Annotated in this window: 45 protein-coding genes; 31 read left to right on the plus strand and 14 right to left on the minus strand. The window is 64.8% G+C overall.

The genetic code is table 11. The features are described from left to right. Window positions 1-127: 127 nt before the first annotated feature. Window positions 128-736 (minus strand): TetR/AcrR family transcriptional regulator, encoded by a 609-nt coding sequence (locus AB0O58_RS23515; RefSeq protein WP_201010498.1) that lies wholly within the window; start codon window positions 734-736, stop codon window positions 128-130. A gap of 110 nt (window positions 737-846) precedes the next feature. On the opposite strand from AB0O58_RS23515, the gene AB0O58_RS23520 reads away from it, so the two are divergent. From AB0O58_RS23520 to AB0O58_RS23545, 6 genes are all read left to right on the plus strand, one after another. Continuing rightward, window positions 847-2,424 (plus strand): carboxyl transferase domain-containing protein, encoded by a 1,578-nt coding sequence (locus AB0O58_RS23520; RefSeq protein WP_032373648.1) that lies wholly within the window; start codon window positions 847-849, stop codon window positions 2,422-2,424. Window positions 2,425-2,429: 5 nt separating this feature from the next. After that, window positions 2,430-4,427, plus strand: coding sequence for an acetyl/propionyl/methylcrotonyl-CoA carboxylase subunit alpha (locus tag AB0O58_RS23525; RefSeq protein WP_366238862.1), 1,998 nt, complete (start codon window positions 2,430-2,432; stop codon window positions 4,425-4,427). Next, a complete protein-coding gene (locus AB0O58_RS23530; RefSeq protein ID WP_027494717.1) occupies window positions 4,424-5,590 on the plus strand; it encodes an acyl-CoA dehydrogenase family protein in 1,167 nt (388 codons plus the stop codon). The genes AB0O58_RS23525 and AB0O58_RS23530 overlap by 4 nt, the downstream gene beginning before the upstream one ends. After that, entirely contained in the window at window positions 5,587-6,072 is a 486-nt protein-coding gene (locus tag AB0O58_RS23535; protein WP_027494718.1) for a MaoC family dehydratase, read from the plus strand. The genes AB0O58_RS23530 and AB0O58_RS23535 overlap by 4 nt, the downstream gene beginning before the upstream one ends. Beyond that, a complete protein-coding gene (locus AB0O58_RS23540; RefSeq protein WP_287451766.1) occupies window positions 6,069-6,878 on the plus strand; it encodes a CoA ester lyase in 810 nt (269 codons plus the stop codon). The genes AB0O58_RS23535 and AB0O58_RS23540 overlap by 4 nt, the downstream gene beginning before the upstream one ends. A 68-nt stretch (window positions 6,879-6,946) precedes the next feature. Next, the gene (locus AB0O58_RS23545) at window positions 6,947-7,399 is read left to right on the plus strand and encodes a MarR family transcriptional regulator (protein ID WP_032373551.1); all 453 of its coding nucleotides are present in this window, start codon (window positions 6,947-6,949) and stop codon (window positions 7,397-7,399) included. A 2-nt stretch (window positions 7,400-7,401) separates the two neighbouring features. On the opposite strand, the gene bla is transcribed toward AB0O58_RS23545, so the two are convergent. Beyond that, the gene (gene bla / locus AB0O58_RS23550; protein ID WP_287451764.1) at window positions 7,402-8,331 is read right to left on the minus strand and encodes a class A beta-lactamase; all 930 of its coding nucleotides are present in this window, start codon (window positions 8,329-8,331) and stop codon (window positions 7,402-7,404) included. A 225-nt stretch (window positions 8,332-8,556) separates the two neighbouring features. Between bla and AB0O58_RS23555 the strand changes: the two genes are divergently transcribed. Next, window positions 8,557-8,775, plus strand: coding sequence for a hypothetical protein (locus AB0O58_RS23555; protein WP_287451763.1), 219 nt, complete (start codon window positions 8,557-8,559; stop codon window positions 8,773-8,775). Window positions 8,776-8,858: 83 nt separating this feature from the next. Here AB0O58_RS23555 and AB0O58_RS23560 read toward each other — a convergent pair whose 3' ends face one another. Together AB0O58_RS23560 and AB0O58_RS23565 are read right to left on the minus strand one after the other, a co-directional pair. Next, on the minus strand, window positions 8,859-9,668 hold the full coding sequence (locus AB0O58_RS23560) for an enoyl-CoA hydratase-related protein (protein WP_032373554.1): 810 nt from the start codon (window positions 9,666-9,668) through the stop codon (window positions 8,859-8,861). Next, window positions 9,652-11,187 (minus strand): acetyl-CoA acetyltransferase, encoded by a 1,536-nt coding sequence (locus AB0O58_RS23565; protein ID WP_283550988.1) that lies wholly within the window; start codon window positions 11,185-11,187, stop codon window positions 9,652-9,654. The genes AB0O58_RS23560 and AB0O58_RS23565 overlap by 17 nt, the downstream gene beginning before the upstream one ends. A 62-nt stretch (window positions 11,188-11,249) precedes the next feature. Between AB0O58_RS23565 and AB0O58_RS23570 the strand changes: the two genes are divergently transcribed. Then, window positions 11,250-11,849: a TetR/AcrR family transcriptional regulator gene (locus tag AB0O58_RS23570; RefSeq protein WP_032373556.1), complete on the plus strand. Its 600-nt coding sequence runs from the start codon at window positions 11,250-11,252 to the stop codon at window positions 11,847-11,849. A 60-nt stretch (window positions 11,850-11,909) separates the two neighbouring features. Here the strand turns inward: AB0O58_RS23570 and AB0O58_RS23575 are convergent, their stop codons facing one another. Both AB0O58_RS23575 and AB0O58_RS23580 read right to left on the minus strand, forming a co-directional pair. Further along, window positions 11,910-13,046 carry a PrpF domain-containing protein gene (locus AB0O58_RS23575; RefSeq protein ID WP_032373649.1) on the minus strand — a complete coding sequence of 379 codons (1,137 nt, stop codon included), beginning with the start codon at window positions 13,044-13,046 and terminating at the stop codon, window positions 11,910-11,912. Between the two features lie 113 nt (window positions 13,047-13,159). Continuing rightward, entirely contained in the window at window positions 13,160-14,551 is a 1,392-nt protein-coding gene (locus AB0O58_RS23580) for an SLC13 family permease (protein WP_032373557.1), read from the minus strand. A gap of 137 nt (window positions 14,552-14,688) precedes the next feature. Between AB0O58_RS23580 and AB0O58_RS23585 the strand changes: the two genes are divergently transcribed. Next, on the plus strand, window positions 14,689-15,624 hold the full coding sequence (locus tag AB0O58_RS23585; protein ID WP_032367892.1) for a LysR family transcriptional regulator: 936 nt from the start codon (window positions 14,689-14,691) through the stop codon (window positions 15,622-15,624). On the opposite strand, the gene AB0O58_RS23590 is transcribed toward AB0O58_RS23585, so the two are convergent. Continuing rightward, window positions 15,608-16,279, minus strand: a complete 672-nt coding sequence (locus tag AB0O58_RS23590) for a GntR family transcriptional regulator (RefSeq protein WP_027494729.1) — start codon at window positions 16,277-16,279, stop codon at window positions 15,608-15,610. The two genes, AB0O58_RS23585 and AB0O58_RS23590, sit on opposite strands and share 17 nt — an antisense overlap. A gap of 166 nt (window positions 16,280-16,445) precedes the next feature. Here AB0O58_RS23590 and glyA point away from each other — a divergent pair, with 166 nt between their 5' ends. The 8 genes from glyA (at window position 16,446) to AB0O58_RS23630 (ending at window position 25,447) form a co-directional block, all read left to right on the plus strand. Beyond that, window positions 16,446-17,726, plus strand: coding sequence for a serine hydroxymethyltransferase (gene glyA, locus AB0O58_RS23595; RefSeq protein ID WP_032373558.1), 1,281 nt, complete (start codon window positions 16,446-16,448; stop codon window positions 17,724-17,726). Further along, complete coding sequence (locus tag AB0O58_RS23600) at window positions 17,723-18,961, plus strand: sarcosine oxidase subunit beta family protein (protein ID WP_032373559.1); 1,239 nt, start codon at window positions 17,723-17,725, stop codon at window positions 18,959-18,961. The genes glyA and AB0O58_RS23600 overlap by 4 nt, the downstream gene beginning before the upstream one ends. Before the next feature lie 51 nt (window positions 18,962-19,012). After that, the gene (locus AB0O58_RS23605) at window positions 19,013-19,291 is read left to right on the plus strand and encodes a sarcosine oxidase subunit delta (RefSeq protein WP_027494732.1); all 279 of its coding nucleotides are present in this window, start codon (window positions 19,013-19,015) and stop codon (window positions 19,289-19,291) included. Next, on the plus strand, window positions 19,288-22,131 hold the full coding sequence (locus AB0O58_RS23610) for a 2Fe-2S iron-sulfur cluster-binding protein (RefSeq protein ID WP_366238863.1): 2,844 nt from the start codon (window positions 19,288-19,290) through the stop codon (window positions 22,129-22,131). Before AB0O58_RS23605 ends, AB0O58_RS23610 begins: the two co-directional genes overlap by 4 nt. Continuing rightward, window positions 22,124-22,702 (plus strand): sarcosine oxidase subunit gamma family protein, encoded by a 579-nt coding sequence (locus AB0O58_RS23615; RefSeq protein WP_032392912.1) that lies wholly within the window; start codon window positions 22,124-22,126, stop codon window positions 22,700-22,702. Before AB0O58_RS23610 ends, AB0O58_RS23615 begins: the two co-directional genes overlap by 8 nt. Window positions 22,703-22,794: 92 nt before the next feature. Beyond that, complete coding sequence (folP, locus tag AB0O58_RS23620) at window positions 22,795-23,661, plus strand: dihydropteroate synthase (RefSeq protein WP_155289520.1); 867 nt, start codon at window positions 22,795-22,797, stop codon at window positions 23,659-23,661. Beyond that, window positions 23,658-24,068, plus strand: a complete 411-nt coding sequence (locus tag AB0O58_RS23625) for a glycine cleavage system protein H (protein ID WP_045841503.1) — start codon at window positions 23,658-23,660, stop codon at window positions 24,066-24,068. The genes folP and AB0O58_RS23625 overlap by 4 nt, the downstream gene beginning before the upstream one ends. Next, on the plus strand, window positions 24,065-25,447 hold the full coding sequence (locus AB0O58_RS23630) for an L-serine ammonia-lyase (RefSeq protein WP_366238864.1): 1,383 nt from the start codon (window positions 24,065-24,067) through the stop codon (window positions 25,445-25,447). The genes AB0O58_RS23625 and AB0O58_RS23630 overlap by 4 nt, the downstream gene beginning before the upstream one ends. 80 nt (window positions 25,448-25,527) lie before the next feature. On the opposite strand, the gene purU is transcribed toward AB0O58_RS23630, so the two are convergent. From purU to AB0O58_RS23645, 3 genes are all read right to left on the minus strand, one after another. Then, the gene (gene purU / locus AB0O58_RS23635) at window positions 25,528-26,358 is read right to left on the minus strand and encodes a formyltetrahydrofolate deformylase (protein WP_366238872.1); all 831 of its coding nucleotides are present in this window, start codon (window positions 26,356-26,358) and stop codon (window positions 25,528-25,530) included. Between the two features lie 54 nt (window positions 26,359-26,412). Then, window positions 26,413-28,878 carry an FAD-dependent oxidoreductase gene (locus AB0O58_RS23640; RefSeq protein WP_366238865.1) on the minus strand — a complete coding sequence of 822 codons (2,466 nt, stop codon included), beginning with the start codon at window positions 28,876-28,878 and terminating at the stop codon, window positions 26,413-26,415. A 176-nt stretch (window positions 28,879-29,054) separates the two neighbouring features. Continuing rightward, window positions 29,055-30,569, minus strand: coding sequence for a BCCT family transporter (locus AB0O58_RS23645; RefSeq protein ID WP_045841673.1), 1,515 nt, complete (start codon window positions 30,567-30,569; stop codon window positions 29,055-29,057). Window positions 30,570-31,060: 491 nt separating this feature from the next. Here AB0O58_RS23645 and AB0O58_RS23650 point away from each other — a divergent pair, with 491 nt between their 5' ends. From AB0O58_RS23650 to AB0O58_RS23675, 6 genes are all read left to right on the plus strand, one after another. After that, window positions 31,061-32,146, plus strand: a complete 1,086-nt coding sequence (locus AB0O58_RS23650) for an S-(hydroxymethyl)mycothiol dehydrogenase (RefSeq protein ID WP_366238866.1) — start codon at window positions 31,061-31,063, stop codon at window positions 32,144-32,146. Window positions 32,147-32,516: 370 nt separating this feature from the next. Further along, window positions 32,517-32,879 (plus strand): bifunctional 3-phenylpropionate/cinnamic acid dioxygenase ferredoxin subunit, encoded by a 363-nt coding sequence (locus AB0O58_RS23655; RefSeq protein ID WP_027494739.1) that lies wholly within the window; start codon window positions 32,517-32,519, stop codon window positions 32,877-32,879. Beyond that, a complete protein-coding gene (locus tag AB0O58_RS23660) occupies window positions 32,876-34,039 on the plus strand; it encodes an FAD-dependent oxidoreductase (protein WP_196249356.1) in 1,164 nt (387 codons plus the stop codon). Before AB0O58_RS23655 ends, AB0O58_RS23660 begins: the two co-directional genes overlap by 4 nt. A 94-nt stretch (window positions 34,040-34,133) precedes the next feature. Then, on the plus strand, window positions 34,134-35,285 hold the full coding sequence (locus AB0O58_RS23665; protein ID WP_283548722.1) for an aromatic ring-hydroxylating dioxygenase subunit alpha: 1,152 nt from the start codon (window positions 34,134-34,136) through the stop codon (window positions 35,283-35,285). A gap of 42 nt (window positions 35,286-35,327) precedes the next feature. Continuing rightward, window positions 35,328-36,020 carry a GntR family transcriptional regulator gene (locus tag AB0O58_RS23670; protein WP_366238867.1) on the plus strand — a complete coding sequence of 231 codons (693 nt, stop codon included), beginning with the start codon at window positions 35,328-35,330 and terminating at the stop codon, window positions 36,018-36,020. Between the two features lie 69 nt (window positions 36,021-36,089). Next, entirely contained in the window at window positions 36,090-36,893 is an 804-nt protein-coding gene (locus AB0O58_RS23675) for an IclR family transcriptional regulator (protein ID WP_283316523.1), read from the plus strand. On the opposite strand, the gene AB0O58_RS23680 is transcribed toward AB0O58_RS23675, so the two are convergent. Then, window positions 36,863-37,738, minus strand: a complete 876-nt coding sequence (locus tag AB0O58_RS23680; protein ID WP_283316521.1) for a bifunctional methylenetetrahydrofolate dehydrogenase/methenyltetrahydrofolate cyclohydrolase — start codon at window positions 37,736-37,738, stop codon at window positions 36,863-36,865. The two genes, AB0O58_RS23675 and AB0O58_RS23680, sit on opposite strands and share 31 nt — an antisense overlap. A 112-nt stretch (window positions 37,739-37,850) precedes the next feature. Here AB0O58_RS23680 and AB0O58_RS23685 point away from each other — a divergent pair, with 112 nt between their 5' ends. Together AB0O58_RS23685 and AB0O58_RS23690 are read left to right on the plus strand one after the other, a co-directional pair. Continuing rightward, window positions 37,851-38,309: a hypothetical protein gene (locus tag AB0O58_RS23685; RefSeq protein ID WP_283316519.1), complete on the plus strand. Its 459-nt coding sequence runs from the start codon at window positions 37,851-37,853 to the stop codon at window positions 38,307-38,309. Window positions 38,310-38,523: 214 nt separating this feature from the next. Next, window positions 38,524-38,799 carry a hypothetical protein gene (locus AB0O58_RS23690; protein ID WP_283541831.1) on the plus strand — a complete coding sequence of 92 codons (276 nt, stop codon included), beginning with the start codon at window positions 38,524-38,526 and terminating at the stop codon, window positions 38,797-38,799. Between the two features lie 40 nt (window positions 38,800-38,839). Here AB0O58_RS23690 and AB0O58_RS23695 read toward each other — a convergent pair whose 3' ends face one another. Continuing rightward, on the minus strand, window positions 38,840-40,330 hold the full coding sequence (locus AB0O58_RS23695) for an AMP-binding protein (protein ID WP_366238868.1): 1,491 nt from the start codon (window positions 40,328-40,330) through the stop codon (window positions 38,840-38,842). Window positions 40,331-40,424: 94 nt separating this feature from the next. On the opposite strand from AB0O58_RS23695, the gene AB0O58_RS23700 reads away from it, so the two are divergent. The 4 genes from AB0O58_RS23700 to AB0O58_RS23715 all read left to right on the plus strand — a co-directional run bounded on the left by AB0O58_RS23700 (window position 40,425) and on the right by AB0O58_RS23715 (window position 46,030). Next, a complete protein-coding gene (locus tag AB0O58_RS23700) occupies window positions 40,425-41,708 on the plus strand; it encodes a helix-turn-helix domain-containing protein (protein WP_052062987.1) in 1,284 nt (427 codons plus the stop codon). Between the two features lie 197 nt (window positions 41,709-41,905). Then, window positions 41,906-43,753: a DUF3556 domain-containing protein gene (locus AB0O58_RS23705; protein ID WP_366238869.1), complete on the plus strand. Its 1,848-nt coding sequence runs from the start codon at window positions 41,906-41,908 to the stop codon at window positions 43,751-43,753. Further along, window positions 43,750-45,168, plus strand: a complete 1,419-nt coding sequence (locus AB0O58_RS23710) for an NAD(P)/FAD-dependent oxidoreductase (RefSeq protein WP_366238870.1) — start codon at window positions 43,750-43,752, stop codon at window positions 45,166-45,168. Before AB0O58_RS23705 ends, AB0O58_RS23710 begins: the two co-directional genes overlap by 4 nt. Window positions 45,169-45,253: 85 nt before the next feature. Next, window positions 45,254-46,030 (plus strand): glucose 1-dehydrogenase, encoded by a 777-nt coding sequence (locus AB0O58_RS23715; RefSeq protein WP_094621255.1) that lies wholly within the window; start codon window positions 45,254-45,256, stop codon window positions 46,028-46,030. A gap of 63 nt (window positions 46,031-46,093) precedes the next feature. On the opposite strand, the gene AB0O58_RS23720 is transcribed toward AB0O58_RS23715, so the two are convergent. Beyond that, window positions 46,094-46,873, minus strand: coding sequence for a phosphodiesterase (locus AB0O58_RS23720; RefSeq protein ID WP_366238871.1), 780 nt, complete (start codon window positions 46,871-46,873; stop codon window positions 46,094-46,096). A gap of 52 nt (window positions 46,874-46,925) precedes the next feature. Further along, the gene (locus tag AB0O58_RS23725) at window positions 46,926-47,180 is read right to left on the minus strand and encodes a hypothetical protein (RefSeq protein ID WP_027494751.1); all 255 of its coding nucleotides are present in this window, start codon (window positions 47,178-47,180) and stop codon (window positions 46,926-46,928) included. Window positions 47,181-47,299: 119 nt separating this feature from the next. Here AB0O58_RS23725 and AB0O58_RS23730 point away from each other — a divergent pair, with 119 nt between their 5' ends. Both AB0O58_RS23730 and AB0O58_RS23735 read left to right on the plus strand, forming a co-directional pair. Then, window positions 47,300-47,443 (plus strand): hypothetical protein, encoded by a 144-nt coding sequence (locus tag AB0O58_RS23730; RefSeq protein ID WP_167325892.1) that lies wholly within the window; start codon window positions 47,300-47,302, stop codon window positions 47,441-47,443. A 36-nt stretch (window positions 47,444-47,479) separates the two neighbouring features. Then, on the plus strand, window positions 47,480-47,773 hold the full coding sequence (locus tag AB0O58_RS23735) for a hypothetical protein (RefSeq protein WP_027494752.1): 294 nt from the start codon (window positions 47,480-47,482) through the stop codon (window positions 47,771-47,773). Window positions 47,774-47,907 lie beyond the last annotated feature (134 nt).

A 47,907-nucleotide genomic window follows, 5' to 3' on the forward strand; every position in this document is an offset into this window, starting at 1 on the left:
CCCTTTGGCCACCAACACATTCTCTCAGCCGACCACACCAGCCACCACTCAACACGCAGCACACCGAACCAGCTCAAATCGCAACAGCCCGGATCGCGATCGTCGACGCCCATTGTGGACGCTCAGATCAGTGCGATACGCCCAGTGCCGCCAGTGCCATCGTTCGCAACACCGGCCGAGCATTGCGCGACGGCGTCCGGCCCGCGCTGTAGGGCGTGGAGTTGATGAGTCCGAATACCGCGTGCGCCGTGGTGCGCGCATCGGCCTCGTTCAATTCCGGGTCGACGGCACACAAGGTCGCCACCCACAGTTCCACGTACTCGCGCTGCATGCGGCGCACCTTGCGGCGAGCACCCTCAGGGAGGCTCTGCAGGTCGCGATCCTGAATCCGAATGAAAGCCGGTGTCTCGAAAGCGAAGTCGAGGTGGAAATCGACCAGGGCCGACACAGTCTCCTCGTCGACCTTCCGCGAGCCGACCACCTCGCGACCGCCGTCGAGCAGATACTCCGAGATTCCGACCATCAGTTCGACGAGCACCGCCTCCTTGTTCGGGAAGTGGCGATAGACGGCCGGTCCACTGATGCCGACGGCTGCACCCAGATCCTCGAGCCGCACGGAGGCGAACCCGCGTTCGGCGAACAGCGAGGCCGCGGCATCGAGCAGTTGCTGCCGACGTTCGGCTTTGCGTTGCTCACGCACCGTGGCCGGCTTGACCTCGATCTCCTGCACTGCCACCCCCTCGAACCTGGACTCTCGGTTAATCGTAGTTTACTATCATGTCAGTTATCAACGATTAACTGAACCCTGTGTGACACCGACGTCCAACCCCTGAAGGCGTGCATCTCATGGCGATCGATACCGCTGCCAACCGCGCAGATCATCAGCTACTCGCGCAGCAGCTCTCCCAGAAGCTCGCCGTGGCAGCACTCGGCGGTAGCGAGAAGTCCCGGGAACGGCACATCGCCCGCGGCAAGCTGCTCCCCCGCGACCGCGTCGACGAACTCCTGGATCCGGGTAGCCCGTTCCTCGAGATCGCACCGCTGGCGGCCAACGGCCTATACGACGACGAGTGCCCCGGGGCAGGCGTGATCGCCGGCATCGGTCGCGTGGCCGGTCGAGAGTGCATCATCATTGCCAACGACGCCACCGTCAAAGGCGGCACCTACTACCCGATGACGGTGAAGAAGCACCTGCGCGCGCAGGAGATCGCCCTGCAGAACACACTGCCGTGCATCTACCTCGTCGACTCCGGCGGCGCATTCCTCCCGCGTCAGGACGAGGTGTTTCCTGACCGCGACCACTTCGGACGCATCTTCTTCAACCAGGCGACCATGAGCGCCAAAGGAATTGCGCAGATCGCCGCCGTGATGGGCTCGTGCACTGCGGGTGGGGCATACGTGCCTGCAATGAGCGACGAGGCCATCATCGTCAAGAATCAGGGAACCATTTTCCTCGGCGGCCCGCCCCTGGTGAAAGCCGCGACCGGCGAGGTCGTCACCGCCGAGGAACTCGGTGGCGGAGATCTGCACTCGAAGGTCTCCGGAGTCACCGACCATCTGGCAGACGACGACCGCGACGCATTGCGCCGCGTCCGGAAGATCGTCTCCACCCTCGGGCCCCGCACGCCGCGGCCATGGGATGTCGTTCCCACCCGCGACCCGATCGTCGACCAGAGCGAGATCTACGACGTCGTCCCCACCGACCCACGCACCCCGTACGACGTGCGAGAGGTGATCACCCGGGTGGTCGACGCAGGCGAATTCGACGAGTTCAAAGCCGAATACGGCAAGACACTCGTCACCGGATTCGCCCACCTCCACGGCCATCCCGTCGGAATCATCGCCAACAACGGTGTGCTGTTCGCCGAATCTGCGATGAAGGGCGCACATTTCATCGAACTCTGCGACAAGCGCAGCATCCCACTGGTGTTCTTGCAGAACATCACCGGCTTCATGGTCGGCCGAGACTACGAAGCCGGCGGCATCGCCAAACACGGCGCGAAGATGGTCACCGCAGTGGCCTGCGCCCGCGTTCCGAAGATCACCGTCGTCATCGGCGGCTCCTACGGTGCAGGCAACTACTCCATGTGCGGCAGAGCGTATTCCCCGCGTTTCCTGTTCATGTGGCCGAACGCGCGGATCTCGGTGATGGGCGGTGAACAGGCGGCGTCCGTCCTTGCCACCGTCCGAGGTGACCAACTGGATGCGTCGGGCAATCCGTGGTCGGAGCAAGACCAGGAGGCCTTCAAAGCTCCGATTCGTGACCAGTACGAAAGTCAGGGCAACCCCTACTATTCGACGGCCCGGCTGTGGGATGACGGCATCATCGACCCCGCCGACACCAGAACTGTTCTCGGACTGGCACTCTCGGCGTGCGCCAATGCGCCGCTCGAGCCGGTCTCCTACGGCGTTTTCCGGATGTGAGAGAGATGACCACGATGTTGGACACCATTCTGATCGCCAACCGCGGTGAGATCGCGGTACGCGTCGCTCGAACGTTGCGCCGCATGGGCATTCGGACCGTCGCCGTCTACAGCGATGCGGACGCCGACGCCCGGCACGTCCGCGAAGCCGATACCGCGGTACGACTCGGCCCTGCCAGCGCACGTGAGAGCTACCTCGACATCGACAAGGTGATCGCCGCCGCGAAAGCCACCGGCGCACAGGGAATTCACCCCGGCTACGGCTTCCTCTCGGAGAACTCCCACTTCGCTGCGGCCTGCGCCGAAGCCGGAATCGCCTTCCTCGGGCCGCCGGAGAAGGCCATCGAGGTGATGGGCGACAAGATCGCCGCCAAGGCCGCGGTCAGCGCTTTCGGTGTCCCGGTTGTACCCGGCATCTCCCGACCGGGACTGTCCGACGACGACCTCGTCGCCGGTGCACCCGACGTCGGATTCCCGGTCCTGGTCAAACCGTCCGCAGGTGGCGGCGGCAAGGGCATGCGTCTGGTCGAGCGCGCCGAGGATCTGCCCGCCGCGCTGGCCAGTGCCCGCCGCGAGGCGGCCTCCTCGTTCGGCGACGACACGCTGTTCCTCGAGCGATTCGTGTTGCGTCCCCGGCACATCGAGGTGCAGATCCTCGCCGACGGTCACGGCAACGTCATCCACCTCGGTGAGCGTGAATGCAGCCTGCAGCGACGCCATCAGAAGGTCATCGAAGAAGCGCCGTCTCCACTGCTCGACGCGCAGACCCGAGCGCGTATCGGCGAGGCTGCCTGCAACACCGCTCGCAGCGTCGACTACTCCGGCGCCGGCACCGTCGAGTTCATCGTCTCCGCCGATCATCCCGACGACTTCTTCTTCATGGAGATGAACACTCGACTCCAGGTGGAACACCCGGTGACCGAGATGGTGACTGGCATCGACCTCGTGGAGTGGCAGGTCAGGATCGCCGCCGGCGAGTCACTGACGCTGAGTCAGAACGATATTCGACTGACCGGGCACGCCATCGAGGCGCGCGTCTACGCCGAGGATCCCGGCCGCGGATTCCTCCCGACCGGCGGCACCGTCGTCGGGTTGCGCGAGCCCACCGGCACGGGCATCCGCGTCGACTCCGGTCTCGCCGTCGGCACCGAGGTGGGCAGCAATTACGACCCCATGCTCTCGAAGGTCATCGCGCACGGCCCCGATCGCACTACAGCGCTGCGCAGCCTGGATCGTGCGCTGGCCGATACCTCGGTACTCGGCGTCGTCACCAACATCGAGTTCGCTCGATTCCTGCTCGCCGACACCGAGGTCCGTGCCGGCAATCTCGACACCGGCCTACTGGACCGCCGCGTCGAGGATTTCGTTGCCGCCGACGCCCCCGACGAGGCGATGATCGCCGCAGCCACCGTCGCCTGGCTCGATACGTGGCAGGAGGCGGGCCAGGACATCTGGGCAACGCCGTCGGGCTGGCGGGTGGGAGCGCACGCACCGTTCCAGCTCCGGCTGACATCCGGCACTCGGACCGCGCACGTGTCCATCACCGGGACCCTCGATGCGGCGACGGTCGTCGTCGACGACGAAGAACCGCGCCGACTGCGGGCCTCCGCTACCGAGGATTCCATCGACCTCGTACTCGATGATCGACGCGATTCGATGACCGTAGCCCGAAACGAATCGTCCACCTGGGTATCCAGCTCACGCGGCACCTGGAGAATCGATCGAATCGCCGAACCCAATGTGCGCGAGGACGACACGCAGTCCGGCGACGCAGAGATCCTCTCGCCGATGCCGGGTTCGATCATCGCGATCGGAACGACCTCCGGTAGCGCCGTCACCGCAGGCACGGCCATCGTCGTCGTCGAGGCGATGAAGATGGAACACACCTTGACCACGCCCATCGGCGGCACCGTCGAACTCACAGTCGCAGTAGGAGATCAGGTCCGCGTCGACCAGGTCCTCGCCCGCATCGTTCCCACCGACACCGAAGAGGACAAGTCATGACCGAACATCTGTCGTCGTCCAATCTGCCCGACGAATACCAGCAACTGGTCAAATCCGTGGCGGACTTCACCCGCACCGTCGTCGCGCCGGTCTCGGCGAAACACGATGCCGAGCACTCCTTTCCGTACGAGGTGGTCGCAGGGATGGCCGAGATGGGCCTCTTCGGTCTGCCCTTCCCCGAGGAGTACGGCGGCATGGGCGGAGACTACTTCGCCCTGTGCCTGGCACTCGAAGAGCTCGGCAAGGTCGACCAGAGCGTCGCGATGACGCTCGAGGCAGGCGTCTCGCTCGGTGCCATGCCCGTCTACCGTTTCGGCAACGACGAGCAGAAGCAGCAGTGGCTACCCAAGCTCACCGCGGGCAAGGCACTGGCTGCCTTCGGTTTGACCGAGCCGGGTGCCGGTAGCGACGCGGGCGGCACCAAGACCACCGCCAAGCGCGACGGCGGTGACTGGATCATCAACGGCAGCAAGCAGTTCATCACCAACTCCGGAACCGACATCACCGAACTGGTGACCGTCACCGCTGTGACCGGCGTCGACGAGACAACAGGACGCAAGCAGATTTCGTCGATCCTCGTGCCCACCGACACTCCCGGGTTCGTGGCCGAAGCGGCGTACAACAAGGTCGGCTGGAATGCCTCGGACACACACCCGCTCAGCTTCACCGATGTACGAGTCCCGCAGGAGAACCTGCTCGGCCAGGAAGGCCGCGGGTACGCGAACTTCCTGCACATCCTCGACGAGGGCCGGATCGCGATCGCTGCCGTATCGGTCGGTGCGGCTCAGGGTTGCGTCGACGAGAGCGTCAAGTACGCCAAGGAGCGCGAGGCGTTCGGCGCTCCGATTGCCCGCAATCAGGCGATCTCGTTCAAGATCGCCCGCATGGAGGCACGCGCACACACCGCACGGACGGCGTATTACGACGCGGCGGCACTGATGTTGGCGGGCAAGCCGTTCAAGAAGGCCGCGTCCATCGCCAAGCTCGTGGCCTCCGAGGCTGCGATGGACAACGCCCGCGACGCGACGCAGATTCACGGCGGCTACGGATTCATGAACGAATACGTTGTCGCCCGTCACTACCGCGACAGCAAGATCCTCGAAATCGGTGAAGGCACCACCGAGGTTCAGCTGATGCTCATCGCCCGGAGCTTGGGGCTATGAGCGACAAGCGCATTCGGCAACGCGGCCTGTGGTTCGAGGAGATGGAGCTCGGTACCGTCTACGAACATCGCCCCGGCCGCACCATCACCGAGGCCGACAACACATCGTTCACCACACAGACGATGAACACCCAGGCCCTGCATCTCGATGCCGCCTACAGTGAGACAACATCTTTCGGTCAACGGCTGGTGAATTCGATGTTCACCGTGTCCACCCTCGTCGGATTGTCGGTGACGCAGCTGACCCAGGGCACGATTGTCGCCAACCTCGGCTTCTCCGAGGTCTCCTTCCCGAAGCCGCTGTTTCACGGCGACACCCTCTACGCGGAGACGGTGATCTCGGACAAGCGCGAATCCAAGTCCCGCCCCGGCGAGGGAATCGTGACGTTCACCCACACCGGTCGAAATCAGCACGGTGACGTCGTAGCGATTGCCGTCCGCAAGACTCTCGTCCGGATGCGGCCCGAGGACGACGCGTCGTGACCTGGATTCCCCCTGGCCCGGCGTGGCTGTTCTGTCCCGCTGATCGACCCGAGCGATACGAGAAGGCAGCGGCCCGAGCCGATGTCGTCATTCTGGATCTCGAGGACGCTGTCGGTGCCGCGGACAAAGCCGGCGCTCGCGAGTCCGTGGTGTCGACACCGTTGGACCCGTCGCGCACCATCGTTCGAGTCAACGCGCACGGCACCGAAGACCAGGCTGCCGACCTCGACGCGTTGCAGCGCACCGAGTACACGACCGTCATGTTGCCCAAATGTGAATCTGCCGGTCAGATAGCAGCTTTGGAACCGCTGAATGTCGTCGTACTGATCGAATCTCCGCTCGGCGCGATGACGGTCTTCGACGCACTCGCAGCCGACAATGCCATCGGTGCCATGTGGGGTGCCGAGGATCTGGTCGCTGCGATGGGCGGGAATTCGAGTCGACTGAGCGACGGCCGCTACCGCGATGTCGCACAGCATGTTCGATCGCAGACCTTGCTGGCCGCCAAGGCGCGGGGACTGTTCGCGTTGGATTCGGTCTACCTCGACATCCCCGATCTCGACGGGGTGCGCGCCGAGGCCGACGACGCTGTAGCCGTGGGCTTCGACGGCAAAGTGGCCATCCACCCCAGCCACATCCCCGTCATTCGCGAGGCCTATGCGCCCACGGTCGAGGAAATCGATTGGGCCAGGGCCGTACTCGACGCCGTCGAGCACAATCGCGGGGTGTTCGCCTTCCGAGGTCAGATGGTGGACGCACCGGTGCTGGCCCATGCTCGACGCATCGTCGCCCGCCGACCGATGTAGTTGCAGACGCCGATTAACGGCAGGCGCTGTACGGTGGCTGTACGAGCATCGGCACGGAAGGCGCAGCAATGACGGCGAAGGACCCCGCTCTGACGGCGCTCGCCCAGAACTGGCTGGCGTTGTCGGTCCTGCACGGTCGCATCGAGAGCCGCATCGAGAAAGCTCTGCAGGCCGGCCACAACCTCAGCGCTCGCGAGTATTGGCTGCTCGACGTCCTGGCACGTCAGCACGACGGGGTGGGCGGACACCTGCAGATGAAGCAGGTGGCCGACGCCGTCGTCCTGAGCCAGAGTGCAACGACCCGTCTGGTCACCCGCCTCGAGGACCGCGGACTGCTCACCCGTTATCTCTGCCCCACCGACCGCCGCGGCATCTACACCGACGTCAGTGACGAAGGCCTGGCTCTGCTCGAGGCAGCGCGGCCGACCAACGACGCGGCCCTGCGTGAGGCCCTCGACGAAGCAGCACGCGAACCGGACCTCGTACCCCTCGTCGACGCCGTCCGCCGATCTGCGAACTGACGTCAACCCAGCTGTTCGACGACCGTCCGAGTCGTATCGGCGACAAGGGCGTTCATGGCCGGTGAGTCCTCCGCGCCCGACGTCGTAGCACTGAGGACGACGAGCAGGATCCTCTGACCTTCGGGTCCGAGCACCAGGCCCGCGTCGTTGGAGACACCGTAGCTACCGGTTCCGGTCTTGTCGGCCGACGTCCACTGCGGGGGAATGCCCGCGCGGAATCGGGCCGTGGACGTTTGTGTGCCCGCCATCCAGTCCAGCAACTGCTGTCGTGATGCCTGCGTCAGTACGTCTCCGTCGAGCAGGGTCCGATAGCCGGCGGCCATCGAGTTCGGAGTTGTGGTGTCCAGAGGGTCGTCGGGGATGGCCGTGTTCAACTCCGGCTCGGTGCGATCGAGTCGAAATTCGGTGTCGCCGAGCGATCGCGCGAAGTCGGTGAGCGCCGCTGTGCCACCTGCTTCACGTATCAGCAGATTGCCGGATGTGTTGTCGCTCTTCGTCAACGCTGCGGAAGCGAGATCTGCGATGGTGACGACCGAGCCGGGTGCCCAATCGACGGCCGACTTGGGCACCTTGTCCTCTGCGGCGATTGTTCTGGTGTCGGTCAGCTGCAGCCTGCCTGCGTCGACGGCGGCGAGTACGGCCCCGACGGCATACACCTTGAACGTCGAGCAGAACGCGAAACGTTCGTCACCGCGATAACTCTGGATGGATCCGGACGTGAGATCGAGTGCGCTGACGCCGAGCCGAGCGCTGTCCCTCGCCTCGAGCTGGAAATATGGCTGTTCGGCCATCGCCTGATCGGTCGCGGTCCGAGATGTACTCGCTGGGGATTGCGGTGGTTCGGTAGTGGCCGTCGAGGAGCACGCGATGCCTGCCGTCAACGTTGCCGCCGCGATCACGGTGATCAGTCGGGTGGATGTCGAGGTACGCATGGGGTCATGCGATCACAGAACCGTCGGTACGTAGCTACTGGCCCCACGCCCTTTCATTCCGCTTTCGGCCCAGCAGCTGTTCGCGGGCTCGAGCGCCTGGTCGCGAAAGCCGACCACGCGGGTGCGTGGAACCTTCAGCTCCATTATCGTTACTTCTGGTACGTAACGGAGGCCTCAATCGACCTCGAACGAGCCGCCCGGACGACAACAATCAGGAGGCACCTTATGAACGCCACCACACGCGCGATACTGAGCCCGGTCGTCGGTGCCGTCGTCGCGCTGGCAATTATCTGGGGCGTCGGCGGAGACATTCCGCTTTGGCGAGCCGCATCGATGGTGCTGGTCGGTGCGGGCGTCGTCTTCGCACTTAATTTTGCGTGGGAATCCAATCCCTGGACCGAGAATCCCACAAGCGACGAGCACGAGGAGGTCACTGCCCGATAGAGGAACACTGCGAGAGGATCACTCGACTTTCGACGGTGCCTCCCGCCCTGTAACCGTCTAAGTACGGGCGGGATTTCCCACGCTCACTGCGCGGTCCACGTCGGATCGCGTTTCTGCAGGAATGCGGTGATTCCTTCGACGACGTCCTGCGTGGTGGTGAGTCGATCCAATTCCTGACGGTTCTGTGCCCACGAATCTTTCTCGTGCGCGATGGCACCGTCGGTGATACGTCGGGCCAGACGCTTGGATGCGCGCACCGCCAGCGGAGCGCCTTCCGCGCAGAGCCGAGCGAGTTCGAGCGCGGTGTCGAGGACCTCGGTCGGGGCCACAACTCTGTTGACCAATCCCCACCGTGCGGCTTCCTGCGCGGAGATCGGCTGTCCGGTCAAGATCATCTCCAGGGCAATGTGTTCCGGCACCGCGGACATCAGCCGAAAAGCGCCACCTGCACCGGCGATGAGACCACGCCGGATCTCGGGCAGTCCGAACACGGCCGTGTCCGACGCGACGACCATGTCCGAGACCAGAGCTATCTCGGTTCCTCCTCCCATCGCCGACCCGTTCACGGCCGCGATGACCGGGACCGAGATCGGGTGTTGCACAATGCCGGCGAACCCCCAGTGTTCGGTCTCGGGCGGGGTCACCGCGCCGGGTCCTCCGGTGCCGAGGGCCTTCAGATCGGCACCGCCACAGAAAGTCGCCGATCCCGCGCCGGTCAGGACGATGGCTCGGATGTCTCGATCTGCCTCGGCGGACTCCCACGCCTCCCCGAGCAACGTGTGCACGCGGGCATCGATGCTGTTGGCAGCTCGCGGTCGGTTGATGGTGACGACGAGTACGTGACCTTCCCGCCTGGTCAGGACGACAGGTTCGGCGCTAGCTGCTTCGGACACGAATGTTCCCCTCGATGGTGTCGACAGTGACTGTGGTCCCGATGATTTCGCGTGCCGGGTCGGTTCGATACAGAGACAGCGCACGGGCGCTGGCCGTGTCCCCGGGTGCCGTCTGTGCGGCGACGCGTCGCCCCCGCTCGTCTCTCGCGACGAGGAACGCCTGGTTCGGTTCCTGCTGCCGAGAATGCTCGACGGACACTGTCTCCACCACGAGAGTCCCGTCCTGTACAGGTGCACGAGGCGGTGAATCCGGCGTCAGCACTGCGGGTTCGGGATTTCCGACGTAGCCCAGTGGGTGCTGGTCGCCACCGAGCAGCACCGAGTGGTGATACGTCATATAGCCACCGTTCGCGTGCACCAGTGCGCAGTTCTTGCCGCCGCGAATCTCGCGGACGGATGCGGTGATCGAATGCAGCGAATGGCTACTGAGGGGACCACCGAAGGACGAATGACCACCGGTCACACTGGGTACCAATGATTTCGGCGTTCCGAGGTGTCGGGTGGCGAGGGTCGGCACGATCGGGAAGCAGCTGTACACGTCGACCACGTCGAGTTGTTCGACTCCGATCTCCGCGGCGCGCAAGGCTCGGTCCATCGCATCCTCCATCGCTGGAGACCGGCCGAAATCGCTGCGGTCGAGAATGTCGACCGAATCCTCGGCACCCGCACCGCCCCAGACGAACACGATGTCGCCCTCAGGGACACCGCGTTCTCGGGCTTCGGCCAAGCTGGTCACCACGATGCACGCTGCCTGGTCGACGAAGGGCATGGCGTTCATCGACAACGGATACGGCTCGCACACGATGCGGTTCTTCGGCGACGGCGTGCCGATGTCGGCAGCCGTCCGCACTCGCCCGTTCCACGAGTACGGGTTCTTCTGGGCGACAACCGAAAACTCCGCATACAGGTCGCTGCACTCGGCCAGTCGAGACTCCGGATCCAGTCCGGCCTCGAATCTGAAGCGGCTCTCGAACAGGGGATAGATCCGAACCGGAGTGATCAGTCCGGCCTCTTGCATTGCGGCACTTCCGAGTTGATCGAGGTCGAAGGTGGGCGGACCTCCCGGGTCCGCGCTCCATCCCCCATCCCGCACGGGCTCTCGCCCGGCCTTGACCAAGGCGCCCATCGAGGCCTGCGCTTCACCGCCCGCGATCACCGCTACCGTCGACTCCCCGGACGCAATGCGCGAGGCTGCGCGATCGAGAAGGCGTGCGGGCCACTGGCCACCGATCGGCGCGTCGAACACATCTGTGGGGGTGGCACCGAATCTACGGGCCAGCGCAGCGGCGGGACTGGCGTAAGCCCAGCTGGCGATGTGGCAGAACGTGATGCTGTCCGCTCTGCGAATCCACGGCTCCGACGTCGGCGAATCCTGGAGTGCCTCGGTGGCAGCGCGGGTGATCAGTTCCATGGGTTCGACGCCCATGGGTTCGCCGCGGCCGCTTGTCTCACCGATAGCCACGATCACCGGAACACGTCTCGGATCCACCGTCGACGCCTCGTGGGGTACTGAACTCATGACCGGGAACCTATTACAGACACAGATTGTCCGCAATGCCGGGTAGGTGCCACAATCCCTGGGTGACCGACAAAACCAGGAGCCGACGGGGTAGGCCGCGTGATCCTGATCTGGAGGACCGCGTCTACGACGCAGTGCTCGAGGTCTACTGGGAGAAAGGCTGGTCGGGTTTCACACTCGACGCCGTTGCCCGCCGCGCGTCCGTCGGCAGGGCGGCGCTTTATCGGCGCTGGGAATCGAAGGGGGCCTTGGTCGTCGACGCGCTGGACGCTCGAAGTCCGCTCGCGACACCGATCGACCTCGGCAACCTGCGGGCGGATCTCGTCGAATTGGCGGTGCAGCTTCTGCAGGGCTACCGAGGAACGGCCGGTCTCGTCAGCCTGCGCGTCGCCCTCGATGCGCGGGTGCACCCCGACCTACTCGGGCACATGATCGACACACTCAACCGAAGCCGACTGGTTGCGGCCCGGCTGATCGTGCACCGAGCCCAGAAACGGGGCGAATTACCCGAGTCGGCCGATACCACCAGGATTCTCGAACTGGTAACCGGAGCGGTTCTCAGCCACGTCATCTTCTCGCATCACACCGATGCCGATCGAGGCGACACCGAGGACCGCGTCTACGCAGAAAGTCTGGTCGATGCTGTGCTCGGTGGTGTGTAGCTCCGGTCGTGCGCGTTTTGCGCGCCTCCAGGTACGCAAAACGCGCACGAGGGAAGCTGCTCAGAACGCGTGGGCACCGACCAGAGCCGGCATCGGCACCACGAAGAGGTCTGCGGTGGCGATGCGTCGCACTGCGCGGTGCAGGGTGACCGACTGCAGTAACCCGTTGGCGTCCACCGTGTAGTCGACCTCGAGCACTCCCGCGGCGGTACCGATTCGGATGGTTCCCGGACGGCCGGACCCTGCGTTGGCAGTGACGACCCCACCGATGACCGTCGCCGCTGCGGCCACGGCCACCGCGGAGGTCAGTCCGATCGCCGGGTGCGGGGCCATCATCGAGAGCATGCGTACCGAGATGTCGTAGTCGGCGGAGGCAACGTGCTCACCCGTCGTCGTCACGTACTCCCGCGGCGGGCCGACGATCCCGACCTTCGGAATGGCATGCGAGACAGGTTCTTCGGGCTTGCTGAGCCCCATCCGCAGAGCGGCCTGTCGCCGTAGCGCGATGAGGGTGGGGACGTGAGCGGCGACGACGTCGTTCGTCTCCGACCCGGTCAGCCCGAAATCGGCGGCGTCGAACAATGCGGCGGGTGCGCCCGCTCGAACGAACGTTCCGCGGAACTCGTTGCCGCCGAATGCGACTCGATCGACCTCTGCGCCGGTGGGAAGCATCGTCACTCGATCCGAGGCCGGATCGGTGAAGGTCAACCCCACCGGGACGCCGAGTGCCGTGGTGCCGGGGACGGACGCGTCACCCTCGGCAGGAATGCGTCCGCCGGGGGTCGCGATCTCCGCCGCCAGAATCGCGCCGGTGTTCTCGTTGCGCATCCGGACCACGGTGACGTGGTCGTCCACGGCGACGAGACCGGTCTGCACGGCGTAGAGGCCGATCGCCGTCGCACAGTTTCCGCAGTTGCTGCCCCACTCCACGGTGCGGTTCTCGATGGCAACCTGAGCGAACAGGTAGTCGACGTCGATACCGGCTGCGCTGGAGCGTCGCACGATGGCGGCCTTGGAGGTGGTGGAGCTGCCGCCCCCGACCCCGTCGAGCTGACGCGGGTCACCCGAACCGAAGGCCGCGGTCAGGATGTTGTCGAGACCGCCGGCGTCGGCGATGTACGGGTCGATGTCGACCGCGTTGAACAGCCAGCACTTGCTGGTGCCTCCACGCATCCACGTTCCACGAAGAGTGAACATCTGGTGTGCCTTCCGATCAGGATCCGATGCTTCCACCCTGCGACAGAGGATGGTCAAGCACAATTACGAAATATGTTCAGTCCGTGCAGCAGCGCTTAACGTGCTCGCCTCGGTCAGAACAGCTCGGGCACGACCACCAGGATCAACCAGCACAGGGCCGGCGCGATGGCGACGACGATTCCTGCATTGAGCAGCAGCTGACGGTAGAAGCGCGGGCGCTCGATGTTCTGAGCGTTGGCCAGCACCAGCGCACCGTTGGTCGAGAAGGGCGAGACGTCGACGACGGTGGCCGAGATGGCCAGAGCAGCGACGACTCCGACGACCGGCAGTGCACCGGTTCCCAGCAGCGGCATGGCCAGCGGGATGACGGCGGCCAGAAGGGCGGTTGAGGACGCGAACGCCGAGGTGATGCCGATGACGTAGCAGAGCACGATGGCCACGATGATCGGAGCGCCGATGGTGATCGCCATTTCGGCCAGGTGATCGATGGTGCCCACTTCTTGCAGGATCGAGATGTAGGTGACCATGCCGGCGACCAACAGAACCGTCGACCAACTGATGTCTGCGATCGCCTCGTTCTGCTTCTTCAAATCCGTGAACGCCAGGACCGCTCCGGCTCCGATGGCGATGAAGCTGATCGGCAAGTGCAGTACGAGAACGAGTACCAGGAGTGCGCCGATGAGGAAGAGCGTGAGCTTCTGGACGAACGTGACCGGGGCCGGGGCGTCGACCAGGGTGGTAGTGGTCGGACGAGTGAGCACCTGGGTGCTGCCGCCTGCCGAGCTGCCGCCGCCGGTACCGCCGCCGGTGGGGACGGACGTCTTGACCGGCGTTCCGCCGACGGGGCCACTGCCGGGAGCGGGGTCGGTGGACCCCGTTGCGGTGTACTCGAAGCCCTTCATGCGGGCCAGGGCCGCGTAGCCGACAACCGTCAGCACCGAGAGCAGCAGGTTGATGCCGTAGCTGGCGAAGAACAGCGTCCACGGGTTCAGGGCGAGGCCGTTGTTCTCGACGATGTCGCGAACCAGGACACCGGAGACGGAGATCGGGGAGAACGCGCCTGCATGGGCACCGTTGATGACCATGATGCCCATGACCAGCGGGCTCATGCCGGTTCGAGCTGCGAATGCCATGGCTGCAGGCACGATGAGCGCCACCGCGGCGGGGCTGAAGGTACCGAGTGCAGTCAGGACCGAGGCGACGAAGAAGAACACCCACGGAACCACCGTCACTCGACCGTGCACCGCTCGGATGCAGCTGTTGACCAGAAGATCGATGGTGCCGTTGCGTTTGGCCATGCCGAAGAAGTAGGTGACTCCGACGATGGTCAACACGATCGAGCTGGGGAACTCGTTCAGAATTTCCTTGTCGTCGAATCCCAGCGCGAAGTATCCGACCACGAAGGCACCGATGAAGCCGAGGATGCCGATGTTGATCGGAAAGAAGGTTGCGATCACGAACATCGCAACCAATGCGATGAGCGGGAGGATCTCGATGGAGGTCATGGGCGTCTTTCAGGTGGCTGGTAGGTGCTCGGTTACATCCGCACTCGAACGTTGTCCCAGTCACACTATTGACGTCCGCCTTTTAGGACAATATCGTTTTGCTACCTGGCCGTTTAGCTCAGCTGAAAGATAGACGTATGAACCACACCTTCGACGTCGTGACGTTGTTTCTTCTTCTCGACATCGCCGAGGCCGGATCGCTGACGGCCGGTGCCGAGCGGGCGAACATGACCCCCTCCGCGGCGTCGCAGCGCATCAGCAAACTCGAACACGGCATCAAACAACCGGTGTTGACCCGCCTGCCACGCGGCGTACAACTCACCGAAGCCGGCGAAATCCTCACCAGCCGCGCCCGGCTGTTTCGACGGGAGATGCGCGCCGCGAGCGGCGACCTCGAAGCGATCCGAGGGCTCGAACGCGGTTCGGTGCGGCTCGGCTCGTTTCCCACGGTCAGCGCGTCACTGCTCTCCGACGCGTTGAAGGACTACCACTCACGATGGCCCGGCGTCGACGTCCGCGTGCGATCGGCGGTCCGCCCGCAGTTGCTCGACATGCTGCATTCGAGCGAAATCGACCTGGCGCTGCTGTGGAGCTACGCCTGGACGGAGGAGGCAGAACGATCTCTGTCACTCGAACCGCTGATGGAAGACCCCACTGTGCTGCTGCTGCCGATCGACGACGATCGGGTCCAGCACGACGTGTCGCTGCACGACCTTCGTGACGCACGATGGATCATCCGCAGCAACGACCACCCGGCTGCCGAAGTTCTCTATCGCAGTTGTCGCGTAGCAGGATTCGAGCCCGACGTCGTCTACGAGGCCCACGACTATCAGGAGATCGAGGCCATGGTGGCTGCCGGTGTCGGAATCGCCATGGTGCCCGGGTTGTCGGTGATTCACCATCGACCCGACGTCACCACCATCGACTTCCCCGACACGGATCGGGTGCCGACGCGCGTCATCTACATCGCGTCACTCGCCAGGCGTCAGTACACCCCGGCGATGTATGCCATCTCGACCGCGCTGCGCGGTGCCGCCGAGCGCATCGCGGCGGCGACTACAACAGTTCCCTGATCGCGTTCTCGAAGCCGGTGACGTGTTCGAGGGTCAGTTCGGCAGCGGTATCGGCGTCGCCGTCGATGATCGCCTGAAGCAACACGACGTGCTCACGGACATGGCCGGCCACGTTCGGCAGTCGGTCGAGAAACAGGCACCAGATGCGCGTGGCGTGCGCGTCGAGGCTGACCAGAATGTCTTCGAGGTGAGGATTGCCCGACGCCCGATAGATCTCTCGATGCACCGCAACATCTTTGCGCAGCACCTCGCGTGAATCGTCGGTGTCGTCGATGCTCGCGATGGAGGCCGCGAGCTCGGCCAGCCGGTCTCGAGCCGCCCGTGTCGCGGTCCGCGCCGCACGAGCCGAGGCCGCCGGCTCGAGCTGCTTGCGGATCTCCGAGATGTTGGCCAGGTCGGTCATGTCGACGGCGGTCGCGAAGGTTCCGCGTCGGGGATACGCGACGACGAGGCGCTCACGTTCGAGTCGTTTCAGACCCTCACGAATCGGTGTGCGCCCCAGCCCCAATTGCTCGGCCAGGCGGTCGTCGTTGATCGGTTCACCGGGACGAATTTCAAGCATGATCAGCTGCTCACGCACTATTTCGTAGGCTCGATCGGCATTGGTTCCGACAAACTGCGTTGCATCCATCACCGGCTGAATTTCGATCGTCATCTTGTCTGCTCACTCCCGGTCGACGCCCCGCCCTTGACGGCTCTGCTTTGTGATCTTACTCTATTGGCATCTTGATATATCAGTTCCAGATCATTGATCTTCCAGAAGGGCGGCCATCGTGACGCAGGACTTCGCACCGACGGCGACGGCACCGCACCCGAGAGGCGTGACGAACCGAGTACTCGCCGATCTCGACCCCGAGGTGCACCGCGCGATCAGTGCCGAGCTCGGCCGCCAGCAGAACACCTTGGAAATGATCGCGAGCGAGAACTTCGCACCATTGGCCGTCATGCAGGCGCAGGGTTCGGTACTGACGAACAAGTACGCCGAGGGCTACCCCGGCCGGCGCTACTACGGCGGATGCGAGAACGTCGACGTCATCGAGCAACTCGCGATCGACCGGCTCAACGCCCTGTTCGGGTCGTCGTTCGCCAACGTGCAGCCGCACTCGGGTGCGCAGGCGAATGCCGCTGCCATGGCGGCACTGCTGCAGCCGGGCGATTCGATTCTCGGTCTCGCACTCGCCCACGGCGGACACCTCACGCACGGCATGAAGCTGAACTTCTCGGGCAAGTTGTACGACGTCTCGGCCTACCACGTCGGCGAGCACGACCACCGCGTCGACATGGAAGAGGTGGAGCGCCTCGCCCACGAGCACCGTCCCAAGCTGATCATGGCCGGTTGGTCCGCCTACCCGCGCCACCTCGACTTCGCCGAATTCCGCCGCATCGCAGACGAAGTCGGTGCCTACCTGATGGTGGACATGGCGCACTTCGCCGGCCTGGTCGCCGCCGGACTGCACCCGTCACCGGTACCGCACGCGCACGTGGTCACCTCGACGACGCACAAGACGCTCGGCGGACCGCGCGGCGGCGTCATCATCACCAACGACGCCGCGCTGGCGAAGAAGTTCAACTCCTCGGTCTTTCCCGGTCAGCAGGGCGGGCCCCTCGAACACGTCATCGCCGGCAAGGCCGTCGCCTTCAAACTTGCTGCCGAAGAGGACTTTCGGGAACGGCAGCAGCGCACCCTCGAAGGCGCGAAGATCCTGGCCGATCGACTGTTGACCGACGACGCAGCAGCCGCAGGCATCGACGTGGTCTCGGGCGGCACCGACGTCCACCTCGTTCTCGTGGACCTGCGCAAGTCCGAACTGGACGGCAAGCAGGCCGAGGACCGACTCCATCACGTCGGAATCACCGTGAACCGCAACGCAGTTCCGTTCGATCCACGGCCGCCCATGGTGAGCTCCGGAGTCCGCATCGGCACCCCGGCCCTCGCGACCCGCGGCCTGGACGCCACGGCGTTCGCCGAGGTCTCCGACGTCATCGCCCACGCGTTGCGTCCCGACACCGACGACCGCGGACTCGATGCACTGCGAATCCGGGTCGAAGCCGTCGCCGCGCAGTTCCCCCTCTACTCCGACCTGACGGAAGGCTACCGATGACCGCCCCCGCAACCCCTCCGGGCGCACATCTGCCCGACCATCCGGACTTCCTGTGGCGCAACCCCGAGCCGAAGAAGTCCTACGACGTCGTGATCATCGGCGGCGGCGGACACGGCCTGGCCACCGCGCACTACCTCGCCAAGAACCACGGCATCACCAATGTTGCTGTGCTGGAGAAGGGGTGGCTCGCCGGCGGAAACATGGCGCGCAACACCACCCTCATCCGGTCCAATTACCTGTGGGACGAGAGCGCGCGCATCTACGAGCACTCGCTGAAGCTGTGGGAAGGGCTCGCCGACGACCTCGACTACCCCATCCTGTTCAGCCAGCGCGGCGTCCTCAACCTCGCGCACAGCCTGCAGGACGTGCGCGACAGCGTGCGACGCGTCGAGGCCAACCGACTCAACGGCATCGACGCTCAGTGGGTCGACCCCGACGAGGTCAAGAAGCTGTGCCCGATCGTCAACATCTCCAGCGACATTCGCTACCCGGTGCTCGGTGCGACGTACCAGCCACGCGCCGGCATCGCCAAGCACGACTACGTCGCCTGGGGATTTGCCCGACGCGCCGACGCGGCCGGTATCGACATCATCCAGAACTGTGAGGTCACCGGCTTCACCACCGACGGCAACCGCGTCACCGGGGTCAAGACCACGCGTGGCGACATCGCCACCGGCCAGGTCGCGCTGTGCGCGGCCGGGCACACCTCGACGCTGACGGACATGCTCGGCATCAAGACTCCGCTGCAGAGCCATCCGCTGCAGGCCCTCGTCTCGGAGTTGCTCGAGCCCGTGCATCCCACGGTCGTCATGTCGAATGCCGTGCACGTGTACGTCTCTCAGGCCCACAAGGGCGAACTGGTGATGGGTGCAGGCGTCGACTCCTACAACGGCTACGGCCAGCGCGGTGCGTTCCACATCATCGAACGGCAGATGGCAGCTGCAGTCGAGTTGTTCCCCGTCCTCGCTCGCGCGCACCTGCTGCGCACCTGGGCCGGCATCGTGGACGTCTGCCCCGACGCCTCCCCCATCGTCGGACGCACCCCGTTCGACAACGTGTTCCTCAATTGTGGCTGGGGTACAGGCGGATTCAAGGCCACCCCCGGTGCCGGTTGGTGCCTGGCCGACACCATCGCCAACGACGAGGTGCACGAGTACATCGCACCGTTCAGTCTGGACCGATTCGTCACCGGCGCGCTGGTGGACGAGCACGGTGCCGCAGGCGTGGCGCACTAGTTTCTCCGCCCCGACACACGCAGCACCCGAACGAGAAATCTTGGAGTGGCAATGCAATTGATCGAATGCCCGTGGTGCGGGAGTCGAGAAGAGACCGAGTTTCACTACGGCGGCCAGGCGCACATCGCCTACCCCGAGGACCCCTCGGCCCTCACCGACGAACAGTGGGCGCATTTCGTGTTCTTCCGTGACAACCCCAAGGGGCTCTTCGCGGAACGGTGGAGCCACAGCGCGGGCTGTCGGCGATGGTTCAACGCCGTGCGGGACACCGCCACCTATCGAATCCACAGTGTCTATCGCCTCGACGACCCGAAGCCGGTGAACCCATGACCGCATTCCGCACCGCATCCGGCGGCCGCATCGACCGCACGAACACCTTCGAATTCACGTTCGGCGGCTCGGCCCTGCAGGGACATCCCGGCGACACGCTGGCGTCTGCGTTGCTCGCCAACGGTATTCATCAGGTCACCACCAGCATCAAGCTCGGTAGGCCGCGAGGATTCACCGCAGCGTGGGCCGAGGACACCGGCGGACTCGTACAGATCGAGGAGCCGTTCCCCGAGCCGATGCTGCTCGCCACGACGATCGAGCTGTACGACGGCCTGGTCGCTCGGGGCATCCCCGGACAGGGGCGTCTCGCCGAGATCTCCGACTCCGCCAAGTACGACGCCATGCACGCCCACGCCGACCTGTTGGTCGTCGGAGCCGGCCCGGCCGGTCTGACGGCCGCTATGGTCGCCGCCCGCAGTGGCGCTCGCGTGGTCGTCGTCGACGATCAGAGCGAGTTCGGCGGCTCCCTGCTCGGCTCCGACGACGTCATCGACGGACGGCCGGCCCTGGACTGGGTTGCCGACGCGGTGGCCGAGTTGTCGACCTTCCCCAACGTGACGTTGCTGCGCCGCACCACCGCGTTCGGTTCCTACGACGACGGCTTCGTGCTCGCCCTCGAGCGCCGCACCGATCACCTGGGCTTGGAAGCTCCTGCAGCGCTGAGCCGTCAGCGAGTCTGGCGTATTCGCTCGCGTCACATCCTGGTGGCCACCGGCGCCCACGAGCGGCCCGTCGTCTTCACCGACAACGACCGACCCGGAATCATGTTGGCGCACAGTGCACGTACGTTCCTGCATCGCTACGGCGTGACGGTAGGAACCGAGGCCGTGGTGTTCACCACCAACGACAGCGCGTACAAGGCAGCCGTCGATCTGCACGACGCCGGGGTCCGCATCGCGCGCATCGTCGATGCCCGCTCCGAGGCACCGGAACACTGGCTCGGCCTGTGCCGCGAGCGCGGTATCGAGGTGCGCACCGGCAGCGTCGTATCCGGCACACGCGGCGACACCCGCGTCACCCACGCACTGGTCACCGGAGCCCACGGTGCCACCGACACCGTGGCGTGCGACGTACTGCTCGTCAGCGGCGGTTGGAACCCCGCCGTCCACCTTTTCAGCCAGGCCCGCGGAAAGCTTCGCTACGACGGCGAACTCGGCGCGTTCGTCCCGGCGGACGACGTCGAGGGCATCAGCGTCGCCGGATCGGCCTCGGGAGTGTTCGATCTGGCCGGATGCCTCCGCGACGGCAACTCGGCCGCGGCAGGCGTGCTGACCCGTCTCGGCTTCGACATCGCCGAAACACCGCCTCCAGCAGCCGAATCCGTGCCGATCACCGAGTCACTGGTGCTGTGGCGGGTGCGCGACGACTTCGGAGCCGACAGTCAGTTCGTCGACGTGCAGCGAGACGCGACGGTGGCCGATCTGGTCCGCGCCGTCGGTGCAGGCATGTCGTCGATGGAACACATCAAGCGCTACACCACGATCGGCACCGCGCACGATCAGGGCAAGACCTCCGGTGTGGTGTCCTCGGGCATCGTGGCGGAACTGCTCGACAAGCCGGTGGAGAACCTGGGCACCACCACCTTCCGACCGCCGTACACCCCGGTGGCGTTCGCGGCGTTGGCCGGCCGCAACCGCGGCATGGCCTTCGACCCGGAACGGGTTACTGCAGTTCATGATTGGCACGTCGCACGCGGCGCGGTCTTCGAGGACGTCGGACAGTGGAAGCGGCCCCGCTACTATCCACTGCCCGGCGAGGAGATGCACGACGCCGTGCTCCGCGAGTGCGCGGCCGTGCGTTCGAGCGTCGGCATGCTCGACGGTTCGACACTGGGCAAGATCGACGTACAGGGCCCCGACGCCGGTGTGGTGCTGGACATGTTCTACACGAACATGATGAGCAACTTGAAGGTCGGCATGGTTCGCTACGGCGTGATGTGCGGTGCCGACGGCATGGTGATCGACGACGGCACCGTGATGCGGTTGGCGGACGACCGATTCCAGGTGTTCACCACCACGGGCGGCGCAGCAGGAATGCTCGACTGGATGGAGGAGTGGCTGCAGACCGAGTGGCCGCACCTGGCGGTTCGGCTGACGTCGGTGACCGAGCAGTGGGCCACGTTCCCCGTCGTCGGACCGCGCTCCCGCGACCTCGTCGGCGAGATCTTCCCCGAGCTCGACGTCTCCAACGAGGCGTTCCCGTTCATGGCCTGGCGTGACGCCTCGGTCGACGGTGTGCCGGTACGCGTGGCGCGCATCAGCTTCTCCGGTGAACTGGCCTTCGAAGTGAACATCGATTCTTGGCACGCCCACGCACTGTGGTCGCGGCTGATCGATGCGGGCGAGAAGTACGGCATCACCCCGTACGGCACCGAGACCATGCACGTGCTGCGGGCCGAGAAGGGCTACCCGATCGTCGGCCAGGACACCGACGGGACCGTCACCCCACAGGACCTCGGTATGAGCTGGGCGGTATCGAAGAAGAAGCTCGACTTCATCGGAAAGCGCTCGTTCGACCGTGCCGAGAACCGGAACCCGTTGCGCAAGCAGTTCGTCGGTCTCCTGCCCGTCGATCGGGAGACCGTCCTCCCCGAGGGCTCGCAGATCATCGAGCACTCCGAGAGCGGCGTCCTCCCCGAGCTTCCGGTTCCGATGCTCGGCCACGTCACGTCGAGTTACGCCAGCGCAGAATTGGGCAGGCCGTTCGGGCTGGCCCTGCTCGAGGCCGGGCGTGACCGACTCGGCGACATCCTGCACGTCCCGGTGGGCGACACCCTCGTCGCCGTGGAAGTCACCGGCTCCGTACTCGTCGACCCGGAAGGTAACCGCCGTGATGGCTGACCGACTCGCCGCCAGAAGCCCACTCGCAGAAGCAGTTCTGCCGGACTCGTCTGCTGTACGCATCGTGGAGGAGCCGTTCCTGGCCGGGATCGACCTGTGGGTCGACCCGAGCGGGCCGGGCGGTGCCGCTGCCTCGGCCGAGCTCGGCACCGAGCTGCCCGGCCCCGGACGCGTTGCCGAGGGCACGAACACCACCGCGATCTGGCTCGGCCCGGAGGAGTGGCTGGTGATCGGGGCGGGCCTCGATCCGGTCGAACTCGAACACCGTCTCGGCTCGGCCGTTCGTGAGCATCGCGGTGCGGCAACCGATGTGTCCGCACAGCGAACCAGACTGCGCCTGAGCGGTTCCCGGGCCCGCGACGTGTTGGCGAAAGGGTGCTCGATCGATCTGCACCCCCGCGTCTTCCCGGCCGGGTCGACGGTACAGACGATGCTGGCGATGGCAGGCATGATCCTCATTGCCTGTGACGACACCGGAACGGACTATCGAATCCTGGTGCGCTCGTCGTTCGCACGCTATCTCGCAGCCTGGCTGACCGACGCGGCCGAGGAATACACCGACGCCGGCTGAGTCGGACCACCGAACCCGACGCGAGAGAAAAGGTGACCGCAGTGCTCACGACCGTCTCCACGGCAACCCGGGCAGCCGATGCCCGCGACCGGCTGCTGACCCGGTTGACGACCTCGCATCCGGTCGTCTGCGGAATCGTCAACGTCACCCCGGATTCGTTCTCCGATGGCGGCCGCTTCCTGGACTCGGATCGTGCTGTGGCGCACGCTCTGTCGATGGTCGACGAGGGTACCGAACTGCTCGACATCGGCGGTGAGTCGACCCGGCCGGGGGCCACCCCACCCACCGTCGACGAGGAGATCGAACGAGTCGTACCGGTGATCGACGCCCTGTCCAGGCTTACCTCGACACCGCTGTCGGTCGACACCTCACGGCCAGAGGTGATGCGAGAGGCGGTGCGCGCCGGGGCGAGCGTCATCAATGACGTTCGTGCTCTTCGTCTTCCGGGCGCACTCGCCGCAGCTGCCGAACTGGACGTTGCCGTGTGCCTGACGCACATGCAGGGCGAGCCGGCGACGATGCAGCATTCCCCTCGGTACGGCGACGTCACGGCAGAGGTCTGCGAGTTCCTCGACGACCGGGCCGCCGAATGCATCCGAGCCGGAATCCCGGCGTACCGCATCCTGGTCGATCCCGGATTCGGATTCGGAAAGACTCTCGAGCACAATCTGCAACTGCTGCAGAGCCTTCGGGCGCTCACCGCGGCCGGGCGACCGATCATGGCGGGTCTGTCGCGGAAGGGAATGATCGGTGCCATCACCGGCCGAGAGGTCGACGGCCGACTCGCCGGATCACTCGCCGCCGCGATCTTCGCGGCCCAGAACGGGGCGTCACTCCTGCGGGTTCACGACGTCGCCGCCACCATCGACGCACTGGCCGTGATGCGGGCAGTGCGGTCGCTCGACGTACTGCCCTCACACCCAGGTCAATCCACGACGAATGCCGAGGCCACCTCATGACCGCATCCCTCTCCTCCGCCCGTCGGCTCTTCAGCGCCGAGCACGGTTGGATGGCCGTCGACCCGTTCGGCTCACCGGCCCAGACTCCGAGCCGTGTGGGTGTGACGCCGGCAGCGTTGGCCGACGCGGCCGACATCGTCGGCGTCGATCTTCCGTCGGTACGTACCGTGCTCACCGCCGGTGATGCGTGCGGCACTATCCACACGTCCGCCGGCTCGGTCACGGTGTACGCCCCGGCCAGCGGCATGGTCACGATCGTCAACCCCGCTGTGCGCGAGGACCCGTCGCTCGTCGCTGCCGATCCACTCGGTGCCGGCTGGCTGTTCGCGGTCCTGACTCCTGCGGCCTCGTCGTTCGACGACCTGACCATGCGCGAGCCGACCGGCGCAGTTCGGACGACCTCATGACCATCAGTGTGTTCGACCTCTTCTCCGTCGGAGTCGGCCCCTCGAGTTCGCACACCGTCGGACCGATGCGCGCGGCCGCCCGATTCGTCGACGACCTGCGGACGATGTCTGCGTTCGACGACGTTCGAGAGTTGGCTGTCGACCTGTACGGCTCGCTGGCTGCGACCGGAGCCGGCCACGGCACCATGACCGCCGTACTGTTGGGCCTGGAAGGCCATGCGCCCGAGACCATCACGACCGAGGTCATGGAAGAACGGCAGGCATCGATGGCGGCCACCGGCCGAATCGTCTTCGGTGGTCACCGAGAGATCGACCTGGCGGTCGACGACATCGTGCTGCGTCCGTTGACGGTATTGCCGTTCCACCCGAACGGGATGAAACTGACTGCCCGCGCAGCGGATTCGACCGAACTGCACAGCGAGGTGTATTTCTCCGTCGGTGGCGGTTTCGTGGTGACCGAGGCCGAAAGCGTCGAGGCCGTCGCACCCCTCGCCTCCGCGAACGGATTCGCGTCGGCCAAGGAGTTACTCCAGCTCTGCGAGCGGCGACGCTGCAGCATCAGTGACGTCATGACCGAGGTCGAGCTCGAACGCCGCACGCACGATGAGATTCGGGACGCGTTGCTGCACATCCGTGACGTCATGGTCGAGTGCGAGGTTCGCGGCATCTCCCGCGACGGCTACCTTCCCGGCGCGCTGGGAGTGCGGCGTCGAGCACGGGACTGGTTCCTGCGGCTCGATGCCGAGGATCCGAACCGTTCGAGCGAATTCGCCGAGGACTGGGTCAATCTCGTCGCCCTCGCAGTCAACGAGGAGAACGCCTCCGGCGGACGAATCGTCACGGCACCCACCAACGGCGCGGCCGGCATCATCCCGGCCGTGCTGCACTACGCCACTCGCTACACCGCCGCTGGGATCGCAGATCCCGACGGCAGCACGGTGCGCTTTCTGCTCACCGCCGGCGCGATCGGATCGCTCTACAAGGAGATGGCGTCGATCTCCGGTGCCGAAGTGGGCTGCCAGGGCGAGGTGGGTTCGGCGGCGTCGATGGCCGCAGCCGGTCTGGCCGAGGTACTGGGCGGCACACCCGAACAGGTGGAGAACGCCGCCGAGATCGCGATGGAACACAGCCTCGGTCTCACGTGCGACCCCATCGGCGGGCTGGTGCAGATTCCGTGCATCGAACGCAACGCGATCTCGGCGGGTAAGGCCATCAATGCCGCACGAATGGCATTGCGCGGCAACGGCACCCACCGCGTCAGCCTGGACCAGGTGATCGAGACGATGCGCTCCACCGGTGCCGACATGCACTCGAAGTACAAGGAGACCTCCAGCGGCGGCCTCGCGATCAACGTGCCGGTGAACTTCGTGGAGTGCTAGAGGCCGAGAACTTTTCTCCACCGCCACACAACGACGAGGGGCCCGTACCGATTCGGTACGGGCCCGTCGTGCGTGTCGGCTCAGCTGAAGATGACCGTCCGGTGTCCGTGCAGCAGGACGCGATTCTCGCAGTGCCAGCGGACCGCTCGCGAGAGTGCGAGTGCCTCTGCGTCCTGTCCGACGGTGGCCAGACGAGACGGGTCGTGAGTGTGGTCGATACGAATGACCTGCTGCTCGATGATCGGGCCCTCGTCCAGGTCGGGGGTGACGTAGTGCGCTGTCGCTCCGACCTGCTTGACGCCCCGGTCGAAGGCCTGGTGGTAGGGCTTCGCGCCCTTGAAGCCGGGCAGGAACGAGTGATGGATGTTGATCGCCTTGCCGTGCAGCGCTCGACACGTCTCGTCGGAGAGCACCTGCATGTACCGGGCCAGCACCACCAGGTCGACCTCGTACTCTGCGACGAGGTCGAGCAGGCGTTGCTCGGCCTCGGCCTTGGTTCCCGGGGTGACGGGAACGTGGACGAACGGCAGCCCGGCAGCCTCGGCCATCGGCCGCAGCACCTCGTGATTGCTCACCACGGCCACCAGTTCGCCGCCGAGATTCATAGAGCGCCAACGGAAGATGAGGTCGTTGAGGCAGTGCCCCATCTTGGACACCATGACGAGCACGCGCGGCTGGCTGCAGCCGTTGAAGGTGTACGTCATCGCGAATCGATCGGCCACCTCGCGGAAGCTGTCCGTCAGCTTCTCGATGTCGGTGGCACCGCTGGCCACGAACGAGGTGCGAAGGAAGAACGAGCCGTCCGTGGAGTCGTCGAACTGTTGGTGTTCGGCGATGTCGCAGTCGTTGTCGAAGAGGAACGCACTGACGGCCCGGACGATGCCCGGACGATGCCCGGTCGCTGGCCGCAGCTGAGCGTGAGGGTGAAGTTCTCGGTCATCGAATCTCCTGGTACTGGTGGGTCGTCAGCTGCGGATCTTGGCCATCTCGGGGTCGACGAGGGGCTCGGCCACGACGGTGGCGGACACGAGCCGATCGAAGTATCGAATCTGTACTGCTGCACCGGGTTCTGCGCTACCGGCAGGAACCCAGGCGTAGGCGATCGGCGCACCGACGGTGTGACCGAACGAGGCGCTGGTGACGTAGCCGGCGGGTTCACCGTCCACCAGAACGGGCTCGTGGCCGAGTACCACCGACGTGCCGTCGTCGATCTTCAGGCAGACCAGCTTCTTCGAGACGGTGTCGTCGGACATCTCGAGTACGGCGTCGCGGCCGCGGAATTCGCCCTTCTGTGGGCGTACCGCGAAGCCGAGGCCTGCCTCGTAGGGGTTGTGCTCGGTGGTCATGTCCGAACCCCACGACCGGTAGCCCTTCTCCATGCGCAGGCTGTTGAACGCAGCGCGTCCACCGGCGATGATCCCGAACTCGGAACCGGCCTGCCACAACATGTCCCATAGTCGCTGGCCGTAATCGGCGGTGGTGTACAGCTCCCACCCGAGCTCGCCCACGTATGACAACCGCATCGCGGTGACGGGCACTCCCCCGATACGAACCTGCTTGCAGCGGAAGTACTTGAAGTTCTCGTTCGAGAAGTCGTCCTGGGTGAGCTTCTCCACGACCTCGCGGGCGTGGGGACCCCACAGGCCGATGCAGCACGTGGATCCGGTGATGTCGTCGACGGTGACGCTGCCGTCACTCGGCGCTTCGCGGCGGAGGTAATCGAAGTCGAGATTGCCGTTGGCTCCGACCTGGAACTCGTCGGCGGACAACCGCGCCACGGTGAGATCGCTTCGGACGCCGCCCTTCTCATCGAGAGCAAGGGTGTACGTGACGGCCCCGACGGACTTGTCCATCTTGCCGGACGTCAATCCCTCCAACAGTGCCAGCGCACCGGGTCCGCGTACGCGCAGACGCTTGAGCGGGGTCATGTCGTACATGGCGACGGACGTACGGGTCTTCCACGCCTCGGCCGCGGCAATGGGCGAATGGAACATCGACGCCCACTCGTCGCGCTCGGGCGGCTGCCACTCGACGGGAAGCTGGTGCACCAGATCGGCATTGGCCTCGTACCAGTGCGGGCGTTCCCACCCGCCGCCTTCGAGGAACACGGCACCGAGTTGATGCTGCCGCGCATTGAAGGGACTGACCCGAACGTCACGCGGGGACAACCGCGGCTGCGAGGGATGCAGGACGTCGTAGATCTCGACGAAGTTCTGCTGCGACGTTTCGCTGACGTACGCCGGATCGAGCTGGAAATCCTCGAAGCGGTTGACGTCGCATCCGTGCAGTTCGACCTCGGAGCGTCCGTCGACCAGCAACTGTGCGATGGCCCGGCCGACTCCGGCCGAGTGCGTCACCCACACGGCCTCGGCGATCCAGAAGCCCTTGACATCCGGGGATTCACCGAGCAGCGGTCCGCCGTCGGGGGTGAACGAGAAGACTCCGTTGAAGCCGTGGTCGATCTTGGCGGTCTCCAGGCAGGGCAACAGCAGCTTGGACTGCTCCCACGACGGCGCGAAATCCTCCTGCGTGAAGTCGAGCATGGACGGCATCGCCTCGTCGGACACACCGTCCCCGCCGGGCAGGGTCTTGGTGTCGACTGGCATCGGGCGGTGCGCGTAGGTTCCGATGCCGAGACGGTCGACGTGCTCGCGGAAGTACAGGTCCTGATCCTGATGACGAAGAATGGGCATGCCGGCCTCGGCCGCTTCGGTGTTGCGTCCCACCAGTTCCGGGATCTGATCGGTCTTGGCGTACTGGTGCGCCAAGGGCAGCAGCGGCACCTTCATGCCGACCAGTTCGCCCACATCGGGGCCCCAGAAGCCGGCGCAGGACACCACGATGTCGGCCTCGATGACGCCGTTGTCGGTTGCCACACCGGTGACGCGGCCACCCGTCTGTTCGATTCCGATGACCTTGGTGGAACCACGGAACACGGCTCCGCGCGATTCTGCGCGACGGGTGAGTGCCACGACGGCACGGGACGCTTTGGCAAGACCGTCGGTCTCGACGTACAGACCGCCGAGGACCTGCGAACGATCGATCAGCGGATGCAGTTTGGCGCATTCGGACGGGTCGATGACCGATCCTTCGATGCCCCAGGACGTGGCCCAGCCCTGCTTACGATGCAGGTCGGCCAGTCGCTCCTCGGTGGTGGCCACTTCGAGGCCGCCGAGCTGATTGAAGCACCACTGCCCGTCCACCTCGAGGCCCATGAACTTCTCGACCGTGTATCGGGCGAGTTCGGTCATGGTCTTGGATGCATTGGTCTGGAACACCAGACCCGGTGCGTGCGAGGTGGATCCACCCGTGAGAGGGAGCGGCCCCTGATCCAGCACGGTGATGCGATCCCAACCGCGTGCGGTGAGCTCGTCGGCCACGTTGGTACCGACTATGCCGGCGCCGATGATGACAACTCTCGGTGAACCCATGGTGGTCCTTCCGTATCGGGGTGGAGAGATGGAGCTCGGCCGAAGCGGTCCACGGCCTGCACGACAACTAACCAGAGATTGATATATCAATAGTATGGGCAGGGATGGATGTGGTCAACCCCCGAAATACCGATGGTGCGGGACGCATAGTTTCGCGTCCCGCACCATCGCTCACTTCACTTGCCGGCCTTGACTTTCGGCGGGGCCTTGGGGTTCTTGACGATGAACGGATCGTTCGTGACGTCCTTGTACAGCGAGACGCACGTACCGATCATCACCAGTACGAACGGCGCCGCCACGATGATGGTCATCGTCTGCAACCCGTTGAGAGCGTCCGAACCTCCCGTCCACAGCATCAGTATCGCGATGCCGCCGGTGACCACACCCCAGAAGGCGACGACCCCACGGGACGGATCCAGGGTGCCGCGTTGCGACAAGGTGCCCATCACGATCGAGGCAGCGTCGGCACCACTGACGAAGAAGATGCCCACCAAGACCATCACCAACACCGACGAGATGCCGGCCAACGGGAAGTGGTCGAGAACCGCGAACAGCTGCGATTCCGGCTTACCGAGGGCCACCAGATCCTCGGTTCCCTTCTGCTGCTCGCCGATTGCCGCTCCACCGAAGATCGAGAACCAGACCAAGCTCACCGACGTAGGGATGAGAATGACGCCGATGACGAACTGGCGGATGGTACGGCCGCGACTGATGCGAGCGAGGAACATACCGACGAAGGGGGTCCACGAGATCCACCAGGCCCAGTAGAAGATCGTCCAGGACGAGAGCCAGGACTCGGTCTCGGGGCCACCGGATGCCGCCGACCGCGCCGACATGCCGGCGATGTGCGCGGCGTAGTCGCCGAGAGTGGTGGGCAGCAGATTCAGGATCAGGACCGTGGGGCCCGCGACGAACACGAAGATCGCAAGCACGAGAGCCAGCACCATGTTGATGTTCGACAGCCACTGAATTCCCTTGGAAACCCCGGACACTGCCGAGGCCACGAACGCAAGTGTCAGGATGGCGACGACAGCCACGAGCAGAAGCGTCCCCGCTTGGTTGACCCAGCCGAGAACCTCGATACCGGACCCGATCTGGAGTGCGCCGAGGCCGAGGGACGCCGCGGTGCCGAACATCGTGGCGAAGATCGCCAGAATGTCGATGACCTTGCCGATGGGGCCTTCGGCGCGGCGACCGATCAAGGGGATGAACGAGGAGCTGATGAGCTGCTTGCGGCCCATCCGGTAGGTGCCGTAGGCGATGGACAATCCGACCACCGCGTACATCGACCAGGGGTGCAGTCCCCAGTGGAAGATGGCCGTCGAGAGTGCCGTTCCCACAGTGGAATCGGTGATTCCGGGCGGCGGGGTGACGAAGTGAGTGAGGGGCTCGGCCACTCCCCAGAAGATCAAGCCGATTCCCATGCCGGCGCTGAACATCATCGCGATCCAGCTGACGGTGTTGAATTCGGGCTTCTCACCGTCTTTGCCGAGCGGAATCTTCCCGTATCGACTGAGTGCGAGCCACAGCGCGAAGATCACGAATCCGGTGGCCGAGAAGATGAACAGCCAGCCGACGTTGGTCACGACCCAGTCGAGTACCGACGCGTTGACGGACTTCATGTTCTCGGTGCCGAGGATGCCCCACGCCAGAATCGCGATCACGATGGCGGCGGTGATACCGAACACCACCTTGTCGGTGCGCGGCTTGCCCTCCTCTCCGAGGTGGTAGACCTCGAGGGGGCCGTAATGATGAGGGGCATGTTTCTCGGGTGCAGCGACGCGAGTTTTGTCGCCCCGGGGTTTGCTGTTCGTTGTCACATCGTTCTCCCTCCGGCTCTCGCCGAATAGGTGTGTCGCCCGTGCACGCAGCGTGGGTGGTCGGATAGGTGCGCGACTCGTTGCTCTCTGCGCAACTACGATTTGTTTGGACTCGAACAAGACTGAGCCGACCCAGGGGCTATGTCAATAGATGGCTGGTCATTTCGACGCGTTCATCACGGATTTTCGAAACGGACAACGCTTTTGAACAGCATCTATACAGGCACAAAGGCCAAAAGTTGTCCGAATTCGATACTCGCTTTTAACATTGGATACTGCCCGGTAACTGATATATTAAGCCGATTCCACCTCCGTCGGCGGCCTCGAACGCCGCTCCTTCACCTCACTCAGGAGTACCAGTCATGCCGCAGCAGGTCCGCGCCGTCGTCGCTATGAGCAAAGGCGAGCCCGTCTCGATCGAGACGATCACCATTCCCGATCCCGGCCCGAACGATGTCGTGGTCACCATCGCCGCGTGCGGGGTGTGTCATACCGATCTGCATTACCGCGAGGGCGGCATCAACGACGAGTTCCCGTTCCTGCTCGGCCACGAAGCCGCAGGCACCGTCGAAACCATCGGCGATGCCGTGACTCATGTCGAGGTCGGTGATGTCGTGGTGTTGAACTGGCGTGCGGTGTGCGGGGAATGCCGAGCCTGCAAGAAAGGCACCCCCTGGTACTGCTTCGACACCCACAATGCGTCGCAGAAGATGACTCTCGCCGACGGCACCGAACTGTCCCCGGCGTTGGGGATCGGGGCGTTCGCCGACAAGACCCTCGTCCACGAAGGCCAGTGCACCAAGGTCGACCCGGACTCCGATCCGGCGGTGGTGGGGTTGCTCGGCTGCGGGGTGATGGCCGGGTTGGGTGCGGCGATGAACACCGGGAACGTCTCCCGCGGGGATTCGGTGGCGGTGATCGGGTGCGGCGGTGTCGGGGATGCCGCGATCGCCGGGGCCCGCCTGGCGGGGGCGTCGACGATCATCGCCGTCGACCGCGACAAGAAAAAACTCGACTGGGCCCTCGAACTCGGCGCCACCCACACGGTCGACGCCTCGCAGGTCGATGCCGTCGAGGCCATCCAGGAGCTGACCGGCGGGTTCGGGGCGGATGTGGTCATCGATGCCGTCGGGCGTCCGGAGACGTGGAAGCAGGCGTTCTACGCCCGCGATCTCGCCGGGACGGTGGTGTTGGTGGGGGTGCCGACGCCGGAGATGACGGTGGAGATGCCGTTGATCGATTTCTTTTCCCGGGGTGGGTCGTTGAAGTCGTCGTGGTACGGCGATTGCCTGCCGGAGCGGGATTTTCCGATGTTGGTCGATCTGTACGAGCAGGGTCGGTTGCCGCTCGAGAAGTTCGTGACCGAACGGATCGGTCTCGGTGATATCGAGGCGGCGTTCGAGAAGATGCATCAGGGCACGGTGCTGCGTTCGGTGGTGGTCCTGTGAGCGGGCAGTTGCGGGTCGAGAAGGTGGCCGCTTCCGGTGACTCGAGCCCGTGCGCTGCGGCTCGACACCTCTGATATATCAAAGTGGGCCTCTTTACCCGTCGGTAGCGTTTTGTTTCATGGTGCCCTCGACGTATTCCGACGTCGGGGACATCATCGCGTCGGGCGGATGCGACACCGGCCACGCATGTCATTGCACGGGCTAACCACCTGCTCAGCTGGTACAACGCGTGGTTTGTCCGGTTCCGGTTACGTCGTGTTTCGCGTGCATGAAAAGTGCCGTCACCTATTGACACGCTCTTGTGGCGATGTTCACACTGTTGTTGCGGGAAGTAAGACGTGTTCCGCATAGCGATACAGAAAGGATCCGAATGCTCAAGGTGTGTTCCTTGGCCGATCTCCCCGGCGGCGAAGCTCTGCGCGTCGACACCACCCCTCCGGTGGCGGTGTTCCACACCGAGGACGGTGAGCTGTTCGCGATCGATGACACCTGTACGCATCAGGACGCGTCGCTCGCCGACGGCTGGCTCGAAGGGTGCGCGGTCGAATGCCCGCTCCACGCGTCCACCTTCGACCTGCGTACCGGTGCTGTCGACGCTCCGCCCGCCAAGTTGCCTGTCCGCACGCACACTGTCGTCGTCGAGGACGGCGTCGTCTACGTCGAGCTGAGCACCGCGGCCCCCAATCTTCCGCCCGACGTTCGCAGCCGATTGGCCGCCGAGGGACATTCATGAAGAGCGTCACCATCGTCGGAGCCTCCCTGGCAGGCCTGTGCTCCGCGCGTGCACTGCGGGCGGCCGGGTTCGACGGCTCCGTCACCATCGTCGGTGCCGAGAGCCATCGACCCTACGACCGCCCTCCCCTGTCGAAGGAATACCTCGCCGGCGACGTGGACGTGAGCACTCTCGCCCTCGAACCCGACGACGAAAACCTCGACGCCACCTGGATTCTGGGCCGCACGGCCACCGCCCTCGATCCATCGCGTCGCACCGTCACCCTCGACGACGGTGCCGAGCTGACCTCCGACGGCGTCGTCCTCGCCACCGGCTCACGCGCGCGATCGCTTCCCGGTACCGATCACCTCGCCGGTGTGCACGTATTGCGTACGATCGACGACGCCGACCGGCTGCGTGCAGATCTCACGCCCGGCGCACGTCTCGTCGTCATCGGCGCAGGCTTCATCGGAGCCGAAGTAGCTTCCACCGCAAGGAAGTTGGGCCTCGAGGTCACCGTCGTCGAAGCCGCCCCGTCACCGCTCGCCGGGCCACTCGGCGCACGATTGGGTAGCGCGGTGGGCAATCTGCACCGCGACAACGGCACCACGTTGATCTGCGGAATCGCCGTCGACGGCCTGACCGGCACCGACCGAGTGACGGGCGTTCGACTCGCGGACGGCCGACTCCTCGACGCCGACGTCGTAGTTGTCGGCATCGGCGGGATTCCGAACATCGACTGGCTCGGCACCAGCGGACTCGCGCTGGGCAACGGAATCCTGTGCGACGGCGGCGGCGCGACCGCCGTACCCGGAGTGGTCGCGGTCGGCGACTGCGCCGCATGGCTGGATTCGACCGGCGTCCACCGACGCGTCGAGCATTGGGCCGGGGCGTCCGAACGACCCACCGTTGCAGCGGCCACCCTGCTCTCGGGCAGTTACGGCGGCCAACACGTCAAACCTCCGTATTTCTGGTCCGACCAGTACGGGTCACGTATTCAGTTCGCCGGCACCGCCGGACCGGACAGTGAATGCACCATCGAAGAGGGTTCGCCCGAACTCGGGAGTTTCCTCGCCGTGTATCGATCCGACGGACTTCCGGTCGGTGTACTCGGTGTCAATCAAGTTCGATTGTTCACCCGCTGGCGCCGACAGCTCTCGGCTCCCGCTCGCGCGGTCTGAAATCACCCAGGCCGCTGCTCCACCCGTCGTATTCCATTACCCCAGTTGACGTCTCGTCACCGATCCACAAGATCGGCCACGTACGGAGGACCCCTTGACCACCATTCCCGACACCACGCCGCCCGCAACCTCCCTTCCCCTGCCCGAAAGCCTCATCTCCACCCTTCCCGGTCGCTACTACACCGATCCGGCCATCTTCGAGCTCGAGCAGGAGAAGATCTTCGAGGAACTGTGGATCTGCGCGGTCCGTGCCGCCGATCTGGACAAGCCCGGTGCCTTCCGCACCGTGCAGATCGGGCGCGAAAGCGTCATCGTGACGCGCACCCGAACCGGGGCGATCAAGGCCTACCTGAACGTGTGCGCGCACCGCGGTGCTCGAATCTGCATGGAGGACAAGGGCGAAGTCAAGCGATCGTTCCAGTGTCCGTACCACGCCTGGACCTACGATCTCGATGGAAAGCTCATCGCAGCACCGAATCTCACCAAGATGCCCGATATCGACCGAGTTCGCTACGGCCTGACGTCGGTGTCGGTCGAGGAATGGCTCGGGTACGTCTGGGTCAATCTGAGCGACAATCCGGCCTCCTTCGACACCACTGTCGTGCAGGACATCCGTGATCGACTCGGCGACGTCGAGTCGATCGACCGCTACAAGATCGAAGACCTCGGTCTCGGCCGCCGCGTGAGCTACGACGTCAAGGCCAACTGGAAGCTCATCATCGAGAACTTCATGGAGTGCTACCACTGCGCCACAATCCACCCCGAGCTGACCGAGGTACTTCCCGAATTCGCCGACGGTTACGCCGCCCAGTACTACGTGGGCCACGGAGCCGAATTCGGGGAATCCGTCAAGGGATTCACGCTCGACGGTTCCGAGGGACACGACTCCATTCCCGGAATCGCACCCGAACAGGACCGGCGCTACTACGCCATCACCGTCCGGCCACAGGTGTTCGTCAACCTCGTCCCGGATCACGTGATCATCCATCGGATGTACCCGCTTGCCGCCGATCGCACTCTGGTGGAATGCGATTGGCTGTACCTGCCCGGAGTCGTCGCATCGGGACGGGATCTGCAGAAATCGGTGGAGTTGTTCCACCGCGTCAATCTGCAGGACTTCGAGGCGTGCGAACGCTGCCAGCCCGCCATGAGCTCACGGAAGTACCGCGACGGCGGAGTACTGGTGGGCAGCGAACACCACATCGGCATCTTCCACGACTGGCTGAAGAACCGCATCGAGGCCTGAACGCACGCTGCTCCGCACTCGGTGCCGATAGGATCGGTAACCATGAGTGTCGAGGTCACGTCGCCGGGCACCCCGGGTTCGTCGGGGGTGCCCGGCGAATCCGGAGCGACGATGGCGGACGTCGCCTACTCGGCTATCCGCGACAAACTGATCATGCTGACCATCAAGCCGGGTGAGGCCGTCGTCGAATCGGCGTTGTCCGCCGAGCTGGGCGTCGGACGCACGCCGGTACGGGAAGCTCTCAAACGGCTCGAGTACGAGCGCCTCGTCATCTCGCACGCCCGCCGTGGCACTTTCGCCACGGCCATCGACGTCGCCGATCTGGGCGACATCTCCGAAATCCGTCAGCGGCTCGAGCCACTGGCGGCCGCCAAGGCCGCCACTGCGGCCACCGCAACCCAACGCCAAGTTCTGTTGGGCATGGCCGACCGGACCGAAAAGTTCGAGGCGACGCCGCCGAGCCAACACGACCTGATCAACTGGGACGCCGAAGTGCATCGCACCGTCTACCGGCTGGCGGCGAACCCGGTTCTCGAAGACGCGTTGATCCGCTACAACAATCTCGCGACGCGAATCTTCTGGTTGTTCATGGATCGACTGCCCCCTCTCGCCGACCACGTGGGAACGCACACCGAGCTGCTGCGCGCCATCGCGGCCGGGGACGCCGAGAAGGCCGCGGCCATCGCTCGAGCACACGTGACCGAGTTCGACGACGCAGTCCGCGCCGTCATCTAGATCGCCGGCCGGGGCCACGCCCCGAGGGGCAACACCACGGCCAAGTGCCTGTTACGTATAGTCGCGGGGGTGGCCAGCGACGATTCGACACGTGCCCCCGAGGGTGGCGTCCAGTCCGTCGACCGCGCGTTTCGGGTGCTCGAGGTCGTGGCACGACTCGGAGAGGCGGGCGTGAGCGCCATCGCCACCGAGATCGGTGTGCACAAGTCCACGGTGTCACGGCTGCTGGCGTCGCTGGAAGAACACGACATGGTGATGCAGACGCACAATCGCGGCAAGTACCGGCTCAGCCTCGGAGTCCTCCGGCTCGCAGCGGCCGTGCCCGAGCGTCTGGAGATCACCGAATACGGCCATGCGGTGTGTGAACGCCTCGCCGGCAAGCTCGGCGAAACAGTGAATATCGCTGTGCTGCGGTCCAATACAGCGGTCCACCTGGACCAGGCCCGCGGGCCGAGTTCGGTGGGAACCCACAACTGGATCGGGGAGCAGACGCCGCTGCACGCCACCGCGAGCGGCAAGGTGTTGCTGGCTGCCCTCGACTCGGATACGCGTCAGGACGTCGTGGACGGACTCGACCTGCACCGATTCACCGAACACACGCTCACCACCAAAGCCGGTCTCACCGCCGAACTCGATGCTGCGGTATCCCTCGGATACGCCGTCGTTGTCGAAGAGTTCGAGACCGGACTCAACGCCATCGCCGCCCCGATTCTCGACTACACCGGCAAGACGACCGCCGCACTGAGCATCTCGGGACCGGTCTACCGCTTCGACGAAACGAGAATGCGGGCCATCGTCCCCGACGTGCTGGCCGCCGCCGCGGAGATCAGCGAGAAGATGGGCTACCGAGAGTCCTTCATCCCCTCGGCCTGAGCAGCCTCAGCACACTCCACCACGTTCGTCAACAGCATCGCCCTGGTCATCGGCCCGACGCCGCCTGTCGCTCCACTGAGCCGCCCCGCAATGTGCTCGACGCCGGGGTGCACGTCGCCCAGTATTCCCTCGACGGTGCGGGTGATTCCCACCGACAACACCGTGGCTCCGGCACTGATCCAGTCAGGCTGAACCAGATGCGCAACGCCCGCCGCTGCGATGACCACGTCGGCGGCCCGAGTGTGCGCGGCGGTGTCCACCGTCGCCTCGTGGCACATGGTCACAGTTGCGTGTTCGCTGCGACGCGTCAGCATCAAGCCGAGCGGACGACCCACCGTGATTCCACATCCGATGATGCAGAAGCGAGCACCGGTGATCGGAACATCATGGTGGCGAAGCAGTTCCAATATCCCGCGTGGGGTGCAGGGCAGCGGCCCGTCCATGCCGAGTACGAGCCGCCCCAAATTGGTCGGGTGCAGCCCGTCGGCATCCTTGCGAGGATCGATCAGCTCGATCACCCGATGGGTGTCGATGTGCGAGGGCAGCGGCAACTGAACGATGAACCCGGTGCACTCGGGATCCTCGTTGAGAGCGTGCACGGCATCTTCGATCTCCTGCTGACTCGCGGACGCAGGCAGCCGAACCTGAATCGAATGCAGTCCCACCTCCGCGCAGTCGCGATGCTTCGCCGCGACATACGAACGGCTGCCCGGATCGTCGCCCACCAGAATCGTGCCCAGGCCGGGCCGAATCCCCTGCTGGCCGAGCCGTTCGACGCGGTATCGCAGATCGTCCTTGACGATTCCGCTGACCGCCGTTCCGTCGATCTTGAGCGCTGTGGTCATACTTTCGATTCCTCGGTTCGGCGTGCCGCTAGGTTCTGATATATCAACTGTCGGTCAGGGTACGGCGAGTCGCAGCAACCGGTCAAGAGCCGCTGTATGGGAGGGTCGAGACATGGAGCCCCTGCAGCCGATGCGGCCGGTCGACGTGCGGTACGACGAGCGCGAGGCCGCACCTCGATGGAAGGTGTGGGGTGCGCGCATCGTCCTTGCAGCACTCGTTCTGACGGCGATTCTCGTCGAGGACGGACAGTCCTGGATGGTCGTCGCAGGGGTCTGTGCATCCGCCATCGGCGCGGCGCTCATCGTTGCGTCCACGCGACGAACAATGCGGGAGAACACGGGCCGACGGATTCCCTGGCTCGGTCGGCCGCCGGTCGAACCCCGTCGGGTAGACCTACTGGATACCTTTGGACTACCGATGGTCGTTTTTGGAATCGCAGTGGCCGCGAAGAGCGCATCCGTACCGTGGTTCTTTGCGTTGCCGGTCGTCTGTGTCGGCGCTGTCGGGGTGCCCCTGGCGGCGCAGGCATGGCACAACCACCGAGTCCGCAGAAGCACGCCCACCCCCTGACCACTCGGGTCAGGTGCGAGGCTCGACGGCGATTGCCCGACGGCACAGCGCATACAACCGGCCGCGACTCCCACCACGTGCCGGTGAAGTCCGACCGACCGTCGCCGATGAAGAGATGATCGAGTCTCTACTATGGAGGCGTCGTTGCCGGTTACCTGCAGAAAAACAGGTCGGGGCGGTGCTGCCGCACTGCATGCGAGAAGGAGTGCCGGTGATGCGCAAGTCCCCTTCTCGGTCGATGTTCCGTGACGGTGCCGGAAACCTGGCGTTGATTGCGGGCATCGTCGCGGTCGTCTGCGCGTTCGTGCCGTTCATCGGAGACTTTGTGACCGTCCCGGCCGGAGTGATCGCGGTGGTCAGTGGCTGGATCGGTCTGGGCCGCGCAGTCGAGGGCGACGCGTCCAACGGTCGCGACGCTGTGATCGGTGCGGCGCTCGGTGGCATCGGATTGTTCGTCGTGTTCCTGACCTTCGCGGCCTCGTCCATGTGACCGCGACCGTCTCGCCCCGGTAACGGCGGGCCGGATCGGACTACGCGCCGAGCTCCTTTTTCACGATCTTTCCGACGGAGTTCTTCGGTAGAGCGTCGTGGACGACTGTCCGAGTCGGTCGCTTGAACTTGGCCAGGCTCCGCGCGCAGTGCGCGTCCAACTCGTCGACCGAGATACTACGACCGGCTCGTGCAACGACGTGCGCGACGGGCACCTCCCCGTAGACCGGGTGCGCTTCGCCCACGACGGCCACTTCCAGGACGTCGGGATGGGATTGCAGGACATGTTCGATTTCGCTCGGCGCGATGTTCTCGCCGCCGCGAATGATCATGTCCTTGAGTCGATCCACCAAGACGAGATAGCCGTCCTCGTCGAGGACTCCGATGTCGCCGGTGTGCAACCACCCCTCTCGAATGGTCTTTGCGGTCACGTCCGGCAGGCCCAGGTATCCCTGCATGACTGTCTCTCCACTCACCAACACTTCGCCGGTCCGGCCGGGCATGGTGCTCGGGCCGTCGGATGTATCGATCGCAATCTCGACACCCGGTAGCGCGATGCCGACCGTGCCCGGCTTGCGAATCCCGTTCGGCGGGTTGATCGTTGCCGCCACAGTGCATTCCGACAGGCCGTACCCTTCGACGACCGGCACGCCGAAGATCGATTCGAACGACGCGATCAGGCCGGCAGGCATGGGCGCTGCTCCACAGATGACGAATCGAAGCGACGAGATGTCGCGGTCGGTCGATCCACGGTCCGCAAGCAGTGAGTACATGGTGGGCACTGCGGAGAAGTAGGTGGGCCGGACGGTCTCCACGTTGTCCCAGAACGTGTCCGGCGAGAAACGAGGCGCGATGTGCACACGTCCGCCGGCTCGCAGCGGAGCGACCGAGCCGACGACGAGTCCGTTGCAGTGGAAGAGTGGAAGTACCAACAGGCTCGTATCGGCGTCGGTCAGTTCGCAGGCCGTCACGATCGCGGCGCTCATCCGGTCGACGTTGCGATGAGTCAGCACACAGCCTTTCGGCCGCCCCGTCGTTCCCGAGGTGTAGACGATCAAGGCAGGGGCCGAGCTGTCGGCAGGCCCCGCTCCACGATGCATGCCGTCCAACTGCGGCGTGTGGGGACGACGATCGCGGGAGTCCACGTCGATGAACGAAATACCCTGTGCGCGGCCGAGAGTGCAGGCTCGCTCGCTACCGACGAGCACGCGGGCGGTCGAGTCCTCGAGTTGATAGCGCACCTCGTCGTCGGTGAGTGCGGGATTGACGGGGGTCAACGTTGCTCCCAGCACCCATGCCGCGAACATCGTGGTGATGATTTCGATGCGATTCGGAAGCAAGACTGCAACCACATCACCCGCTCCCACCCCCGCGTCGACGAGTTCGGCGGCAACCGCGTCGACGTCGAGCCCGAACTCGGCATTGCTCAACCGAGTGGAGTCGTCGGACAGACACGCGCCGTCCGGGTCGTTGTCGATGCGGCGGTACATGGCCTGCAGAACCGGCGAGGAGGCGTCGAGAATTGGCAGCATGTGACGTAGGTTACGGATTGCCCATTTGAAAGACTTCGGTCCAGCAGCACAAAAACCGCGGATTATTTGTAGCCCGAAACGAAAAGGAACACCCGTGCCGACACCTGCCGACATCTCGCCCGCCTCCGCCGAGGCGGTGCGCACTCACGTGGCTGCGGTTGCCGCGCACCTCAATGCCCGGCTGGCAGATGTCGTGGCGCAGATGCGCACGACACTCGCGTCGCGCATCACGGAACTGAACAACGAACCATCGCTGATCGAGCTGCTGGGATCGAGTATCGAGGGCAACGTCGACACCATCCTGCACGCTCTGCAGCACGACATCGGCGGTGCCGGATTCGAGCCGCCGGCGGCGGCCATCGAATATGCGCGCCGCCTGGCTCAGTGGGGCGTGCCGGTCAATGCCTTGGTTCGCGCCTATCGACTCGGACAGCAATTTCTGCTCGATCGAGCGTTCGAGACCTCGATGTCGCTGGCCGCGCCGGACCCGGTCCGAATGGAAGCGCACCGCGTGATCGTCGATTCGGTGTTCGACTACATCGACTGGATCTCGCAACGGGTGGCCGCGGTGTACGAGACCGAGCGGGAGTCCTGGCTGGCGGATCGCGAGAATGCTCGACTCGATGCGGTACTCGATCTCCTGAACGGCAAGGGGTCGGTGGACGTCGTCGAGCGAGTGACCGGGTATCGACTGCGCGGACGCCACCTGGCCGTCGTGGCCTGGGTCAGCGAGTCCGCCGTTCGCGGCGACCGGATGCGCAGGTTCACCACCACCATCCGCGCTCTGGCGGCGGACTTGGACAGTCCGGCCCCTCCCCTGGTGGTCGGACGCGACGGCGCTACCGCGTGGGGATGGATTCAGATTCCAGCGAACGACACAGATCTCGCCGTCGTTCTCGATCGCATCAACACTCGACCGCGGACCGAGGACGCACCCCTGTTGGCGGCCGGGGCCATCGGACTCGACGCGGCCGGGTTCGTCACGTCCTACCGACAGGCTCAGCGCGCCCATCACGTGGCCGTTCTGGGTGGCCGAGGCCGAACGATCGAACGCTACGACGACCCCGGGTTGGCCGTGGTGGACCTGTGCGCTCGCGACCCGTCGGCATTGCAGGCCTGGGTCCTGACCGTGCTGGGACCGCAGTTGGCCGCCGACACCACACATGCCGAACGATTGCGCACCACGTTGCGGATCTACCTTGCGTGCGAACGGAGCCTCTCCGCGGCGGCTGCGGTGATGACGATGCACAAGAACTCGATTCGCTACCGCGTCGACAATGCCGAGAAACTGCTCCCCCGGCCACTGTCCGACGACCGACTCGCCGTCGAGGTTGCCCTCACCGCATGTCAGTGGCTCGGGGCTCGGGTCCTCTCCTGAGAGTGCACTTTGTGTCGGCGTCACAAAAATGAAGGTGAGCCTCGGGTCGGCGAACCATTGGGACCGCCGATAGGAAACCCGTAGCTTTCTGTGGTGCAGGACACAGTCCGATGGTTGCGTCACCGCGACCCGAGCCTCGGGCGAAAGGGCTGACTCCTGCTCCTTCATCCTCAGCGCTCGCTACAGAAAGCTCACTCATGGGATTCAAGAACGGACAGTTTCCACCTGTCGACCTCGAAACCTTCCTCGACCGGCCCCTGCTGGAACGAGTGAAAACCCTTGCACTGCATTGGGTCGACTACGGCTTCGGCTCGCCGAAGGTCATCCCCACCACCTACGTCGTCAAGCTCCTGGTGCTCTACATCGGGATCGGCCTGACTCTGGCGACACTGACTTCCGGCGTCGGGATGCCGTGGGACGTCAGCTCGTGGTGGGACGACATGATCGTTTACCAGAAGTTGGTCTACTGGACGATGCTGCTCGAAACCGTCGGACTCGCGGGGTCATGGGGACCGATCGCCGGCAAGTTCAAGCCGATGACAGGCGGAATCCTGTTCTGGGCGAAACCGGGGACCGTTCGGATGCCTCCGTGGCCGGGCAAGGTGCCGTTCACCTCGGGTGACAACAGGACGCCGCTGGACGTCGTGCTGTATCTCGCGCTCCTGGTGAGTCTGTTCGTACCCGTCATCGCGCCCGGAACACCGCCCGGTGCATTTGCCTCGATCCTGCCCGAGGGCATCGGCAACCTCGTCGATCCACGCTGGGCGATCGCGCCGGTCTTGCTCACCATCGTTGTGGGCCTTCGTGACAAGACGATCTTCATCGCTGCCCGCGCCGAGCAGTACGGTCCTGCGATAGTCCTGTTCGGTCTCGTGGGAATCCTCGGTGACAACGCCATCGTCGACCTCGTCGTCGGACTGAAGCTGCTCATCTTCTCGGTGTGGGTCGGGGCCGGCATCTCGAAATTCGGTGCACATTTCGCCAACGTCGTTCCGCCCATGGTCTCGAACAGCCCATGCATTCCCACGCGCTGGGCCAGGCGCAAGCACTACCGGAATTTCCCGGACGACATTCGCCCCTCGGCAACGGCCAAATTGATCGCGCACGTATTGGGCACCACCGTCGAGATCGCAGTACCGGTCGTGTTGCTGCTCACCACCAACACGACCGTCGCACTCGTCGGAGCACTTCTCATGGTGGCATTCCACCTGTTCATCATCTCGACGTTCCCGCTGGCGGTGCCGCTGGAGTGGAACCTGTTGTTCGCCTACGCAGCAGTCTTTCTCTTCGTCGGACACCCTGCAGGACAGGGATTCTCGATCTTCGACGCCTCCCCGTGGTTCGTGGCGACAGCGCTGGTGTGCTTGTTCTTCTTCCCGGTTCTGGGCAATCTACGACCGGACCTCGTGGCCTTCACGCCCTCGATGCGCCAGTACGCGGGCAACTGGGCCTCCGGTCTGTGGGCGTTCGCACCGGGTGCCGAGGACAAGCTCGATCAGATCGTGCGCCCCACCCGCAATCAGGTACGACAGCTCGAAGCCATGGGTTACCCGCCTGCCGTCGCCGAGATCACGATGCAACAGACCATCGCATGGCGCTCGATGCACAGTCAGGGTCGCGGATTGTTCTCGCTTCTGATCCGCAACGTTCCCGACATCGATCGATGGACGGTGCGTGAAGGCGAATTCGCCTGCAACTCGATCCTCGGCTTCAACTTCGGCGACGGCCACCTGCACGACGCCTCCCTCATCGCAGCGATTCAGCGACGCTGCAACTTCGAACCGGGCGAGTTCGTGGTGGCGTGGGTCGAATCGCAGCCCATCCATCGAAAGACGCAGTCCTACAAACTCATCGATGCCGCCCTCGGCGTGATCGAAACCGGTACGTGGAACGTCGACGACGCGGTGTCCGCCCAGCCGTGGCTACCCGACGGCCCCATCCCCATGTCGGTGACGTGGCGGCGTCGCGCAGACTCGACAAACGCTCGACACTCGGCACCAGAGGCGTCGTCAGCGACGGCCGGTGCTGGAGAATCGACATCATGACGCGATCCGCGACGATAGTGGGCAGCGGCCCGAACGGGCTTGCCGCTGCACTTGCTCTGGCACGCGACGGCATACACGTCACCGTGCTGGAGGCAGAGAGCGAGATCGGCGGCGGCACCCGTAGCCACCGGCCTTTCACCACCGTCGATCTGCTCGTCGATCACTGTGCCGGTTTCCATCCGATGGCGGTGGGTTCACCCGCCCTCGCCGGTCTCGAGCAACACGGACTGACGTGGCGGTGGCCCGAGATCGATTGTGCACATCCGCTTCTCGACGACGCGGCAGCACTGCTCCATCGATCGATAAACGAGACTGCTGTTGGCCTGGGCGCGGACGGCAAACGATGGAGGGCACTGTTCGGGCAACCGTCGTCGTCGTACGACAGACTGTCCGCAGATCTACTCGGACCGGTCGTCCACCTGCCCCGACATCCACTGCTGCTGGCGAGATTCGGTGCGCCGACTGCTCTGCCCGCTGCGGTGTTGTCACGGGTGTTCACCACGCCGCAGGCGCGGGCACTGTTCGTCGGAGCAGCGGCACACGCGATGCGGCCGTTGACCGAAGTGTTCTCCTCCGCCATCGGGGTAGGAATCCTGACCGCGGGACACCACAACGGTTGGCCGGTGGCGGAGGGCGGAACCGCGGCGATCTCACTGGCGATGCACTCCGCGCTCGTCGAACTCGGAGCAACCGTGCAGACCTCGACGCGGGTTGCCTCGCGAGCCGATCTGCCGTCGTCGGACATCACGATCTTCGACACGACGCCGGCCGTGGTGGCCGACGTACTCGGCCAGGATCTGACGACGCGTACACGTCGCTCCTACAACAGGTTTCGGCACGGTCCGGCTGCGTTCAAGGTCGACCTCGCGGTGCGCGGGGGAGTCCCGTGGACCGACCCCAGGGTCGCGCAGGCCGGCACTGTGCACGTGGGAGGTAGCGCCGAGGACACCGTCGCAGCCGAGGCGGCCGTTGCTGCAGGACGAATGCCCGATCGGCCGTTCGTCCTCGTCGGGCAGCAGTTCGTCGCAGATCCTCAGCGCGCGGACGGAGACGTCGTACCGCTGTACGCATACGCCCATGTTCCCGCCGGCCTCGACCACGATGTCACCGACGTCGTAATCGACCGCATCGAACAGTTCGCACCGGGCCTGCGTTCGCGAATTGTGGAGACAGTCACCACGTCTCCGCAGAGCTTCGCCGAAGGAAACGCGAATTTCGTCGGCGGCGACATTCTGTGCGGTACGTCGTCACCGACACAATTGCTCCTCGGACCACGGCCCGGCCGAGACCCGTACCGCACGGGTACGCCGGGGTTCTATCTCTGCTCGGCGGCAACTCCCCCCGGACCCGGTGCACACGGCATGGCGGGACTGAATGCAGCGCGACGAGCTCTGGATGACCTGCTGAAGCGCTGAAACAACGACACAGCAGTACCTTTCGCCTTCTCTGTCGTCAGCGAGAAGGCACCACCTCTGCTTTCCCACGGAAGGACCGAACACAATGCCAATCGACGAATCTCTCCACGGCAAGGTCGCACTCGTCACCGGTGCCGGGGCAGGCCTCGGTGCCGCCATCGCGCGGCGACTGGCCTCCGACGGTGCACAGGTGGTCGTCTCCGACATCGATCTCGACGCCGCTCGCCAGGTGGCGTCTTCGATCGACGGTGCGATCGCTGTAGCGACAGACGTCACCGACGAGGATCAGGTTCGATCTCTCGTCGAGCAGACGGTCGAACACTTCGGCAACCTGCACATAGCAATTCCCAACGCCGGTGTCGGCGAAGTCAGAGCGATCGCACAGATGTCGTACGCCGATTGGCGGCGTACCACCGCAGTCAACCTGGACGGCGTGTTCCTGACCATCCGCTACGCCGCACCCGCGATCGCAGCATCCGGCGGCGGCTCCATCGTCACCATCAGCTCGATCACCGCGACGGCAGGTTCGGCGCTGCTCGCGCCCTACGCCGCCAGCAAGGCCGCGGTGAGAAATCTGACCGAAACCGCCGCAACGGAGTTCAGAGCGCAGGGTGTTCGAGTCAACGCTGTGCTGCCGGGGTTCATCGACACCGCCCTGGTCACCAAGGCAGCCCCCGAATTCGAGGCAGCTCTGGGGCTACCGGAAGGAGGGTTCGACACCCTCATCGCCGACAAACAAGGGCGCTACGGCACACCGGAGGAAGTAGCAGCAGCTGTCGCGTTCTTCGCATCGCAACAGTCGTCGTGGTGCACGGGGAGCAGCCTCGTTCTGGACGGCGGACTGGTCGGCTCACTGCTCTGAACGCCTGACGGGAGTTCGAGGACGAAACACATCGGCAGAGGCTTGCCGATGTGTTTCGTTCACTCAGGTGGGACGTCCTCTGTCGCCTCTGCGGACGTTGTCGATACCTCGCCCTGCGCGAGAATTGCGATACGCCGACAGTCTCAGGTTGCGGAGCCACTCCGGCTGGGGGCGCACCGACGCAGGACTGTTCAGCACCGGATCGAACGCGTCGATCTCTTCGGACGGTTGCAGAATTGTCGTCGAGTGAACGACGGCCAGTGGCTCGAACGCAGCTGTACCACAAGCATGTTCGAGAACCAGGCTCACACCGTGGTCGTCGATCGCTTGTCGAACGTCCGCGACGCTCATCCCGTTCATCTGCGGGCGGGTCAGCAGTGCACGCAACCACCACATCCTGCCCTGGTACTTCACCGGCATCAGAGACGACAGATGCGCGTCGTTCCACGACGTCGACGGCCACGGCACCATACGTCCTACCACTCCGGTCGCCGAGCCGGCGAGCAACAGATCCCACGGGGTGGCCCCGACCTCGAGCGGTGGGACCCGGATCGCTACCCCGGCGACATCGGGGAGGCCTGCGGGAATACCGATCCCCTTCGAGATTCGCACGGTCACCTCGCAGGAGCGCAACGGGATTCCGTATCGGTCCGGCAACAGCCGTTCGAGGGAGCCGCTGAAACTCACCCCGTCCGGATGAAAAGCCCGGGCGTTCCGCACGGCCGAGAGGCCGCGAAAAGGCAGACCCAGCAAGTGCGTCGATACAGTGCGGAGTTCGGAGAATCTGCTGTCGTCAGCGCGCTGCGCATCTCGACTGCGTCGCGCGAGATCGAGGACGGACATGGAATTCACCCCCTGCTGTGTCGGTTCTCGCTACGGGGTGAATGCAGGTAACTCATGCGCCCAACTTTGCAGCGATGTCATCGACGACCGGGGCGAAGTCTTCCAACGCCGCGCGGGAGAAGCCGCCGGCGTCCTGCAGACGCTCCGTCAACGCTGCTCGGGTCACAACAACAACAGCGACGTCGTCCTGCGACTCGTCGCCGGACTTTTCCGGGACATCGAGCACGAGTTCGCCCTCCACCAGAACGAGTCGTGCATCGGGGGTGCTGTCGTACAGAGCTTGCAGTCGATCGGCGGTGTCGTTCACGGTCGGTCCTTTCGGGTGACGAAGTCGGTGGCTTTACCTCGACATCGAGATATCCGGTCCGGATCGAATCAAACGACCGAGTGCCGATTGAGCACGTTCCGCGCGGGTAGAGCTGCAGTATGACCAGTGAAAACAGTCCACAGAATTCGACGGACCCATACGACCCCGGCCAGGATCCGGATGCGGACCCGGCCAACCTCACGCAGAACGCCGGCACGCAACCGGATCAGGCGGAAGGCGAGGAAGAGGACGACGCGCAATGAACGCCGTCGGAGCCGAAGAGCAAGGAGGGCGCATCCGTGGTGAACAGTAACTACGAACGGTGGAGAACCGGCTCCACTCCACAGGCCTACACCGGTTCTCCGGTGGAGGCGGTCCGCGTCGATGGAACCAACGCCGACGACGTCGTGACCTGGCTCGAGACCAAGGGACTCGACGCGGCCAACTGCGGTGGCGCGGTCGGGATCGGGCACGTGATCGCCGACGTGGGTAGCTGGATGGTCGTCACTGCATCGAATCACGTGATGACATTGGACGACGCTACGTTCAGCGAGATGTACGAGCACACCCCGCCGCCTCTGATCGGCGGGTAACTTTTCGCGCCATCGAACCTGAACACGCCTCAGCCCCCCCCGTTATCTTTTAGCTGGTCCTTGAAACCGAGGGCTACGGTCGCCAGACCCGGTATGACTTCTCGCCCCTGTCATCAATGATCCGGGGGGTGGTG

Origin of the sequence: Rhodococcus sp. NPDC080181 (genome assembly GCF_040702225.1) — a bacterium.
Taxonomy (GTDB): domain Bacteria; phylum Actinomycetota; class Actinomycetes; order Mycobacteriales; family Mycobacteriaceae; genus Rhodococcoides; species Rhodococcoides fascians.

What these genes read in the sequence shown, in the direction of transcription:
- AB0O58_RS23630 (WP_366238864.1), top strand. Translation starts at nt 24,065, where the DNA reads ATGACCATCAGTGTGTTCGACCTCTTCTCCGTCGGAGTCGGCCCCTCG.
- AB0O58_RS23580 (WP_032373557.1), bottom strand. Translation starts at nt 14,551, where the DNA reads ATGACCTCCATCGAGATCCTCCCGCTCATCGCATTGGTTGCGATGTTC.
- AB0O58_RS23605 (WP_027494732.1), top strand. Translation starts at nt 19,013, where the DNA reads ATGCAATTGATCGAATGCCCGTGGTGCGGGAGTCGAGAAGAGACCGAG.
- AB0O58_RS23530 (WP_027494717.1), top strand. Translation starts at nt 4,424, where the DNA reads ATGACCGAACATCTGTCGTCGTCCAATCTGCCCGACGAATACCAGCAA.
- AB0O58_RS23655 (WP_027494739.1), top strand. Translation starts at nt 32,517, where the DNA reads ATGCTCAAGGTGTGTTCCTTGGCCGATCTCCCCGGCGGCGAAGCTCTG.
- AB0O58_RS23640 (WP_366238865.1), bottom strand. Translation starts at nt 28,878, where the DNA reads ATGGGTTCACCGAGAGTTGTCATCATCGGCGCCGGCATAGTCGGTACC.
- AB0O58_RS23545 (WP_032373551.1), top strand. Translation starts at nt 6,947, where the DNA reads ATGACGGCGAAGGACCCCGCTCTGACGGCGCTCGCCCAGAACTGGCTG.
- AB0O58_RS23685 (WP_283316519.1), top strand. Translation starts at nt 37,851, where the DNA reads ATGGAGCCCCTGCAGCCGATGCGGCCGGTCGACGTGCGGTACGACGAG.
- AB0O58_RS23555 (WP_287451763.1), top strand. Translation starts at nt 8,557, where the DNA reads ATGAACGCCACCACACGCGCGATACTGAGCCCGGTCGTCGGTGCCGTC.
- AB0O58_RS23660 (WP_196249356.1), top strand. Translation starts at nt 32,876, where the DNA reads ATGAAGAGCGTCACCATCGTCGGAGCCTCCCTGGCAGGCCTGTGCTCC.
- AB0O58_RS23610 (WP_366238863.1), top strand. Translation starts at nt 19,288, where the DNA reads ATGACCGCATTCCGCACCGCATCCGGCGGCCGCATCGACCGCACGAAC.
- AB0O58_RS23720 (WP_366238871.1), bottom strand. Translation starts at nt 46,873, where the DNA reads ATGTCCGTCCTCGATCTCGCGCGACGCAGTCGAGATGCGCAGCGCGCT.
- AB0O58_RS23705 (WP_366238869.1), top strand. Translation starts at nt 41,906, where the DNA reads ATGGGATTCAAGAACGGACAGTTTCCACCTGTCGACCTCGAAACCTTC.
- AB0O58_RS23585 (WP_032367892.1), top strand. Translation starts at nt 14,689, where the DNA reads ATGAACCACACCTTCGACGTCGTGACGTTGTTTCTTCTTCTCGACATC.
- AB0O58_RS23525 (WP_366238862.1), top strand. Translation starts at nt 2,430, where the DNA reads ATGACCACGATGTTGGACACCATTCTGATCGCCAACCGCGGTGAGATC.
- AB0O58_RS23600 (WP_032373559.1), top strand. Translation starts at nt 17,723, where the DNA reads ATGACCGCCCCCGCAACCCCTCCGGGCGCACATCTGCCCGACCATCCG.
- AB0O58_RS23535 (WP_027494718.1), top strand. Translation starts at nt 5,587, where the DNA reads ATGAGCGACAAGCGCATTCGGCAACGCGGCCTGTGGTTCGAGGAGATG.
- AB0O58_RS23520 (WP_032373648.1), top strand. Translation starts at nt 847, where the DNA reads ATGGCGATCGATACCGCTGCCAACCGCGCAGATCATCAGCTACTCGCG.
- AB0O58_RS23730 (WP_167325892.1), top strand. Translation starts at nt 47,300, where the DNA reads ATGACCAGTGAAAACAGTCCACAGAATTCGACGGACCCATACGACCCC.
- AB0O58_RS23625 (WP_045841503.1), top strand. Translation starts at nt 23,658, where the DNA reads ATGACCGCATCCCTCTCCTCCGCCCGTCGGCTCTTCAGCGCCGAGCAC.
- AB0O58_RS23670 (WP_366238867.1), top strand. Translation starts at nt 35,328, where the DNA reads ATGAGTGTCGAGGTCACGTCGCCGGGCACCCCGGGTTCGTCGGGGGTG.
- AB0O58_RS23715 (WP_094621255.1), top strand. Translation starts at nt 45,254, where the DNA reads ATGCCAATCGACGAATCTCTCCACGGCAAGGTCGCACTCGTCACCGGT.
- AB0O58_RS23710 (WP_366238870.1), top strand. Translation starts at nt 43,750, where the DNA reads ATGACGCGATCCGCGACGATAGTGGGCAGCGGCCCGAACGGGCTTGCC.
- AB0O58_RS23575 (WP_032373649.1), bottom strand. Translation starts at nt 13,046, where the DNA reads ATGTTCACTCTTCGTGGAACGTGGATGCGTGGAGGCACCAGCAAGTGC.
- AB0O58_RS23650 (WP_366238866.1), top strand. Translation starts at nt 31,061, where the DNA reads ATGCCGCAGCAGGTCCGCGCCGTCGTCGCTATGAGCAAAGGCGAGCCC.
- bla (WP_287451764.1), bottom strand. Translation starts at nt 8,331, where the DNA reads ATGCGTACCTCGACATCCACCCGACTGATCACCGTGATCGCGGCGGCA.
- AB0O58_RS23590 (WP_027494729.1), bottom strand. Translation starts at nt 16,279, where the DNA reads ATGACGATCGAAATTCAGCCGGTGATGGATGCAACGCAGTTTGTCGGA.
- AB0O58_RS23695 (WP_366238868.1), bottom strand. Translation starts at nt 40,330, where the DNA reads ATGCTGCCAATTCTCGACGCCTCCTCGCCGGTTCTGCAGGCCATGTAC.
- AB0O58_RS23690 (WP_283541831.1), top strand. Translation starts at nt 38,524, where the DNA reads ATGCGCAAGTCCCCTTCTCGGTCGATGTTCCGTGACGGTGCCGGAAAC.
- AB0O58_RS23615 (WP_032392912.1), top strand. Translation starts at nt 22,124, where the DNA reads ATGGCTGACCGACTCGCCGCCAGAAGCCCACTCGCAGAAGCAGTTCTG.
- AB0O58_RS23680 (WP_283316521.1), bottom strand. Translation starts at nt 37,738, where the DNA reads ATGACCACAGCGCTCAAGATCGACGGAACGGCGGTCAGCGGAATCGTC.
- AB0O58_RS23565 (WP_283550988.1), bottom strand. Translation starts at nt 11,187, where the DNA reads ATGAGTTCAGTACCCCACGAGGCGTCGACGGTGGATCCGAGACGTGTT.